Annotated in this window: 50 protein-coding genes (2 of these 50 cut by a window edge); 44 read left to right on the top strand and 6 right to left on the bottom strand. The window is 52.2% G+C overall.

Going from position 1 to position 57,671, the window contains the following annotated elements; genetic code table 11:
* Both K0T92_RS04815 and K0T92_RS04810 read left to right on the top strand, forming a co-directional pair.
* Window positions 1–281 carry the 3' end of a right-handed parallel beta-helix repeat-containing protein gene (locus K0T92_RS04815; RefSeq protein ID WP_219871303.1) on the top strand. It extends 1,036 nt beyond the left edge of the window, so 281 of the gene's 1,317 nt are visible here — the last part of the coding sequence; the start codon falls outside the window, past its left edge; its stop codon occupies window positions 279–281.
* 788 nt (window positions 282–1,069) lie between these two features.
* On the top strand, window positions 1,070–1,630 hold the full coding sequence (locus K0T92_RS04810) for a cupin domain-containing protein (protein WP_219871302.1): 561 nt from the start codon (window positions 1,070–1,072) through the stop codon (window positions 1,628–1,630).
* A 333-nt stretch (window positions 1,631–1,963) separates the two neighbouring features.
* Here K0T92_RS04810 and K0T92_RS04805 read toward each other — a convergent pair whose 3' ends face one another.
* Window positions 1,964–2,878, bottom strand: coding sequence for a PadR family transcriptional regulator (locus K0T92_RS04805; RefSeq protein WP_219871301.1), 915 nt, complete (start codon window positions 2,876–2,878; stop codon window positions 1,964–1,966).
* A gap of 252 nt (window positions 2,879–3,130) precedes the next feature.
* Between K0T92_RS04805 and K0T92_RS04800 the strand changes: the two genes are divergently transcribed.
* Window positions 3,131–4,174, top strand: coding sequence for an NAD-dependent epimerase/dehydratase family protein (locus tag K0T92_RS04800; protein WP_219871300.1), 1,044 nt, complete (start codon window positions 3,131–3,133; stop codon window positions 4,172–4,174).
* A gap of 407 nt (window positions 4,175–4,581) precedes the next feature.
* Here the strand turns inward: K0T92_RS04800 and K0T92_RS04795 are convergent, their stop codons facing one another.
* Together K0T92_RS04795 and K0T92_RS04790 are read right to left on the bottom strand one after the other, a co-directional pair.
* Window positions 4,582–4,911, bottom strand: a complete 330-nt coding sequence (locus tag K0T92_RS04795; RefSeq protein WP_343223640.1) for a DUF4395 family protein — start codon at window positions 4,909–4,911, stop codon at window positions 4,582–4,584.
* 369 nt (window positions 4,912–5,280) lie between these two features.
* Complete coding sequence (locus tag K0T92_RS04790; protein ID WP_219871299.1) at window positions 5,281–6,006, bottom strand: response regulator transcription factor; 726 nt, start codon at window positions 6,004–6,006, stop codon at window positions 5,281–5,283.
* A 226-nt stretch (window positions 6,007–6,232) separates the two neighbouring features.
* Here K0T92_RS04790 and K0T92_RS04785 point away from each other — a divergent pair, with 226 nt between their 5' ends.
* From K0T92_RS04785 to K0T92_RS04680, 22 genes are all read left to right on the top strand, one after another.
* A complete protein-coding gene (locus tag K0T92_RS04785) occupies window positions 6,233–7,411 on the top strand; it encodes an ABC transporter substrate-binding protein (RefSeq protein WP_219871298.1) in 1,179 nt (392 codons plus the stop codon).
* Between the two features lie 3 nt (window positions 7,412–7,414).
* Complete coding sequence (locus K0T92_RS04780; protein ID WP_219871297.1) at window positions 7,415–8,374, top strand: NHLP bacteriocin system secretion protein; 960 nt, start codon at window positions 7,415–7,417, stop codon at window positions 8,372–8,374.
* A gap of 18 nt (window positions 8,375–8,392) precedes the next feature.
* Complete coding sequence (locus K0T92_RS04775; protein WP_219871296.1) at window positions 8,393–10,627, top strand: NHLP family bacteriocin export ABC transporter peptidase/permease/ATPase subunit; 2,235 nt, start codon at window positions 8,393–8,395, stop codon at window positions 10,625–10,627.
* A gap of 28 nt (window positions 10,628–10,655) precedes the next feature.
* Entirely contained in the window at window positions 10,656–13,574 is a 2,919-nt protein-coding gene (locus K0T92_RS04770; protein WP_219871295.1) for an NHLP bacteriocin export ABC transporter permease/ATPase subunit, read from the top strand.
* 110 nt (window positions 13,575–13,684) lie between these two features.
* Window positions 13,685–14,056 carry an NHLP leader peptide family RiPP precursor gene (locus K0T92_RS04765; protein WP_219871294.1) on the top strand — a complete coding sequence of 124 codons (372 nt, stop codon included), beginning with the start codon at window positions 13,685–13,687 and terminating at the stop codon, window positions 14,054–14,056.
* 95 nt (window positions 14,057–14,151) lie between these two features.
* On the top strand, window positions 14,152–15,501 hold the full coding sequence (locus K0T92_RS04760; protein ID WP_219871293.1) for a dicarboxylate/amino acid:cation symporter: 1,350 nt from the start codon (window positions 14,152–14,154) through the stop codon (window positions 15,499–15,501).
* Window positions 15,419–16,291, top strand: coding sequence for a GNAT family N-acetyltransferase (locus tag K0T92_RS04755; protein WP_219871292.1), 873 nt, complete (start codon window positions 15,419–15,421; stop codon window positions 16,289–16,291). Before K0T92_RS04760 ends, K0T92_RS04755 begins: the two co-directional genes overlap by 83 nt.
* 53 nt (window positions 16,292–16,344) lie before the next feature.
* Window positions 16,345–18,729 (top strand): beta-ketoacyl-[acyl-carrier-protein] synthase family protein, encoded by a 2,385-nt coding sequence (locus K0T92_RS04750; protein WP_219871291.1) that lies wholly within the window; start codon window positions 16,345–16,347, stop codon window positions 18,727–18,729.
* 45 nt (window positions 18,730–18,774) lie between these two features.
* Window positions 18,775–19,074: a phosphopantetheine-binding protein gene (locus K0T92_RS04745; RefSeq protein WP_219871290.1), complete on the top strand. Its 300-nt coding sequence runs from the start codon at window positions 18,775–18,777 to the stop codon at window positions 19,072–19,074.
* Between the two features lies 1 nt (window position 19,075).
* Entirely contained in the window at window positions 19,076–19,822 is a 747-nt protein-coding gene (locus tag K0T92_RS04740) for an SDR family NAD(P)-dependent oxidoreductase (protein WP_219871289.1), read from the top strand.
* A gap of 16 nt (window positions 19,823–19,838) precedes the next feature.
* The gene (locus K0T92_RS04735; RefSeq protein WP_219871288.1) at window positions 19,839–20,573 is read left to right on the top strand and encodes an SDR family oxidoreductase; all 735 of its coding nucleotides are present in this window, start codon (window positions 19,839–19,841) and stop codon (window positions 20,571–20,573) included.
* Between the two features lie 111 nt (window positions 20,574–20,684).
* Window positions 20,685–20,894 (top strand): hypothetical protein, encoded by a 210-nt coding sequence (locus K0T92_RS04730; protein WP_219871287.1) that lies wholly within the window; start codon window positions 20,685–20,687, stop codon window positions 20,892–20,894.
* Window positions 20,887–21,813 (top strand): ABC transporter substrate-binding protein, encoded by a 927-nt coding sequence (locus K0T92_RS04725; RefSeq protein ID WP_219871286.1) that lies wholly within the window; start codon window positions 20,887–20,889, stop codon window positions 21,811–21,813. Before K0T92_RS04730 ends, K0T92_RS04725 begins: the two co-directional genes overlap by 8 nt.
* A 77-nt stretch (window positions 21,814–21,890) precedes the next feature.
* Window positions 21,891–25,268: an ATP-binding protein gene (locus tag K0T92_RS04720; protein ID WP_219871285.1), complete on the top strand. Its 3,378-nt coding sequence runs from the start codon at window positions 21,891–21,893 to the stop codon at window positions 25,266–25,268.
* A gap of 391 nt (window positions 25,269–25,659) precedes the next feature.
* Window positions 25,660–26,238: an LURP-one-related family protein gene (locus K0T92_RS04715; RefSeq protein WP_219871284.1), complete on the top strand. Its 579-nt coding sequence runs from the start codon at window positions 25,660–25,662 to the stop codon at window positions 26,236–26,238.
* A gap of 184 nt (window positions 26,239–26,422) precedes the next feature.
* Entirely contained in the window at window positions 26,423–26,797 is a 375-nt protein-coding gene (locus K0T92_RS04710) for a MerR family transcriptional regulator (protein ID WP_219871283.1), read from the top strand.
* Complete coding sequence (locus K0T92_RS04705) at window positions 26,794–27,123, top strand: thioredoxin family protein (RefSeq protein ID WP_219871282.1); 330 nt, start codon at window positions 26,794–26,796, stop codon at window positions 27,121–27,123. Before K0T92_RS04710 ends, K0T92_RS04705 begins: the two co-directional genes overlap by 4 nt.
* Before the next feature lie 617 nt (window positions 27,124–27,740).
* Window positions 27,741–28,742, top strand: a complete 1,002-nt coding sequence (locus tag K0T92_RS25450; protein WP_219871281.1) for an acyl carrier protein — start codon at window positions 27,741–27,743, stop codon at window positions 28,740–28,742.
* Between the two features lie 14 nt (window positions 28,743–28,756).
* A complete protein-coding gene (locus tag K0T92_RS04695; RefSeq protein ID WP_219871280.1) occupies window positions 28,757–29,854 on the top strand; it encodes a hypothetical protein in 1,098 nt (365 codons plus the stop codon).
* Between the two features lie 33 nt (window positions 29,855–29,887).
* The gene (locus K0T92_RS04690; protein ID WP_219871279.1) at window positions 29,888–30,799 is read left to right on the top strand and encodes a LysR family transcriptional regulator; all 912 of its coding nucleotides are present in this window, start codon (window positions 29,888–29,890) and stop codon (window positions 30,797–30,799) included.
* Window positions 30,800–30,909: 110 nt separating this feature from the next.
* Window positions 30,910–33,195: a 5-methyltetrahydropteroyltriglutamate--homocysteine S-methyltransferase gene (gene metE, locus K0T92_RS04685; protein ID WP_219871278.1), complete on the top strand. Its 2,286-nt coding sequence runs from the start codon at window positions 30,910–30,912 to the stop codon at window positions 33,193–33,195.
* Between the two features lie 877 nt (window positions 33,196–34,072).
* Window positions 34,073–35,374, top strand: a complete 1,302-nt coding sequence (locus tag K0T92_RS04680) for a hypothetical protein (protein WP_219871591.1) — start codon at window positions 34,073–34,075, stop codon at window positions 35,372–35,374.
* A 216-nt stretch (window positions 35,375–35,590) separates the two neighbouring features.
* Here K0T92_RS04680 and K0T92_RS04675 read toward each other — a convergent pair whose 3' ends face one another.
* Window positions 35,591–35,983, bottom strand: coding sequence for a RidA family protein (locus tag K0T92_RS04675; RefSeq protein ID WP_219871277.1), 393 nt, complete (start codon window positions 35,981–35,983; stop codon window positions 35,591–35,593).
* 254 nt (window positions 35,984–36,237) lie between these two features.
* Here K0T92_RS04675 and K0T92_RS04670 point away from each other — a divergent pair, with 254 nt between their 5' ends.
* Window positions 36,238–36,450 (top strand): hypothetical protein, encoded by a 213-nt coding sequence (locus K0T92_RS04670; protein ID WP_219871276.1) that lies wholly within the window; start codon window positions 36,238–36,240, stop codon window positions 36,448–36,450.
* Window positions 36,383–36,823 carry an S-Ena type endospore appendage gene (locus K0T92_RS25445; RefSeq protein ID WP_343223639.1) on the top strand — a complete coding sequence of 147 codons (441 nt, stop codon included), beginning with the start codon at window positions 36,383–36,385 and terminating at the stop codon, window positions 36,821–36,823. The genes K0T92_RS04670 and K0T92_RS25445 overlap by 68 nt, the downstream gene beginning before the upstream one ends.
* 57 nt (window positions 36,824–36,880) lie before the next feature.
* On the opposite strand, the gene K0T92_RS04660 is transcribed toward K0T92_RS25445, so the two are convergent.
* Window positions 36,881–37,216: a DUF3992 domain-containing protein gene (locus tag K0T92_RS04660; RefSeq protein WP_219871274.1), complete on the bottom strand. Its 336-nt coding sequence runs from the start codon at window positions 37,214–37,216 to the stop codon at window positions 36,881–36,883.
* Between the two features lie 22 nt (window positions 37,217–37,238).
* Window positions 37,239–37,613 carry a DUF3992 domain-containing protein gene (locus K0T92_RS04655; RefSeq protein WP_219871273.1) on the bottom strand — a complete coding sequence of 125 codons (375 nt, stop codon included), beginning with the start codon at window positions 37,611–37,613 and terminating at the stop codon, window positions 37,239–37,241.
* A gap of 262 nt (window positions 37,614–37,875) precedes the next feature.
* On the opposite strand from K0T92_RS04655, the gene K0T92_RS04650 reads away from it, so the two are divergent.
* The 17 genes from K0T92_RS04650 to K0T92_RS04570 form a co-directional block, all read left to right on the top strand.
* A complete protein-coding gene (locus K0T92_RS04650; protein ID WP_219871272.1) occupies window positions 37,876–39,132 on the top strand; it encodes an ATP-grasp domain-containing protein in 1,257 nt (418 codons plus the stop codon).
* A 5-nt stretch (window positions 39,133–39,137) separates the two neighbouring features.
* Window positions 39,138–39,956 (top strand): Rossmann-like domain-containing protein, encoded by an 819-nt coding sequence (locus K0T92_RS04645; RefSeq protein ID WP_219871271.1) that lies wholly within the window; start codon window positions 39,138–39,140, stop codon window positions 39,954–39,956.
* A 3-nt stretch (window positions 39,957–39,959) separates the two neighbouring features.
* Entirely contained in the window at window positions 39,960–40,763 is an 804-nt protein-coding gene (locus K0T92_RS04640; RefSeq protein WP_219871270.1) for a class I SAM-dependent methyltransferase, read from the top strand.
* Between the two features lie 90 nt (window positions 40,764–40,853).
* Complete coding sequence (locus tag K0T92_RS04635) at window positions 40,854–42,470, top strand: ABC transporter substrate-binding protein (RefSeq protein ID WP_219871269.1); 1,617 nt, start codon at window positions 40,854–40,856, stop codon at window positions 42,468–42,470.
* Between the two features lie 9 nt (window positions 42,471–42,479).
* Window positions 42,480–43,451 carry an ABC transporter permease gene (locus K0T92_RS04630; RefSeq protein ID WP_219871268.1) on the top strand — a complete coding sequence of 324 codons (972 nt, stop codon included), beginning with the start codon at window positions 42,480–42,482 and terminating at the stop codon, window positions 43,449–43,451.
* Window positions 43,444–44,271: an ABC transporter permease gene (locus K0T92_RS04625; protein ID WP_219871267.1), complete on the top strand. Its 828-nt coding sequence runs from the start codon at window positions 43,444–43,446 to the stop codon at window positions 44,269–44,271. Before K0T92_RS04630 ends, K0T92_RS04625 begins: the two co-directional genes overlap by 8 nt.
* Before the next feature lie 60 nt (window positions 44,272–44,331).
* Window positions 44,332–45,993, top strand: a complete 1,662-nt coding sequence (locus tag K0T92_RS04620) for an ABC transporter ATP-binding protein (protein ID WP_219871266.1) — start codon at window positions 44,332–44,334, stop codon at window positions 45,991–45,993.
* Between the two features lie 18 nt (window positions 45,994–46,011).
* Entirely contained in the window at window positions 46,012–47,151 is a 1,140-nt protein-coding gene (locus tag K0T92_RS04615) for a PLP-dependent cysteine synthase family protein (protein WP_219871265.1), read from the top strand.
* 738 nt (window positions 47,152–47,889) lie between these two features.
* The gene (cntE, locus tag K0T92_RS04610; protein ID WP_219871562.1) at window positions 47,890–49,095 is read left to right on the top strand and encodes a staphylopine family metallophore export MFS transporter CntE; all 1,206 of its coding nucleotides are present in this window, start codon (window positions 47,890–47,892) and stop codon (window positions 49,093–49,095) included.
* A gap of 20 nt (window positions 49,096–49,115) precedes the next feature.
* Window positions 49,116–49,628: a GNAT family N-acetyltransferase gene (locus tag K0T92_RS04605; protein ID WP_219871264.1), complete on the top strand. Its 513-nt coding sequence runs from the start codon at window positions 49,116–49,118 to the stop codon at window positions 49,626–49,628.
* A gap of 97 nt (window positions 49,629–49,725) precedes the next feature.
* Window positions 49,726–50,253: a hypothetical protein gene (locus K0T92_RS04600; protein ID WP_219871263.1), complete on the top strand. Its 528-nt coding sequence runs from the start codon at window positions 49,726–49,728 to the stop codon at window positions 50,251–50,253.
* Window positions 50,254–50,614: 361 nt separating this feature from the next.
* Complete coding sequence (locus tag K0T92_RS04595) at window positions 50,615–51,589, top strand: carbohydrate ABC transporter permease (RefSeq protein ID WP_219871262.1); 975 nt, start codon at window positions 50,615–50,617, stop codon at window positions 51,587–51,589.
* On the top strand, window positions 51,586–52,431 hold the full coding sequence (locus K0T92_RS04590; protein ID WP_219871261.1) for a carbohydrate ABC transporter permease: 846 nt from the start codon (window positions 51,586–51,588) through the stop codon (window positions 52,429–52,431). Before K0T92_RS04595 ends, K0T92_RS04590 begins: the two co-directional genes overlap by 4 nt.
* A gap of 80 nt (window positions 52,432–52,511) precedes the next feature.
* Window positions 52,512–54,404 carry a cache domain-containing sensor histidine kinase gene (locus tag K0T92_RS25440; RefSeq protein WP_219871260.1) on the top strand — a complete coding sequence of 631 codons (1,893 nt, stop codon included), beginning with the start codon at window positions 52,512–52,514 and terminating at the stop codon, window positions 54,402–54,404.
* The gene (locus K0T92_RS04580; RefSeq protein WP_219871259.1) at window positions 54,382–56,013 is read left to right on the top strand and encodes a response regulator transcription factor; all 1,632 of its coding nucleotides are present in this window, start codon (window positions 54,382–54,384) and stop codon (window positions 56,011–56,013) included. The genes K0T92_RS25440 and K0T92_RS04580 overlap by 23 nt, the downstream gene beginning before the upstream one ends.
* 122 nt (window positions 56,014–56,135) lie before the next feature.
* Entirely contained in the window at window positions 56,136–57,440 is a 1,305-nt protein-coding gene (locus K0T92_RS04575) for an ABC transporter substrate-binding protein (RefSeq protein ID WP_219871258.1), read from the top strand.
* Between the two features lie 27 nt (window positions 57,441–57,467).
* On the top strand, window positions 57,468–57,671 hold the beginning of the coding sequence (locus K0T92_RS04570; RefSeq protein ID WP_219871257.1) for a dihydrodipicolinate synthase family protein. The gene runs 672 nt beyond the window's last position; the window shows 204 of its 876 coding nt (coding positions 1–204); it begins with the start codon at window positions 57,468–57,470; the stop codon falls past the right edge of the window.

Raw genomic sequence — 57,671 nt, 5'->3', positions numbered from 1 at the left:
CCAACGTTGATTTATTCCCGCTGCCGACAGCTATGTACGGGCGAGTCACCGTCCGGGGAGGCGCTGCCGATAATAACCTTCTCGCAGTGGCGGATGTGAGCTGGAATGGGACTGCATTAACAGCGAATCTGTTGATGACCAAGATCGGCGGGGTCAAAATTACGAATGTTAATCTTGTCGTCAACACAGCTACGAACAACCTTGCTGTCAGCATTCTATCGACGCTTGCGATCACGGCGAACCTGCGCTTCGATTTCGAGGGTACGTACTATCAAGCCTGACGAAGCAATAGCGATCCAGCTTGCCAGCCTTGGCTTCCGCTAGCATAGGCGAGCAGCAACCCCTGCGTAGGTGTAGGAATGCCCGCGCAAGTTCGGCAAAGCCTGCGTAAGTGCAGGGGGATGCCTGCGCAAGCTCGGCAAAGCCTGCGTAAGTGCAGGGGGATGCCTGCGCAAGTTCGGCAATGCCTGCGTAAGTGCAGGGGGATGCCTGCGTAAGTTCGGCAATGCCTGCGTAGGTGCAGGCATTTCGGTTAATAGAACGTGCAGAAGGCCGAATACCTGCAATGTGGCAGGAATTCGAGGCAGAATGGTTCGAATATAGGCGAATAAGAAGAAATGCCTGCGCTTGCGCAGGCATTTCTTCTTTAACAAGCCGGAACGGGGAGAAAGCCTGTATTTACGCAGGAATTTCCAGATCGCACCACCTGATTCAGCAGGATGGGCACCCTGCACAGCTCCAAAAAGAGCGATGTTCCGCTGCATGATTGCTCTCGATCGACCACATTTCCGCTGCATGATTGCTCTCGATCGACCGCATTTCCGCTGCATGATTGCACTCGGTCGACCACCTTTCAGCAGGATCAGGTCATTCGGAGCGGGAATCCTACTTTGCTACAGAGGGATTGCCATCATGTAGGTGGTTCCGTTCCCCGGGGTGCTCTGAACAGAGGTTGTTCTACCGTTAGCCATCAGTGGCGAGCATGGGAATTTTGCGGAATAACCGAGTGTCAAATAAATCCGCTTGGGCATACAGTAAGTAGACGTTCGCCCATAAGGAGGAATAGGTTATGATAGACAGCATTCTGCAAGCTCCCGATCTGAAGCTGGCTGCTGATTCCAATCAAGTGCTCAACTATAAGCGTGACCGGTTTAATTATATTACACAGCTGTTCGGGCCGCAGCTCCCGGCCATTCAGAACGGCTTCTTCAACATTCATATGACGAAGGGGATCATCGTCCAGCCGCATTGGCATACGAACGTGACGGAGATGATCGTTGTTATAAGCGGAGAGGTCATTACATCTGTGTTTAACCCGTTCACTCAGCGGCTGATGTCCTATCGTCTGAAGCCGGGCCAAGTATCCATCTTTCCGAAGGGCTGGTTTCATTGGATTATTACTGAATCCGACCATGCCTATGTGCTGGCAATTTTCGATCAACCGACACCTGATATTGTGTTCGGATCGGACTTCCTGCGCTGCATTCCAAAGGAAGTTATTGGGAGAGCCTACTGCGTGAATGAGCAAGAATACGCCAATGCAGTGGCTCCCATTAAGGAATCGCTTATTCTCGGCCCGCCTCCAGGATGCTGTCAAAGGGAAGAGGGAGGCGTTATCACTCAAGTATAAAGGCAGTTGTATATCGCGATGACTCGTGCGATGGAATGGCTGTTTCTATCCTATAGCGGTCATTCCAAATTTACCGAATACCTGGAGGGAATTGTTGAACAGAGGAGTTCTGCCAAGCAAGAAGGGGATCATAAAAAGATGGGATGAGGGGGCTGTACCCTAGGGTAAACCGGGCGGGTCACTCCCAAAGAAATATACAAAGAACCTTCATGCCACTAATAAAGTGGAGTTGAAGGTTCTTTTAAACTACATACAAAGCGGGAGCGGATATTTCCACATCTGGTTTACTGAATTGCTCCATATGTTGACCAATCTATCTCCCCAACAGCCAACCTATCCCCCCAACAGCCAGTCCTCGGCTTCTACTATGCTGCCGAACACTCTGAAATCATTGCGTTTGTTGGATTCGGCCAGCAATTCTTTGAATCGGCCCTTGATTCGAAGTTCATCCGTAATAACAGCCGCTGTCTTAATGCGATAGTTGACAAGCTTTTGCAGCACCTGTCCAGCCAATCCTGTACTCAGCTTGAGAAAATCGTCAGACAGCGCTTCGGCATGAAGCATGATCAGATAGGCATCATTCTCAAAGCAGGCGGCAATAAGATCCAGCGCATCCTGTTCGGATCGAATCGGCGTCTCTGCCGAAGCATATTGAATATATTTCGCCTCATTTTTCTCGATAACTTGAACCTGCATTTTAGTTTCCTCCTCTGTTAATGGGCACAGCTCCCTGCGCAGCTTTTGAACCCAGCTACATTCATAATTGTAAGTCGATATAACATGGTCATGAATTTCATTCCAGATATAGGCTTCTCTGGCGGTGCGCTCTGGAGACAATGTGCCTCTGCGCTTCTTCTCCTCATGCAGCAGAATCTGCAACCGGAGCTCATTCTCATAGCTCATGAGCAGCGCATTTAATTGGTCTGTGCTCAGCACATCCCCCCAGGCGAGCTGGATCAGAAATGTCCTCTTGAACTCAGGCGGTTCGGGAGCGGACACGATCCACTTTGTCAGCTCGGCCATCCCTTCAGCAGTGATGGTGTAGATCTTCTTCGACGGAGAACTCTCCTGATGCTGCACCACATTCGTAACAAACCCCTCATCATGCAACTGGAGAAGCGCTTTATAGATCTGATTATTGTTCCCGGACCAGTGCATAAACGGCGACTCCTGAATGATTTTCTTCAAATCATAGCCCGTTACAGATTGACAGCTCAATATGCCCAGAATTGCAAAATTTATTGACATCGGCTTCACCTCTTCATAGATAACATATGTTAATAGTAACCTATGATAATAATATCGTCAATTTATAATTACAGACCGACGAAACAGTTCCGCACCATGCCTGATTATGTAATGAAGAAATTAAAGCCGTTATAATAAAAATATCGGATGTGCAAAATATGTATAAAAATGGTAGAGTTGATTCACTTTTATCATTGACGATTTTAAGAGAATTGGAGTATGGACAGGAAATTATCTGGAAAAGAGGCGCATATGCGTATACTTATTATTGGAGGTACCTCATTTATCGGCCCTTATGTAGTGAAACAACTCGTAGGGATGGGTCATGAAGTGGTCGTCTATCATCGCGGCGAGACGAACGCAGATCTGCCGGAATCGGTGCGGCACATATTGGGCGCTCGATCTGAGATGCATCAATTTGTTAACGAATTTGCACGATTTGCACCCGATGTTGTTATCGACATGATTGCTTCAACAGAGAAAGATGCCGAGCAGCTGATCAACGCTTTCAATGGAGTAACTCCCCGAGTTGTAGCGATTAGCAGCCAGGATGTATACAGGGCATATGGATTGGTCAATCGCAAGGAGAATGGAGCGCTGGAGCCAGTACCGATTACCGAGCATTCTCCATTGCGCCAAACCTTATACCCCTATCAAGACGCAGCGAAAGATGGCGCGGATTGGTGTAATACGTATGAAAAAATTGTAGTTGAGCGCATACTCATGGGAACGGCTGCTTTTGCAGTTACAATGGTTAGACTTCCAGCCGTATATGGCCCTGGCGATTATCAGCATCGGTTTCTTTCCTATCTCAATTTAAAGAAATTAAAGAATAATCGGCCCTATATCATTATGGATGAATCGTTTGCAGAATGGCACTGGACACATGGCTATGTTGAAAATGTTGCGCACGCTATTGTGACCGCTGCCGTCAACCGCTCCTCAATCGGAAAGATCTACAATGTCGGTGAATCTTCGGCACCGTCAATGATTGATTTTGTTAGAGAAATAGGCGAACTATTGTCCTGGAAGGGAGAAATCATCCTCCTGCCGAGAGATACTCTGCCTGATCATCTGCGCGTACCTCTTGATACAACACAGCAATTAATGATAGATTCGGTCAAAATTCGAGCAGAGCTAGGCTATGAAGAGATTGTCTCGAGAAGGGATGCGCTTATGCGAACAATCGAGTGGGAAATCCGAAATATGCCGGATGACCGGAATTCGGATTCGGCCAATCCTAGTAATGACAAAGCGGAAGAGGAGCTTCTGCAAAGACTCGGAATATTAACCTAGCAGAGGACGATGTTCTCAGCAGGAAGAGAAGGATTGGCTATAGCAGAGGACGATGTCCTCAGCAGGAAGAGAAGGATTGCTATAGCAGAGGACGATGTCCTCAGCAGGAAGAGAAGGATTGGCTATAGCAGAGGACGATGTCCTTTTCAGATAAGGAAGCCTGCGCAAGCGCAGGAATTTCGATAGAAATAAGCGGTGGAAGGCAGAAAGCATGCGAAAATGCAGGAATACGAGGTGAATTGTGCCGATAAGGAATAATTTCAAAAAAATGCCTGCTCATTGGCAGGCATTCGGTATTCAACAAGCCGAAACAAGCGATATGCCTGCAGATTCGCAGGAATATTCACCTTTGACTGAGCCGCTTCCTTGGAAAGAGGGATTCAACCGTTCAGCATGAATGGCATGAATCAGGTTTTGCCGATTTTTCTGCCTGTGCGGAGTTGCTTGTACCAGAAGTAAATTGTGCAGCCGATGCAATAACCGAGCAATGCGGCGCTTGCGGCAAGCAACAGCATAGCTGTGAAGGCATAGCCAGCAATTGGCCAATCGAACACAAATGAGAGGAGTGCCAAGGTAAGGAATAGGAGGGCCAACACATTATTGAAGCGTTGAAGCTCGACGGCCTGCGTTTCTTTGCCTTTCTCCCTCAGAACAAGTTTAGTCAGGAGAACGAACAGGTTGAGCTTTCCTGCGGAAGCGAGTCCTGCCGCTTGAATGATCCATAATGCGGCTAATATCCACGGCTGCTGCAGGATCAGGGAAAGAGTAACAAACAGGACGATCCCGGTTTGATTGGTTTCACATAACGCATAGGTACTTCATGCATATCCATTACCCCTTTATACCGATGGGTTTTATATGATTAATCATAGGCGATATTGCAGCCGATAGCAAGTGAAGTACAAGCGAAGTGCAAGTACAAGCGAAGTGCAAGTACAAGCTCAAGTTCAGCCGCTTGAAACAATAACAGCCCTCATCTTCTTATTAAGATGAGGGCAGTTTGACGTCGTTTCGATTGCTATTGGAAGTAGAGCCGCAAGTGTGCGGGGCTTGGCTTGAACGGCTTAGCCTGAATGGCTTGGGCTTGAACGAAGAGAGATGTGCTGCTAGTGCAGCTGATCTCCCGCTTCAATCGGCTTGTCGTTGAACTTGTAGCCAACGCCGCGGATCGTATGGATATAATGCGGCTTGGCGGGATTTGCCTCCAGCTTTTTGCGCAGATTGTAGATGTGCACCATGACCGTATGTGTATCGCCCATATGTACGTCATCCCATAGCAGCGTGAACAGCTGCTCATTCTTGTACACTCTGTTCGGATTCTTGGCGAGATGGAACAGAAGCTTGAATTCCTTGGCCGACAGGGCAATCGGCTTGTCGTCAACAAGTACCCGATGTGTCGCGGGCTCAATAATAAGACGGTCATAGCGCAAAGTCTGATCCGCCTCAACCCCATGCTTGTGCAGCAGATAGTTGCGTCTTATGTGCGCTTTCACTCTGGCGATCAACTCAATTGGACTAAATGGCTTGGAGATGAAATCATCCCCCCCGAGTCCCAGCCCCAGCACTTTATCAATATCCTCGTCCTTGCAGCTCAGGAACAGAATCGGCACATTGCTCGTTTTGCGAAGCTCGCTGCATATCTGGAAGCCGTCCAGGCCGGGAAGTAGAACATCCAGCAGGACCAGATCGGGCGAATGCTCGCGGGCCAAATCCAGCGCCACATTGCCGTGGAATGCGGATACTACGTTGAATCCTTCACGCTTCAGGGACATGGTGAGCAATTCATTGATCTCATTGTCGTCATCAACGACAAGTATTGTTTTCTTCGACATGCCTGCGCCGCTCCTTCTTGCGATAATCGGTCTTTTCGACAAATTATGACTGTTATAAAGAATTATCTCATTTAAACAAGCGGAAGTCGATTATGCTGCAAAAATTTTAAATTAAATTGAGGTTAACTTCAGTTTAGCTTGATGGTTAATGATTTTGGGCTGTCTTATAATGAGTACGTTAAACGCAAAGTCATGTAAAAGTCAGTTCTGAAGGGAGTTCTCGGGCATGAAAATGTTTGTCCATTCTTGTCGAATGGCGCTTTGGAAAGTTGTTGCGATTGCGATGATCGCAGTTATCTCGGGATGCTCAGCTGATCTTGCGCCAGATCAGTTGCGGGAAAAGGAGCTTCAGGGTCAATCGGATGAAGTGGTTGTTGGCGTTGTCTGGCCCTTCTCCCAGCGCAACGATCAGTTCCGCGAAGGGCTTCAGCTTGCTCTTGAGGAAGTGAACCAGAATGGTGTTCTGGGCGGTAAAACCATCCGTCTCATTGAAGAGGATGATGAAGGCTCTGTCACCAAGGGAATGGCAATTGCCCGGCAATTCGCCGAGAATAATTCCGTTACCGCCGTAATCGGCCACCGCAGCTCAACGGTTACAATTCCCGCATCGCGTATTTACGACCATGCCGGAATTTTGCTGCTGTCGCCGGCATCCACTTCGACCAAGTTAACCAGCATGAACAGCTCGCATATATTCCGCAACATACCGAATGACGATCAATTGGGGCAGGCTCTCGCCTTGTATGCGGCTGACGCCAAGTACCGGAATATTGCCATCTATTATACCGACGATGAGTACGGAAGAGGATTGGCTAATTCCTTCGAGGATCAGGCCGGCAAATCGAGGCTGCGAATCGTGGACCGCCTGACAGGATTCAAGGAAGCCTCCGATGTAAGGAGGATCGCTGACAAATGGGCGGCGCTTGATTGCGAGCTTATTCTGGTTGCAACGTCAGCTGCAGACGGCATTGCCTTCATAAGAGAGCTTCGCGCTGCCGGGGTGGATACACCGGTTATTGGCGGGGATGCGCTTGACTCTGCCGAATTTGCCGCAGCCGGAGAGGATGTGGAGGGTACTGTCGCCGCTTCCGTATATAATCCGAATGAGAAATCGGTGGCCAATGAAAGGTTCAAACAGCAGTTCAAAGCCAAATACGGGGTGGAGCCAGGCAAATGGGCGGCACAGGCATACGACTCGCTGAAGCTGCTGGCCCAAGCCATTGAAGGAGCAGGCTCGCGCAGTCCCGAGGAAATCGCCAACCAGCTAGCCGGTCTGAAGCAATGGAAGGGTGCGGCAGGCTCCCGCTCATTCTCCGCCAGTGGCGATGTGAATGAGATGAGCATTGTGATGAAGAAGCTGCACAATGGCGTTTATAATTATTTGGCTCTGGAAGAAGGGAGGTAGACGATGAATAACAACGTATTTCGCAAAGTATCGGTTGAGCGTCTGTCTTCTCCCGAGCAGCTGGATAATCTGGTGCGTGTCACATCCCCGCGCGGATGGCTGGCATTATGCGGAATCGGCCTGCTGATTGCAACCGCTTTATACTGGGGAATATTCGGAACGATGTCAACGAAGGTGAGCGGACAGGGGGTTCTCATCCGTCCCGGCGGATTGAAGACGGTCCATGCATCGTCAGCGGGCTCCATCTCCAACATTCGGGTAGTCGAGCACGACACAGTGAAGAGAGGCGATGTCATCGCCTGGATCGAGCAGCCGGAATTGCTGGAGCAGATCAAGGGAACGAAAAGGTCGATTGCCGCTCTTGCAGGTGCTGCTACCCCGGATGGCGGGCAAAACAGTAATGAGCTGGCCGCCCTGGAGCAGCAGCTGCGGCAATTATTGGCTGATTATGAGTATGCCTCCAAAGTAATAAGTCCCTACACGGGCAAGGTTATTGAAGTTATCGCCAGTCAGGGAACCCATATCGGCAGCGGATCATCCATCGTTCGTCTGGAAACGCATGGGGTGCTGACAGACGAATTGATCGCGGTCATGTATGTGCCGGTTCATCAGGGCAAGCAGCTGCTGCCCGGTATGGATGTGCGCATCTCGCCAAGCTCGATTAACCGCGAGGAGCATGGCTCGCTGATCGGACAAGTGGTGTCTGTATCGGAATTCCCTGTCACTCTGCAAGGGATGATGGCCACACTCGGCAATGAAGGGCTGGTCCAGCAGATGGCTGCGGAAGGTGTCTCGCTGGAGGTGCGGGTGAATCTTGCGCCGGACAACGCAACATTCAGCGGGTACAAATGGACGACCGAGGAGGGACCGCCGGTGCGATTGAATAGTGGGACGATTGTGAATGGAGCCATTACGGTCAGCTCTGAACGTCCAATAGCTTCTATTATTCCGCAATTCAAATAACGGGAGGTGAGCGGGCAAGTGGCTTTGAGAAGAGTGAAGACGCCGACAGTGCTTCAAATGGAGGCCGTGGAATGCGGAGCAGCCTCTCTGGCAATTGTGCTGGCCCATTACAGAAGCTTCATCCCATTGGAGGAACTGCGCATTGAATGCGGTGTTTCCCGCGACGGCAGCAAAGCCAGCAATCTGCTGAAGGCGGCCCGCAAATACGGGATGGAGGCCAAGGGGTACCGGAAAAATCCGGAAGACCTGAGAACGATGCAGTGGCCGCTCATAATCCATTGGAATTTCAATCATTTTGTCGTATTGGAAGGCATACATAATGACCGCGTATATCTGAATGATCCGGCGACCGGGCCCAGGGAAATCACTTATGAGGAGTTCGACCAGTCGTTCACTGGCGTCGTTATCGTCGCCAAGCCGGGGCCGGAATATGTACGCAGAGGGAAGCGGCCGAGTATTGTGGCTTCATTGTCGAGCAGAATTAAAGGCTCGGAATCGGCGCTGTCATTCGCTGTGCTTGCAGGACTGCTGCTCGTTATTCCAGGTCTTGTCATTCCTGTATTCAGCAAAATCTTCATCGATCATGTGCTGCTCGGCCAATCGCAGCATTGGCTTATGCCTTTGCTAGTCGGGATGGCCTTGACGGCTCTGCTGCGGGCCGGACTGACATGGCTGCAGCGGTATTACTTGCTCAGGCTTGAGATGAAGCTGGCGCTCAGTTCATCCAGCCGGTTCTTCTGGCATGTGCTGCGGCTGCCCATCGAATTTTTCTCCCAGCGCTATAGCGGAGATATCGCATCCAGGGTGGCCATTAACGACCGGGTGGCGCAATTGCTGTCGGGGCAGCTGGCTGTAGCTGTGCTGAATTGCGTCATGATTGTGTTCTACCTGTTCCTGATGCTGCAGTACAGCATCGTACTGACGGGAATCGTCGTAGGGGCATCGCTGCTGAATCTGCTGTTCATGAGATTGATCACCCGCAGGCGCAATGACCAGAATCAGCGCTTGCTTCAGGAAACCGGCAAAATGCAAGGTGTATCCATGAACGGGCTGCAAATTATTGAGACATTGAAATCGAACAGCTCGGAAGCTGATTTTTTTGTGAAGTGGTCGGGACATCAGGGGAAACTGATGAATTCCACGCAGCAATTCGGCGTATCCAATCAGTTTCTGACCGCCGTTCCTGCTCTGCTGACAAGCATGGGCACGGTAGCCATTCTGGTCATCGGCGGATTCCAGGTGATGGATGGATTGCTGACGATCGGAACGCTGGTCGCTTTCCAGAGTTTAGCTGCAAGCTTCAGCAATCCCGTCAACGAGATGGTCAAGCTCGCGGGTACCGTTCAGGAAGCCGGGGGGAGCATGAAGCGGCTTGATGATGTGCTGCAATACCCTATTGACCGCCATTTCCAGGACAGCCAGGTTAATAGCGCACTGCCCTTCGCACTGGATGAGCATGCCGCTGCTGGTGGTGAGCATGCAGCTTTTGCGGCTTCTGAAGCTCCTGGAGCGGGACAATCCGGCACAGCCAAGCTGTCCGGCCATATTGAGATTGTGAACTTGACATACGGCTACAACAAGCTGGAGCCGCCGCTTATTGACGGGTTCTCCCTCTCTATTAAGCCCGGCATGCGGGTGGCGCTGATCGGCGGCTCAGGGAGCGGGAAATCAACGATCGCCAAGCTTATTGCCGGGATCTACGAGCCCTGGTCCGGCGACATTCTGTTCGATGACCAGCGGAGGGAGCAGATTCCCCGCAGCCGAATCGGCAATTCATTGGCTGTCGTCGATCAGGATATTGTGCTGCTGGAGGGGACGATCAAGGACAATATTACGTTCTGGGACGCAACGATTCCCGAGATTGACGTCATACGGGCGGCCAAGGATGCAGCCATCCACGATCATATTGCGGAGCGCAGCGGCGGCTATGAGCATGTCATCTCGGAGAATGGCGGCAACTTCAGCGGCGGTCAGCGCCAACGTCTGGAGATTGCCCGCGCGCTTGCCGGCAATCCGTCGATTGTCGTGCTGGACGAGGCAACGAGCGCGCTAGATCCTGCGACGGAGAAATTGGTAGACGACAGTCTCCGGCGCAGAGGGCTGACATGCGTCATCGTCGCGCACCGGCTGAGCACAATCAGAGATGCGGATGAGATTATCGTAATGGCGCGCGGCAAAATTATAGAACGCGGCACACATGCTTCGCTGCTGGAGAAGGACGGACACTATACCCGTCTGATTCAGGGTCATTAGCAGTTGCCGATAAAGGGGGGAGAATCTATTGGCAGAGCATAATAGGCTCAATCTGCGTCAATTGTTTGCCGAGCATGGAACCAGGCATCAAATTGAAGGCAATACGCCCATTCTGGTCACGGGCCATGACAGCCTGTGGTATATCGATACGGGCTCCATCGATGTATTCGCGGTCACGCTGCAGCAGGAGAATGATCCGGCCAGAGACAAGCGGCGCTACTTGTTCAGCATGAGCGAAGGCGCGATCCTGTTCGGCTTCCGTGATCATTCCAGCGAGGAGCGCAGCGGAATATTGCTGGCTGCGACTGCAGGAACAGCCGCTTATCATATCGATACGGAATCCTTCATGCAGCTGCAAGCGCGGCATGGCTTGGATAGTGCGCAATTGGCGCCACTTGTCGAGCAATGGATCAATAGCTGGTCAACAGCACTCAGCACGCGCAATGCGCCATCCGAATTCGACATTCTGGAGCAAGCGGAGCTGCAGGAGCTGAAGCCCGATACGACCTGGCGAACGCTTCATCCGGTGTGGGTCAAGCTTCATGCCGGCTCTGTTCATTGGATGGGCGAGCATCCTCTGCAAGGGGGCGGGGAGGTATACATCCCTGTTACCTCCTCCAGCTGGCTGGAGACAAAGGAGCCATGCAGCATAGAGGTGCGGAGCACGGTCTGCTGGCTGCAGGCTGACGCGCACTGGCAGAGCCTGTATGCCTTTCATGACATGGCTGCCGCAAGATTGGCCGCGCTGCGGACGAAAGAACGGCTGCTGGAGCATGAGCGCTTAATAAACAGAACGGAACATGATTCCACACTGATGGACAAAGCGCTGAAGCAATTGGTGGCTGTTACGGGCGGCAATCGGCAGAAGCCATTGATCTTCGATTCGAAGGACCCGTTATTCATGGCCTGCCGGATTGCCGGGGAGTATTCAGACATCGTAATCAAGCCGTCCGTCAGAGGACGGAAAGGGACACAATCACTCAATCCGCTGCATGACATCGCCCAGGCATCCGGGGTCAGATCACGGAAAGTCGTGTTGAAGGGAGAGTGGTGGAAGGAGGATAACGGCCCGCTTGTCGCCTACTTGGAGGAGTCATCCGAACCGATCGCACTGGTGCCCTCCAGCTCAGCCTCCTATACGTGGACCAATCCGGCCAGCGGAGAGGGGGGAGCGGTCACTGCTGAAGTGGCTTCCAAGCTGCATCCCATGGCTTACATGTTCTATCGCGCCTTCCCGTCCAAGCCGCTCGGCGTGATCGACATTCTGCGCTTCGGCTCGCATAAGTCAGTCCGGCGGGATATTGCCGTGCTGCTGTTTATGGGAGCGATTGCGGGACTGCTCGGGATGCTTATCCCGATTGCAACGGGAATGATGTTCGATACCGTAATTCCGGAATCGTACCGGGGGCCCCTTGTCCAAATGGCTTTGATTCTGTTCTCGGTGACCTTGGCGATTGCGTTGTTCCAATTAACAGGCTCCATGGCTTCTCTTCGTATGGAGGGACGCATGGACAGCTTCATTCAGGCAGCAATATGGGACAGGCTGCTGAATTTGCCTGTCGCCTTTTTCCGGAATTATACAGCGGGTGATCTGGCGATCAGAGCGAACAGCATTAACGCAATTCGGCAATTATTGTCAGGCGCAGTGCTGGGTTCCCTGTTCTCAGGGTTATTCTCGATCTTCAACTATGCGCTGCTGTTCCATTATGATGCCGGCCTGGCGCTTGCTGCCGGGGTGCTCGTCCTCATCTCCATAGCGGTTACAGCGGCAATCGGTCTGCTGCAAATCCGCTTTCAGCGCAAATTGCTTGATATTCAAGGGCGAATATCCGGCTTGATGCTGCAATTGCTGAACGGGGTCAGCAAATTTCGTATGGCGGCTGCGGAGAATCGCGCATTCTTTCTGTGGGCGCGGGCGTTCGCGGAGCAGAAGAAGCTGTCCTTCCGGGCAAGAATGCTGGACAATCAGCTGGGCGTGTTCCAATCCTTTTATCCGCTGGTTGCCTCCATGGTTCTGTTCTATATGGTCGCCTCCAAAGAATCGTCACTGTCAGCCGGCCAATTCATTGCTTTCTATACCGCATTCTCTGCCTTCCTGGCGGCGATGCTGTCTATGGCTTCAGCACTGCTCTCCCTTGTTCATGTCGTACCGCTGTATGAGCGCGCCAAGCCGATTCTGCAGACGCTGCCGGAAGTTCACGATCAATTGGAAGACCCCGGCGATCTTAGCGGAGCGATAGAAGTACGCCATATAGGATTTCGCTACGGCGCAGATCAGCCAATGGTGCTGAAGGATATTTCCCTGAACATTAAGGCTGGCCAGTTCGTTGCATTCGTCGGAGCTTCCGGCTGCGGCAAGTCCACACTGCTGCGTCTGCTGCTGGGCTTTGAGCAGCCGGAAAGCGGGTCTGTATATTTTGACGGCCAGGATATGAGATCGCTTGATGTCAGCCTGCTCAGAAGCCAATTCGGCGTTGTGCTGCAGAACAGCAAGCTCATGTCAGGCGATATGTACACGAACATTGTCGGCTCATCCAATCTGACCGTCGATGAAGCGTGGGAAGCTGCCGCGATGGCCGGGCTGGACGAGGATATACGCAATATGCCGATGGGCATGCATTCCGTCATTTCTGAAGGGGGCAGCACGCTGTCCGGCGGACAGCGGCAGCGGCTGATGATCGCCAGAGCGATCGCCAGACGGCCCAAAGTTATTTTCTTCGATGAGGCGACAAGCGCGCTCGACAACCGGACGCAGGCCATTGTCAGTGAAAGTCTGGAGAGATTGCAGGCGACAAGAATTGTCATTGCCCATCGTCTGAGCACGATTACGAATGCCGATTTGATCTATGTGCTGGACAAGGGAATGGTCGTTCAGTCCGGCACATATGAGGAGCTTATGGCTGAAACGGGGTTATTCGCCGAATTGGCCAGCCGCCAGCTGGCTTGATGAAATTTGAACTAAATTTGAGCTTCAATTGAGAGCAGATTTAATCCCGAGTGTTAATCTAGTAATTGTAAGCGACAAAAACACAAACTATTTTTGGGAGGATTCAAATCATGAGTTGGACAAACGAGCAGGTTCAAGAAGCAGTAGCAGCAGTAATCGGAAAGGCGAACTCCGACGCGGAATTCCGCCAATTGGCAGTATCCGATATTTATGCAGCGATCAAGTCGGCAACAGGCCGCGAGGTTCCGCAAGAGTTCAAAATCAATGTCGTTGATGGCACGGGCTACCATGCAAACATCGTGCTGCCTGAAGTGCGCGGAGCAGCTGACGAATTGACGGAGACGGAACTGGAAGCAGTAGCTGGCGGAAGCAAAGACGGCGCTACCCGGTTTTTTGAAGGCGTTGGCAGCATCATCGAGGACGGCGCAAGAACGGCGATCAGCACGGGATCAACTGTGGCTATCAACATGTCCAACAAATAATAGCGTTCCAAACAGCCAGTACTGGAGTGAGAAACCGTTGCGGTCAAGCGACGGTTTTTCACTACAAATCCCATCATCGGCAAGTAGGTGCTTGTGTGTTTCGGATACCGTTTCGGATACCCGTTGTTTCATTTCGCTGGATCAAGTCGTTCTGGATGATACTGCTCTGTATGGGGGCAGGAATTGCGGCAGGCTTGCTGCTGCCCGGTGCGGCTCTTTCTGCAGCTGCTTTTGGAGATCTATACTTATCCTTTCTCAAAATGTGCGTGATCCCGCTTATGATGACGGCCATCGTATCGAGCATCGGCAGCTTGTTCTTGAAGAGCGGCGCGATGAAGACGATCAAGAAGATGCTCCTTGTCTATGCGGGCGCTTTTGTTGTCGCAGGGGCGCTGGGATTGCTCGCAGGAGTGGTTCTGCAGCCGGGAGCTGGTCTGCCGGATGAATCGAGAACCGTACTCGGTTCCATCGTCAGCGGATCCGACGGGACTGTCAAGCCACAGGCGGAGCATGCCTCCGAAGGGCTGCTCGGGTTTCTGCTCGGGATGATTCCCGCCAACATTTTCAGCGCATTGCTGGAGAACAATACGCTGCAAATTTTGTTCTTTTCTATTATTGTCGGGGTAGCGGTCGGCATGGCCCGCTCCAAGCAAGGCGAAGATTTGCTGCAATTGACGGATGTATTGTTCCATGCCTTCCAGAAAGCAATATCCTGGTCGATGTATATGCTGCCATTCGGCTTGTTCTGCATGATGGCAGGGCAATTCGCCAAGCTGAATCTGGAGATTCTGCCAGCCATGATCAAGCTGATTGCGGTGCTGTACGGGGTCAGTATCGTTCTGATCGGTCTGTCGATTGTTGTGATGTCGCTGCGTCTGAAGCAGCCCGTGGCGGCGATAGGCAGGGCGATGAAGGAATCACTCGTTATTGCTTTTGGCACAAGGAACAGTATGGCGACTATACCTTCCTGCATGCATGCTTTAAGGGAAGCGCTGCACCTTGAATTAAGCTCGGTCAAACTTGTCGTACCTCTCGGCATGATTATGTGCCGTTACAGCATGCTGCTGTTGTATATGCTCGGCATTGTATTTACAGCACAATTATACGCATTCAGTTTCACGCCAGCGCAGTGGGCAGTTGTACTGCTCGGCGGCATACTGGCATCCATTGCGGGAGCAGGCTCGCCTGCAATTGTATCCATTGGCATGATCTCGATGATTGCCGAACCTCTGCAGCTTCCGGCAGATGTAACGATTATATTGCTGCTGGCGATTAATCCAATTGTAGATCCGATTATAACGGCGGCCAATGTACTGATCAACTGTACGGCAGCCTCATTAATATCACCAAGGGCGGATGCAGATGTACACCATCAACATATTGACGAAAGCGGACTGGACGGCATACAGAAATCTGATGTTCCAATGGATTATGCCGCAACTTGACGGACTTCATGCTCTGGACAGGCTGCTTATGGTTGGCATGGAGTCAGCAGAAGGCCCAGTTGGACTGGCCGTTCTGGAGCTGGACCCGGACGAGCGCTGCGCAACCGTACATTGTTTGTTTGTTGCCGCGGCTCACCGCAGAAGGGGACTTGCTGCCCGGTTGATGGGGACAGCCCGGCTCCATTGCGCCAAGCGGAATATAGCGTCTATGAAATTTGCCTATTATTCAGGGAAGGCCATAACACCTGCGGTTGAAGCGTGGCTTCACAAGGAGGGCTGGACAGAGCCGCAGCGGGAAGCGGTCGTGTTCCATATCGACAGCACCATTGCCGGGGCTCCGTGGTTAAGAGACAGGCCTCTGCCGCATGGTCTTCACATGCTTCCCTGGATTGATATAGATCAGGAGGATCGGGAGCAGCTTGCTGCCGGTCGAACGCATGCTTATCCAGCATTTCTATCCCCGTTCAAAACCTTTGCGCAGCTGGAGCAAACCAATAGTCTCGGGTTAATGTCCGCTTCTGGAATTGAAGGCTGGTGTATGGCCTACCGGCTTGCAGCGGAAACGATACTGTATGATGCAGTGTTTGTATCGCCGCAATATCAGCAGTCGGGCCTGGCGCTTGTCATGCTGTCGAGGTCGATCAGCCTGCAGCTTGAGAAGGGGATACCGTTCGGGATGTTCACTGTTAATACAAGCACGCCAGCGATGATGAAGCTGGCTCGGCAATGGCTTGCGCCTTATGCCCGGATGATGAGCGAGAAACGCTCCTGCTATTTGCAGCTAACATGATGAAGCATGGGATGGCTTGCTGATCCCTATCTAACTTTACGGGAGATGATCCTATGACGTATGCCCAGCAAGACCATCGCATAGCAGTGACCGGCCTGGGCGTTCTTTGTGCGCTTGGCAATAATCCAGAGTCGGTATTCGCACGAATGATGAAGGCCGAGACCGGCGTGAAAGGGTTAACCCGCTTCGCTGCGGATAATCTGCAATGTTCCATAGCGGGACAATTGGAGCAAGAGCAGTTGGACGCCATTGTCAATGATGATGCAACGGCTTCGATGGATTTATGCGCCAGATATGCCGTCACAGCTGCCCGGCAAGCGCTGCAGGACAGCGGCCTTGCGGTACGCCGCTTCCAACAAGGCGGCATAATGGATGTATCGGACCGGGCGGCCATTGGCTCGGATAGAATCGGACTGGCTCTTGGGACGTGCAACGGCGGTATTCTGTCGCTGGAGAAGCAGTGGGATTTGACACAGCTGGATGATGCCAATACGGCCAATTATCCGTTCTATCAGCAAGGTGATGATGCTGCACAGGCGCTTGGCTTGAACGGCCCGGTAGTGACGATAAATACAGCTTGCGCGGCCAGCGGCAACGCAATCGGCTATGCCAGCGATATGATTCGCTGGGGCTATGCCGATGCCATGCTGGCAGGAGGCTCTGATCCGTTATCGCATAGTGTGTACGCCGGATTCAATGTGCTGCGGGCGCTGAATCCACTGCCGTCATCGCCATTCGGCAGCCGTTACGGTCTTAATCTGGGCGAAGGTGCGGCCTTCGTCGTATTGGAGAGGCTCGACAAGGCATTGCTGCGCGGAGCGCGAATCTATGGCGAGCTGTGCGGCTACGGCCTGAGCAATGATGCCCATCATGAGACAGCGCCGCACCCGGAGGGAGCCGGGATAGAAAGAGCAGTAGCCATGGCGCTGAACCGTTCGGCGGTGCCAAGAGAGCGCATCGATTATATTAATGCGCATGGTACCGGAACGATGGCGAATGATGCCGCCGAAATAAGCGGCCTGAAGAAAATATTCGGGGCTGAAACCACGATTCCGATCAGTTCCAGCAAGGCGTATTTCGGGCATAATCTGGGCGCAGCAGCAGCGGTCGAGCTTGTGACAGCGCTGTATGCGGTCAAGCAGGGCTTCGTGCCGGGAACGCTGCATTATGATGCGCCGCGCGAAGGCTGCAGCGATGCCAACATCATCGGTGCAGAGCTGCGCCGTTTGAGCCCGCAATATATGCTCAGCAACAATGCCGCATTCGGCGGGCATAATGTCTCGCTGGTGCTGCGCACAGCCTGGCTGAAGGATATAGACCGGCCCCCATCCAGCAGCTGGAAGCGGCGGTCGCGGGTGGCGATTACCGGCATCGGCGCTGTCGGCAGCTGGGGAGCCGGCCAGGGCGGTGTGCTTCATCTGATCGGCGAATCGGCTGCCGGGACGGATGAGGGCGCTGACGGCCAGATTTCATTCTCGCTGAAGGAATATGATAAGAGCAAATATGAGCGCAGGATGAATAAAATAGCCCAATTTACTATAGGAGCGGTGCTGGCTGCTATCGAGAATGCCGGTCTGGAGCAGTCTGAGCTGGCGGATACCGGTTTCATCTACGGGACTTCAAGAGGCAGTACGGATAGCATCGCGCGTTTCCTCGGCTCTGTGTTCGAGAAAGGGCCGGAATATGCAAGCAGCATTTATTTCCCCCATACGGTCATTAATTCGATTGCCGGCAAAACAGCGGAGAAGCTGGGGCTGCAAGGGTTCAACAGCTCGCTCAGCACAGGCGGCAGCGAAGGGATAGCCGCTGCACTGTATGGAGCCGGAATGATTCGGGAAGGCGCACTGTCCGCATGTCTGATCGGAGCGGGCGATGAGCGTTCCGAATTGTCAGATCACATTGACCGCGCCAAGGGGCTGCAGGAAAGCCGCTATGCCAAGACAGAGGGAAGCGCTTGCATCGTGCTGTCGGATATGGATGAGGCGGCAGCCGGCGGTGCCCGAATATACGCGGAGCTGCGGGGCTTCGGCATCTCGCATGGTGCCGTACGGCATACGCCGGATGGAGAGCTTCAGCTGCGCGCGGCGATTGCCGGGGCGCTTGCTCAGGCGGAGATCGGGATGGATGAGATCGATCTTGTATTGTTGAATTCAATCGGCAGGGCGGAAGAGACGGAATGGGAGAGGGGGGTAATCGCCGGGCTGGCAGTGAAGTCCAAGCCGCCTGTCATTTGTTTGAATGACAAGGCGGGTTACGGGGAGTCCTTCAGCTCCATGCTGCATCTAGCTGCGGCTGCCGAGCTGGCTTATCATGGGACCGCACGCGGCATTATTAGCGGGCTTCCCGGGCTGGAGGAAATCCATTTCCGCAATGTGCTGACAGTCAGCTCTTCTGTCAATGGAAGCTGTATTGCGGCAGTAGTGAGCGGTGTGCGATAGGGGCCTCAAGCGGGTTTTATTAGATCTCAGAGGAGGAATTTAGTTATGAGTATTTCCGAGGTATCGGTAGTGGATAGGATCAAAGGAATCGTGAAGCAGAGCCTGCTTATTGACCGGCTGGAGCTTGAGGATATTACGGCTGAAGAGATTACGGATGATATGATCCTGTTCGGCGAAGGTCTTGGCCTGGATTCTGTCGAGGCGTTCGAGGTTATGGTCGGGATGGAGGAATTGTTCGGCGTTATGGTAGAGGATATTCCAGCGGAGGAGCTTAAACGGCACCTGACGAATGTGCAGTCGATCTCAGAGCTGATTCTGTTGAAGCATACGAAGGGAATCGGCTAGGATGACGGCATTCCACAATAAGGTGGCGGTCATTACCGGAGTTACCCGTGGCATTGGCAAAGCGGCCGCGCTGAGATTCATCGCGGAGGGAGCGGCCGTAGCGGGTATCTATGTAAGCAGCGATGATGCCGCTCTTGAGCTGCAGCAGCGGATAGAGACTAGTGGAGGACGAATCAGTCTGTACAAGGGGTCTGTAACGAACCGGGAATTTGTCGCTGAAGCGTTCAGAGACATCTGCAGCACCTATGGCGGCGTGGACATTCTCGTTAATAATGCCGGGCGGGCAAGCGATGGGATGGCGCTGCTTATGCAGGAGGAGCAATGGAATGATGCCGTCGGCACGAATTTTATCGGAACCTGCAATTGCTCGCAGGAAGTCATCCCTTATATGGTGGAGCGAGGGGGAGGCAGCATCGTTAATGTCGTCTCGGTCAGCGGTGTATATGGCAGAGAGGCGCAGACGAATTATGCGGCGTCCAAAGGCGCGGTCATCGGGCTGACAAAGCTGCTTGCGCGGCGCTATGCAACTGCTGGCATCACTGTCAGCGCTGTTGCTCCGGGGATGATCGACACGGAGATGGCGCTTGGCGTTCCAGCGGACAAGCTGACCCAGTTTCTCCGGCATACAGCAGCAGGCCGGCTCGGCACAGCCGGGGAGATCGCGAATGCCATTGTCACCTTGGCCAATCCGCTATCCTCTTATGCAACGGGGCATGTGCTGAAGATCGATGGCGGATTTTTGCGATGAAAAGGGGTGAGTGTATATGATCAGAACCGCTTTTCTGCGCCATGCGAAGAGCCGCTCAGGCGTGGCGATCGGCCATTATTTGCTGCAGCGGGGCGTTACACTGGCTGCGCAGTTCTCCTCGCGGGAAGAGGCGGCAGCTTATATGGCTGAACTGCCGGATGAGTGGCGCGATCGCTGCAAGCCGGTGATCGGCCAATTCGCCGCAATGGAAGAGATCGAAGCGCAAGTGAATGCTGCCGCTGCCGAGCTGCAGGGATTGGATCTGTATATTCATGGCAGCGAATGGCTGGATGAAGAGGAGCTGCTGAGCAGCAATCCGGCGCAATTCGCCGTTCAACTGGACGGACGGCTCCGAGAGCTGTTCTTGTACAGTCGTGCGGCAGGCAGTGTGATGGCGAGGAAGCGCCAAGGCCAGATTATCGTGCCCATGCTGTCGGATGCGCTGCATGCTGCCGGGTTTCCGTCTTCTCCTGTATACAATCAAGGCGCGGTTGCCTTTGTCAAAAGCCTGGCCAAGGAGCTGGCTCCATTCCGGGTAAGTGTCAATGCTTTCACATTCGGATATTATCGTGATCCGGACAGTATGGAGTCCGCTGGAGGCAACCGCAAGCGGTTCGATATATTCGTGCTGAAGCCGCCAGTGCCCGAACTCGCGGAAGCTGCGAAGGGACTGGGAATTCTCCTGGATTATGGCAGCGGAATGAGCGGTCAGAATATCAATTGGGGCTATGGCATTCCAGCTATTCTCTAATAGCTTTCGTGAAGGCTGGTGAGGTCGCATAGCAGCAGCATTCGCAGTGAATGAGAAGATCGCGTGACAATGGCGCACACGGTTGGAGAACTTACAAAAGGGGCAACGAATATGGCGGATCAGCGAAACGAGGACGATAAGAGAGAAGGCGAGTTGACTGAGGATGAACTGGAGGAGGTTGTCGGCGGTCTGGCGACCGTTCCGGTTCCACTGTGCAAGCATTGCCAGCAGCGTATTGCGGTGCATGATATGAGCGTATGCGCAGCATGCTTTCTCAAGCTCCATGGGCCTATTACCGGACCGGACGTGAAGCATGATTAACCGATACATTCATTTGTGCTGCCGTTGTCTGGTGCTGATGTTATTGACGTTTGTCGCCGCCTCCTGTGCGAACACCCCCTCTCCTGAGCATGCAGTTGCTGCCAAGGAGAAGAAGAAGCCGTCTTCGGCGGCGAAATCCCATGCACTGCCTGTCTATACGGAAGAGCAGCTGGCAGCTTACCCCGATGAGATCAGCGAAATTATTCGGAGAGGCCAGCTTCGCATTGCGGTATACCGTGAGGACCGCTACCCGTTCTTTTATTCAGATGAGCAGGGGCAGCTGCGCGGCAGCGACATTGATCTTGCCCGCGATATTGCTTACAAGCTGGGAGTGAAGGCAGCGTTCATCCGGACTGCGGATTCCTTCGATAGAATAGTGGAGCAGGTTGCGGCAGGAGAGGCAGATATCGCTATTTCCAAGCTTAGTATGACGCTTGAGCGCGCGAAGAAGGTGTTGTTCTCCGAGCCTTATTTGACGTTGCGGCAGACGCTCATTATTAATCGCTTGCAGCTTGCGGGCTTGGAGCAGGACGACCGAGATCCGCTCGAACTGATACAGACTTACGGCGACCGGATCGGAATTATCGGCGGCACCTCCTATGCCAGCTTCGCCAGCGAGCTGTTCCCGGATCAGCAGCAGGTCGTCTTCCCGACACTGGACTTGTTGATCGAGGCCGTAAAGTCGGGTGAAGTGCTGGCTGCAGTCTACGATGAGTTTGAATTAATGGGCTATCAGAAGAAGCATCCGTCCAGTTCTCTGTATTTGCAATATTTGCGGCTGGAGAACCAGACTGATTCCATCGCGGTAGCTGTTGCACCGGGGCTTCGCCAGCTTCACAGCTGGATGAATGTCTACATGCAGCTCCAGCGAGGCTATGTCAACGGACTTCTGAGAGCTTATGAAATTATAGCGGAATGAGAAAATAAAAGAATTACTGTCATCGATATGGTATCTTATTGGTAATGACAAGTGTGAACCCGATGGCGGAGGTCCTGATGAAGAAGCGACTGCCTTTAATCTTTTATATTATTCCAGTGCTGCTGACGTTTTTTACTTTGATTGTGCTGCAGTCCTTCGACACGTCTGTTGATGCGGGGAACCGCGAGGCCGCCGAGGGCAAGCTGACGTTAACCGAGTATGATCTCAATATGGAAGAGGGCATCCGGCTGAATGGCGAATGGGAGTTTTACAGCGGCCAGCTGCTGGAGCCAGAGGACTTCAGTGCCGGGACAGCAGGGAAGAAGAGCTATATCGCTGTGCCTGGATCATGGGAAGGCCAGCTGGTTGACGGTGAGCCATTGTCGAGCAAGGGCTATGGGACCTATCGTCTAACCGTTCAATTGCCGCCGACAGACAAGACGCTTGGACTGGCAACCCGATTGATCACATCGGCTCACCGGATATGGATCAATGGAGAGCCCGCTGCGGCGAACGGCATTGTTGGTACAAGCAGGGAGACTGCAACGCCTCTGATCATACCGAGATTAGTGCATGTTAATGATGCGCAGGACGGAATTGATATCGTGATTCAAGTGTCCAACTTCACGCAGCGGAAGGCCGGATTATTCGCTCCGGTGGTACTGGGGGAGTATAGCAATCTGGATGGGATCATGAAGCAGAAGCTGGCGATTGAGGGTGTGCTGATGGGCTGCATGCTCATTATGGGACTCTATCATATCGTGCTGTTCGTGCTTTTGCGGCGCAATCCCGAATCCTTGCTGTTCGGTCTGATCTGTATATTGCTGGCATTGAAGAACAGCTCGCAGGGCCAAGTGACGCTCGCATTATTTTTTCATTCAATTACCGATAATCTTCTTGTCAAAATCGAATATATCGGATTTCTGGGGAGCGCGCCGCTGTTCGTTCTGTTCATTTACAGCAGCTTTCCGGGGCAGATGCCCAAGTGGCTGCGCGATTGTTTGTGGGTGCCCGGCGCTTTGTTAACCTTGATTATCGTTGCTACCCCGGTGTACATCTATACAAAAATCGTATTTGTTATGCAGATCTATGCGGTTGTTACGGCGTTTATATTGATTCAGTACATATTCAAAGCTGCGATCAGGGGGATGCAGGGCGCAACTTTGATGGCTGTCGGTTCCGTCGTCTTTTTCATTACGGTTGCCAATGATATTCTGATGAGCAACGGGATGATCCGGACGGGCATCTATTTTCCCTACGGAATGCTGTTCTTAATTATTTGTCTCTCTATCATTCTCTCGCTTAAATTCTCTACCGCCTTCAAGACGATTGAGCGATTGTCTACACGCCTGCTTGATCTGGACAAGGTGAAGGATGAGTTTCTGACCAACACCTCGCATGAGCTGCGAACTCCGCTCAACGGCATGATAGGACTGGCGCAATCGCTGCTGTACAACATGAAAGGAAAGCTGACGGACAATGAGGAGCTTCATCTGAACATGATTGTGTCCAGCGGCCAGCGGATGGCGTATTTGATCAATGATATTCTGGATTATTCCCGCCTGAACAACAACGATATCCGCTTGAGTATTACTAATGTTGATCTGCACCAGCTTGTGCAGGTCGTGCTGACCGTGGTCAAGCCGCTCACTGCCGGACGGGATCTGCTGCTGATTAATGAGATCAAGCCGGGCTTTCCTTCCGTGCAGGCGGACGAGAACAGGCTGCAGCAAATTATATTCAATCTGGTCGGCAATGCCATCAAATATACGCCCTCCGGTCAAGTGAGGATTGGAGCTGCGTATTATAATGATTTTGTAGAGATCGCTGTGGAGGATACAGGGATCGGCATACCGGAGGATCGATTCGAGGATATATTCAAGCCGTTCGAGCAGCTTGATGGGCAGGGCGAAGCAGGCAGCGGCCTTGGTCTCAAAATCACCAAGCAGCTTGTCGAGCTGCATGACGGACAGATTAAGGTGCAGTCGAAGCTGGGCAGCGGCTCGCGGTTCAGCTTTATGATCCGCAACAGGGCAGTAACGAGGCGCAAAGAAAAGCCGCCAATGTTGAGGTGGCAGGATGTGAATGTAAATTTGGCGGGAATGGTTCGTGATGAGGAGATCGCCGTAACCGTGGAGAAGGAGCCTCCTTTAATAATCGATAAGGATAGCGGCAGTCCCGCACAGCAGCCTTACCGGCTGCTTGTCGTAGATGACGAGCCGGTCAATCTGCAGGTTGTTATTCAGCAGCTGGCGCCGCTGAACTGCGTCGTTGATACGGCTGCGAGCGGCGAGCAGATCGCATCGCGTTTGAGTGAGCTTCAGGCCTATGATCTGGTCATTGCCGACCTGATGATGCCTGGTATGTCCGGCTATGATCTCTGTCTTGCAATTAGAAAGAGCTATACGTTATATGAATTGCCAATTCTGATTATGACGGCCAGCAACAGAGAAGATACGATTGTAGCGGGATTCAGCGCAGGGGCGAATGACTATATTTCCAAGCCGTTTGGCCGCAATGAACTGCTCAGCCGTGTCCGCACGCTCTTGTTATTAAAGAGAGCGGTGCAGGAGGTAAGCCTGAATGCGGAGGAGCTTGCCAAGCTGAACCTGCAGCTCACGGAGCTGAATACAGGTCTTGAGCAGCGCATTCAGGAGAGAACGCTGGAGCTGGAGCAAACGAATGAAGTGCTGGAGCATAAGCACAAGGAATTGTATCGCTTGGAGCTGGCGAGAAGGCGGCTGCTCAGCGATGTCTCGCATGAGCTGCGGACACCGATGACGGCGATTCAAGGTTATGTGGAAGCGATTGTGTCCGGACTGGTCGAAGAGACAGCGGTCAAAGAGAGATACCTGCAAATGGTATTGTCCAAAGCGATTGGCCTCAACAGGCTTATTCAGGATCTGTTCGAGCTGTCGCGCCTGGAATCGAGGCGTTCAGAGATGATATTCGAGATCATTCCGCTGAACAAGCTGATGGCATTGATAAAGGACAAATTTGCGCTTGATGTGGCTCAGGCGGGGCTGGAGTACGACTTCGTGCAGTCGTTTGATTCGACGCTTCTCGATGATTGCCAGGTTGTCATTGACCTCGACCGGATCATACAGGTGCTGACGAATCTGGTCTTCAATGCGATTCAGCATACGCCTGCGGGCGGGCGTATAGCAATAACTTGCGAGGTTGCAGAGGGACAGAATGTGGAGAATAGCATCGGTCAGCTTGTCATTCGTGTGCAAGATACTGGCAAGGGCATACACGGGGATTCGTTGCCGCTTGTCTTCGACCGGTTCTATCGCGAGCAGAAGGAAGGAAGGTCTTCCGACTCCAGCGGCAGCGGCATCGGACTTGCGATTGCCAAGGAGATTGTACAATATCACGATGGCGTTATTGAAGTGGAGAGCACTGTGGGACAAGGCAGCGCCTTCTCATTCACACTGCCATTATATCGATTCTAGCAGCTGATCTGATCACTGCAACCGGACTGCTGCTGCGAATTGGGATTTTGTCTTTATGACAGATGACCGTTTCTTTATCATTAAAACTCCTATATTCCTTGTTCCTCGCTCAAACCACAATAAGCGGTTGACGGTATTAAAGAGCAGCGGCTGCGGGTTCGGAGGGTTCTTCCGATTGGTCATATCTCTATCGAACCCGACGAGATTCCCTATTACTGTCGAATTTACTTAACACAAGGAACGAATCCTGTCGAATTCTCATACAGGGGCATCATTATTCTCCATTTGCGGAAAGCGATAGACATGTTCGTTTTTAGATCATACATAAGTTGTTTTCCAAAGGTACACCGCATGCAGAGAATCCAGAACGCTGAGAAAGAGGAGAACAAGAATGAACCCGAAATTCGGCTACACGCAATATTTGGTTAGAAAGAAAGTCCTCTCACTATTGGGAGCAAAGTTTCATATTTACGATAACAGCGGTCATTTGGTGTTGTTCTCGCAGATGAAGGCCTTCAAGCTGAAGGAGGACATTCGGCTGTATAGTGACGAAAACATGAGTGAGGAATTGATCACGATTCAGGCGCGCAGCGTAATTGATTTCTCTGCGATGTATGATGTGATTGATGCCGTGACCGGAGAAAGGCTCGGCTCCCTCCGCCGTAAAGGTATGAAGTCGATTCTCAAGGATGAGTGGGTGATTCTGAGTCCAAGTGAATCGGAGGTCGGGTTTATTAAGGAAGACAGCCCTCTGCTGGCGATGCTCAGAAGATTACTGACCAGCTTAATTCCGCAAAAATTTCATGTAGAGATAAATGCGAGGACGGTTGCTGTTTTTAAACAGAACTTCAACCCGTTTGTCGGCAAGCTGAATGTGGATTTTTCGCAGGATTCTGATAATCAGTTTGACCGCCGCTTGGGTCTTGCCGCCGCTGTGCTGCTGCTGGCGATAGAGGGCAAACAGGGATAGAGGTATAACAGATAGAATGAGTAAAGGGGAGTGCTGTTGCAAAGCACGGCCCCTTTTCTGTGTTAGATCGCAGCAGCAGAAAAGCTGATATTTGTGCTGAAACACAATTGACTCCATTTGGGCTTGACTATGACATTAATGTCATGGTTTAAAATGGGTTTAAGGGGAAGGAGGAGATGTCCGGTTGAAAATTGGAGAGCTTGCGGAAAGGACCGGGGCAAGTATTCGTTCGCTGCGTTATTATGAACGGCAGGGCCTGCTTGCGCCGATGCGACAAGAGAATGGCTACCGGGAATATTCTGTTTTGGCGGAAGAGCAGGTTCGAACGATCCGGTTTTATTTGGCGCTTGGTCTATCGACGGAACAAATTGCGGGATTTCTTCATTGCGTGCTGAGAAATAAAGAAGCATTCTGCGAGGAAGTGCTCCCCATGTACCAACAAAAGCTGGAGGAGATCGACGGTCAAATCCGATTGCTGAACCAAATCAGGGCAAACCTGAAGGATCGCATTTCCTCCATTCTGCTTGAACGCAACCAAGGTCAGGAGGAGAAAATATGAGTGTACAGGCGGTTAATGACGTTAATTTTATTGCGGAGGTTCAAAAAAACGAGACAACTCTGGTCGAATTTGGTACTGTATGGTGTCCGCCTTGCAAGGTGCTGCTGCCCATTCTGGATGAAATGTCCGACGAGTATGGGGAGAGAGTGGCCATTCTTAAGGTGGATTGTGAGGAATCACCCGTCACGGCGGGAGGCTATGGAGTTATGTCCATGCCAACTGTGATCGTGTTCCATAAGGGAGAACCCGTCGAGAAGCTGGTCGGTTTGCGGCCGAAGAGCGTATACGAGAATGTTCTCGCCAAATATACGGCTGGCTCATACTGATTTGAGTATGGTTAAATTCCTGCGATCATGCATGAATGTGAGGAACAATCGGCCGATAAGGGGAAACGAAGGTAAAATACCTGCACGCTGGCAGGCATTTTACCTTCATGGGGTCAGAAGCGAGCAATGAAATGCCGTTTCGCATGTTTTTGCTTGGTTCAATTCTCAAATCTCGCATGTCTCGGCGAAGTTGAGCTTTCCAAAAAGGACTTTCTGGATAGCCCTTTCTACCAAGTGTTTACATAACTCGTTTAGAATGATACTATAAAGACATTTCATAAAGTGAGGGGGTAGTGAATGATATAGTTTAAACAAGAACGCCCTGAATTTATTTATACGATTCCCGCTTTTCATAACCCCACGGTTTTACTGCCACCCTGGAAAGTCGCAAGTGCCTCTTAGAAATTACATTCCTGTATGATGTTCCTATTATTGAGAACGCTCCTTACAATGAGCTCTGGTATGACGATGCTCCACCTCCTGCTCTATTTGAGTTGGGGGAATTGGACAAGCCATTCAATGGGCACATTCTCCAGCACATAGCGATGCAGCAGGACAGTCATCCTTGTCGATAGCGGCATGTTTCAAGCCATTTAATATTTTGGGGGAGGTCAATCGTGACCAGCCAAGGATTAATCAATAGCGAAGTTGTTTCAGACTTCGTGAACCGGACTGTAGCTGGATTTGCTCATAGTACGAAGCTTTTTCAATTTAAGCCAGATGCCGAATTGCCAAATTACGCGGTGCTTTCCCGTTACCTCATGCTAGAGGACGTTTTAGCCGAAAACCAACCGCCAGTCACGGATCTATCGGACGAATCACAATGGGAGATTGCTCTATACTGCTGCACACTTGCGATTGTCCTTGCAAGATATACGAGCTCCAATGATGTATTGATGGGATTCAACTATAACGGCTGCACATTGCCGCTCCGAATATCATTCCCGGAGGATGAGGCAGTTGCTGGATTATTAACGAAGTTACAACGTTTGATTACAGATCATATGAACTTTATGGATACATACAAGAATGAAATTAATACATACAATGAACGGAATCTTACCCTTCAATTATGTGATTGTGTATATCGTGCAGATGTGGAAGACGGCCAAACGAATGGTTTTTTGCTGCAGGCAGGTTCGGATAGCATGAGTAAGCACTGCCTGAAAATCAATTACTTGCAAGATGAGCTTTCCGAGCCATTTATAGATTGCTTCCTGGGGCATTTTGCAGATGTGTGCCGACAGCTAGCAATGGGAAATGCAACAAGAATAGCGGAGATTGAACTGCTGTCACCAGCGGATCTGGCAATGAATCAACATGCCAGTCAACTCGCACCCTTCATTAGGGAGAGGGAACCTGACAGGAATACAAGCCTGCAGCTTGAACAATCGACGGTCATGTTTGTTATAACCATTGTTACGAGAGCCCTGGAACAAAGAGCGCCTGTAAGAATGGATGACTCTCTAAAGGAATTGGGGATGAATTCGCTTAAATTTATCCGGATTATTATTGATATTGAAACGGAGTATGATTTAACGGTCGCTCCTGAAGATGCTGTACTTCATAACTTCCAAACACCGTCAGATTTCGTGCAGTATATTCTGGCACGTGTATGAGGAGAGTGAATGTCATGAATGCGTTCAAATTGCCGATGAGGATGTTTAATGATTACTGGATTGACTGTATTTATAACAATATTATTGGAGCATTGTCTGTACATAATGAAGACCTGAAATATTTGGCCTGCAGACTGCAGTTTAATTATTATCAGTACTTGCCGAATAAAGGCTATAGCTATGAGACGATATCACCGGATTATCTCGAACAAGCCTGGATGATCCTTGGCATGGAGAACAGTATAACGAAGCCTAATAGCATTGATTATTTCTATCGGATGGAGAGTTTGGAATGCCCGAATGATCGAGGGGTTCATGAGACGATAAAGGCATTGCTGGCGGAAGGCCGTTATTTATTTGTTGATATTGATCGAGCTTATTTTCCGGGAGCGGCTGAGTTTCGTAAGGAAAGAAAGATCCATCCCACATTCTTGTATGGCTACAACGATGATGCAAGAGTCTATTATTTATCTGAAGATTGTGTCACCCTGGGCGTCTTCAAAGAATACGAAATTGCTTATGATGATTTCTTTGCTTCCCTTCAGTCGGTTGACCGAAGCTCTGTTCTTATTAAAGCAATAGCCTTGCAGCCCGATTCATCTCCCATAGATGCGGCGCAAATCAAGGGGGCTACCATAAGTCGTTTGGAGCGAATGCTGACCCATGTGGCAATGCCGGATGAAGATGGAGCACTGATCAAACATTGCGGACTTGCCAGCATCCAATATTTCGCCGATAATCTCCATAGTATCCTTCCGCCAATATCTAATGAGCATATTGAGTTATACATCCCCATGATGAGACCCTACCAATACCAGGAAATCAATATGACTTCCATCCAATATCTCGGCAGCAGCGGTGTGATCGATACTAGCGAAGCAGATCAATTGATGAGCAAATATGCGGGCTTGAAAAACGAATGGGAAATATTCAAAAATCAGATGTTCAAATATTTATATCAGCGGTCTATGGGTGTTCCAATAAAAAATACGGAAGCGATGTTCTCATCGCTGCGTGAGATGCTGGTCAACATCTATGGGATAGAAAAAGAGGCGTCTGCTTCCTATTTGCAAATACTTCAGCGAGCGCATCATCAGATGCATCATGCTTAGACGCATCGGCTTTGAATAAGGGAGTGACAACAGATGACATTGCAGCAGCTCAGGTATGTAATCGAGGTGGCCGCCCGCGGCTCTATGAACGAGGCGGCCAAGCGGCTTTTTATTTCCCAGCCCAGCCTCTCCAACGCAATCAGGGAGCTGGAGGAGGAGATCGGGGTCACCATTTTTGAGCGTACGAATAAAGGCATCTCGCTATCGAAGGAGGGAGCTGAATTTCTCGGGTACGCCCGTCAGGTCATTGAACAGGCAGAGCTGCTGGAGAGCCGGTATTTGAACGCGAAGCCCTCGCCGCAGCATTTTTCCGTTTCTACACAGCACTATGCTTTTGCCGTGAATGCCTTCGTGAAGCTGGTTCGCGAGCATGGCCAGGATGAGTATGAGTTCGCCCTCCACGAGACCAAGACACATGAGATCATCCAGGATGTTCAGAGCCAGCGGAGCGAAATCGGCATTCTGTATGTGAATGAATTTAATGCCAAGGTGATCAACCGGCTGCTCAAGAACGCCAATCTGACGTTTACGAGCCTGTTTACGGCCAAGGCGCATATTTTTATCAGTGTCAATAATCCGCTTGCCCGGCATGCCGTGGTGACGCTCGACCAGCTGCAGGATTACCCGTATTTGTATTTTGAGCAAGGCGAATATAACTCGTTCCATTTCTCGGAGGAGATTCTAAGCACGCTGTCCCGCCGCAAAAGCATTCGGGTTAACGATCGGGCTACGCTCTTCAACCTGTTGATCGGACTGAACGGATATACGATCTCAACGGGGGTGCTGAGCGCCGATCTGAATGGCAACGAGATTATTCCGGTTCCGCTGGCTAATGACGAGACGATCCATGTCGGGTGGATCGGCCATCGCAATGCTGCGCTCTCCAAGCTTGCTATCGCTTATATCGAAGCGCTGCATCAGACGCTGGGCGACCAGAGTGTTTGATATAGCTTTTAGCTATAACCGGTAATAGATTAAGGGTGTTACGCTATAGCTGCTCGGGTATGCTATCTTTTTCATAGATTCCTTGAAGGAAGCAGAGGAGAGATGAAGAGATGAGAAGCGGCAATTTAGGGTACCCGCGTATTGGCAAGAGCAGAGAATGGAAGAAGGCATTGGAGTCTTACTGGGCTGGCAAGCTGGAAGAGGAGGCCTTCCAAGCGGAGATGAAGGCGATCCGGCTGCGTAATTTGCAGGTGCAGCAGGAGCGGGAAATCGATGTTATTCCTGTCGGCGACTTCACTTATTATGACCATGTACTGGATACGGCAGCGATGTTCGGGCTTGTCCCGGCACGGTTCCAATATGAGGGTGGTGTGCCAAGCCTGGCCGTTTATTATGCAATGGCCCGCGGCAGCCGCGAGGCAACTGCCTGTGAGATGACGAAATGGTTCAACACGAATTACCACTACATCGTGCCTGAATTGGACAAGATCTCGCCGGTGCTGACGCACAACCGTCTTCTGGATGCTTACCGCGAGGCGAAGGCCGAGCTCAATATTGAAGGCAGGCCTGTGCTGGTCGGTCCGTATACGTTTCTGAAATTATCGAAGGGCTACGCACCGGAGCAGCTGGCGGCCTGGATTGATCAGCTTCTGCCGCTGTATGGACAAGTGCTGCGCGAATTGGAAGCGGAGGGCGTGCAATGGGTGCAGATTGACGAGCCGATCCTGGCAACGACGCTTGCTTCGGAAGAGCTGGATCATGTGGCGCGTATTTATGACCGTCTGGCGAAGGAAGCGCCTGGCATCAAGCTGCAGCTGCAGACCTATTTTGAAGCGGTTGATCATTATGAGGCTGTCGTGTCGCTGCCGGTACATGGCATCGGACTAGATTTCGTGCATGATGGCGGACGGAATCTACAGGCGCTTGGCAAGTACGGATTTCCCGAGGACAAGGTGCTGGGCGCGGGAGTGATCGACGGTAGAGGCATCTGGCGTGCCGATCTGCAGGACAAATTGGACCTGCTGGCTGTAATCGGCAAAGCTGTCGCTGCGGATCGCCTGATCGTGCAGCCGTCCAACAGTCTGCTGCATGTTCCCGTCAGCGCTCCGCAGGAGGGCGCGCTTGCGCCGGTGCTGCGCGAGGCGCTCGCCTTCGCCGACGAGAAGCTGGAGGAGCTCGCCCTGCTGACCAAGGCCGCCCGATCCGGAGCGGAAGCGGTTGCCGCCGAGCTCGCCGCTTCGAAGCGCAGCCGTGAAGCGCTTCAGCAATCTCCTGCCCGCTCCCGCAAGGGCGTGCATGCGCGAATTGCCGATCTGGCCTCGCAGCCATCCTCCCGTGCGGGAAGTCTGGAAGTGCGGCGTGAAGTGCAGCAGAAGCGCTGGAACCTGCCGCTGCTGCCGACAACGACGATCGGGAGCTTCCCGCAGACGCCGGAAGTCCGCAGCGCAAGATTGAAGTGGCGCAAGGGCGAATGGAGCGAGTCGCAGTACGAGGCATTCATTAAAGACCAGATCAAAATCTGGATTGATGTCCAGAGCGAGCTGGGACTGGATGTGTTCGTGCATGGCGAGTTCGAACGGAACGATATGGTGGAGTTTTTCGGTGAGAAGCTGGATGGCTTTGCGTTTACGGCTAACGGCTGGGTGCAATCGTATGGCTCGCGCTGTGTGAAGCCTCCGATTATATATGGCGATGTCGAATTTACGTCGCCGATGACTGTCGCAGAGACAGTATACGCCCAATCGTTGACGGCAACTCCGGTCAAAGGCATGCTGACAGGTCCGGTCACTATTCTGAATTGGTCCTTCGTGCGGGATGACAAGCCGCGTGAAGAGGTTGCTTATCAGATTGCGCTGGCGCTGAGGGATGAGCTGGAGGCGCTGGAAGCGGCGGGAATCGGCATGATTCAGGTGGATGAGCCCGCGATTCGCGAAGGGCTGCCGCTCAAGCGGGAGCAATGGCCGCATTATCTGGACTGGGCTGTCCGGGCATTCCGTGTCTCGACCGCTACCGTGAAGGACGAGACGCAAATTCATACCCATATGTGCTACTGTGAATTTCACGATATGATTGATTCCATTCGTGCAATGGATGCCGATGTCATCTCGATCGAAACATCGAGAAGTCACGGGGAATTGATCGAAAGCTTCGAGGAGCATACGTATGACAAGGGCATCGGGCTGGGCGTGTATGATATCCATAGCCCGCGCGTGCCTTCCGTTGAGGAGATGGCTTCCATGATCGACCGCGCGCTGCGCGTTCTGTCGCCGGAGCAGTTCTGGATCAATCCAGACTGCGGTCTGAAGACGCGCAAGTATGAGGAGACCGTCGCATCACTGCGCAATATGGTTCAGGCAACCGTACAGGCGAGGGAGAAATATGCAGTCCACATGTAACTGGTTGATATAATAAATGAAAACGGGGCTGTCCGAAAAGTCCAATATCCAATGCGTCAGTCCCAAATGATGTGAAAAGATGCCTCCAAACCACTAAAAAGTGGGACTTGAGGCATCTTTTCCATTATATATGAGGGATTAGCGGGGATGCTGGCTGGAGTTATCAAACAACTCACCCGCCGAACCAGGTGCTCGTAGCCTTTCACCTTCCCTGAGTGTAGTTTGAAGGTGGCGTGACGGAGTAAGAAGGCTGCGAATGTGCATGAATTTCGGGTTGCAAGCCGCCATAATGGTTAAATTCCTGCGATCAGGCATGAATTTTGGCGGGAATCGGCCGTTAAGGGGAAATGAAGGTAAAATACCTGCACGCTGGCAGGCATTTCACCTTCACGGGGTTAGAAATGAGAAAATAGATGCCGTTTCGCATGTTTCGAATGCTTCTCCTGGCTTGCAACTCGCAACTCGCAACTCGCTTGCATCTCGCATCTCGCATGTCTCGGCGTTTGAATGATAGATCATCCTTTGGCAGGGCGTACGTCAGCAGTCCCATGATCGCAGCCATGCCACATCGCACAGCTTTCTCAAAGCGGGAGTTGAGCTGTACTGCTAGTGGCGATAGGGCAAACAGGAAAAGTGCAAGGAATGTACGGGCTGCTCCGGAGCAGCGGATCAACGAATTTGTTTATTTTTCATAAACGAAGGCTTGTGTACAATCAATAGCATCAGCTCATTCATTTACTAGTAATAGAGATGGCTTATAGAGGCATGGAGCAGGATGAATGCTTGTGCGCATATGAAGAATATAGTTTTTTAGTATAAATACAATTTTAATAGCAGGAGGAATTCGGGATTGCTGCTTCAGTAGGAGGGCTTAGAGATGTGTTGTGGCAACTCGAAGTTTAACGGGCCAAGCTTTGCTTGTTGTACATCCAGCTCTTGTTCACCCAATAATTGTACATGTTCAGGAGCTCTAAGCTGTGACGGAATACCTCGTAAGAAAGGTGTAACGGGAGCGACCGGGGCAACGGGAGTAACGGGAGCAACAGGAGCGACCGGGGAAACGGGAGCAACGGGGGAAACAGGAGCAACAGGAGCTACCGGGGCAACGGGAGTAACGGGGGAAACGGGAGCAACGGGGGCAACAGGAGCGACCGGGGAAACGGGTGCTACGGGAGCAACAGGAGTAACGGGTGCGACAGGAGCGACAGGAGCAACGGGAGCAACGGGAGCTACCGGGGGAACGGGTGCTACGGGATCAACAGGAGTAACTGGAGCTATGGGGGTAACAGGAGCTACGGGGGCAACGGGAGTAACGGGGGCAACGGGAGTAACAGGAATAACGGGAGCGACAGGGGGAACAGGAGCGACAGGAGTAACGGGAGCGACGGGAATAACGGGAGCGACGGGAATAACGGGAGCGACGGGAATAACGGGAGCGACGGGAATAACGGGAGCGACGGGAATAACAGGAGCGACGGGAATAACAGGAGCGACAGGGGTAACAGGAGCGACAGGGGTAACAGGAGCGACAGGGGGAACAGGAGCGACGGGAATAACGGGAGCGACAGGGGTAACAGGAGCAACAGGGGTAACAGGAGCGACAGGGGGAACAGGAGCGACAGGAGTAACGGGAGCAACGGGGATAACAGGAGCGACAGGAGTAACGGGAGCAACGGGAGCCACAGGTCCCAACTTTGCTGCAGAAGGATTTTCGGCTTTTTTGTCTACCCTTACAATATCAGCTAGCTCGCAGCTTACTAACTGGTCTGTAGCCAACCCCTATTATGGAAATGCCAATTTTAATCCAGTGACGGGCAACTACACGATTCCGGTTACTGGGAGATACTCCATTGCAGCAACCATTAACTATTCCACAACGGCGGCAATTTCCGCAGTCCTTGGCGCTGGAATTAATCCCTTTTTTGTTGTCCAGCGAACATCGCCTACAGTCACGAACCTGGTGAGTGGGCTTTTACCTATTCTAAACGTCAGTATTGTGTTGCTTCTGACATTAAGAGCTGTTCTTGGCAATGGCGCAGTTACGCTGGCTGGCGAGGTTACATTATCAGCAGGAGATGTTGTGGGGCTTTTTTACAATGCGAATGGACTGACTGTTTCACTTAATATAGGCAGCGGTGCTACGAATGGAGTCGTTTGGTCTATGCACGAAATAACTTAGGTGCTCAAAGAAAATAATGGATTAGAAATGATGTTGTTGATCTGGCGCGGTTCCAGAGTTCGAAAAACTTCAGGTGTCGAGAAAAATGCAAAAAACCTGTCATTTCGACAGGTTAGAATAATCATCAAACGTGCAGTGCCAAAAGCATGGAGCGACTCATTGCTGTTAAAGAAGTCCAGCAGGATGTCCTGCCGGCTCCAAACCTATTCCGGGCGGTTATTCACCGCTTACAATAGCCTCTGCTTCTATCTCCACTAAAAGTCTGGAGTCAATAAGGGCTTTAACTTCAACCATTGTGGCAACAGGCTGAATAGCTTTGAAAAACTCTCCATGGGCTTTCCCAATCTCTTCCCACTTGGATATATCAGTGACAAACATTCTTGTTCTAACGACATCTGTTAAATTTGCTCCAACTTTATGTAGTGCTTCTTCTATGGTTTTTAAAATGCTTTTCGTTTGTTCGTAGGCACTCCCTGCCCCAATAACTTCACCATCTTTCATAGCAGTTGTACCTGCTACTTCAACACGATTCCCTACACGAATGGCTCTGCAATATCCAACAACTGGCTCCCAAGGCGAACCAGTAAAAACTCTTGTTCTTTCGGTCATTTCAGAATCTCCCCTCCATAATAGATAAACTAATATTACCATATCCATGTGTAAATTTATTGCGCAATTCTGTCAGTCCGTTTAATGGAAAGAACGCTCCCGCACCTTCGCCTGGGCTACGTCAAGCGGTATTCATTTCTTCAGAAATAATTGTTGGCCACGTATGACCATGTGCTGAAAAGCTACATTTAATATAAGTAATCACCGGAATATCCGCTCCATCGAGAAAGGGGGAGTATGCTGAAAAGGAGAAATTGCAGAAGGAAAGACGCCTTATTCCCATCGATGATCGTCTTTATGGTGAATCCCTCTTGTACTCGGAGCAGCAAACGGAAAATCAAATGCGTGATAAAGAAAAAACGCTGCAAAAAGAGAAGGCCCAGGAGGAGATGCCGTCCAATCTTTCCTCGTCCTCCACAACGCTGCCGCCAATCAAGACCAACGCCATGCTCCTCCTCCCATTGTAAAGATCCAGTAGATCCAGCGAAAAAACCCGGCAATCGCCTTGTAGAAAAAGAATGCTGCGGGAATTTGTTAATCCAGGGCAAACAGCCCGGATTTCAAATATGGGGGGCTGCTGTTGAATTGGGCAACAGGGTTGCGCAGATCAGTGTTTATTCCAATCCAACCAGCACGGATATTTTGGAGGTGGAAATTGAGGGAACTGAGAAAGGGCATTTGTATGTACCGCCGGGCAATACAGTCAATTTTCTAAGCCAAGGCATTCAATCAGTGAAAATTTCTGTTCAAGGCAATGAGCATACCTATGTGGAAGGGAAATATGTCGTTTCCATCACGCTTGATCTGCCGGATACACCCGCCTCCGATAATGAGCAATAAGAAAGGTGGTCCTTCATCAACTTAGAAGAGCCACCTGATACATAGCGATTCAAACGATTATAGGTTATAACGCACTGTAATACAAAATTCGCCTTGCGCTGCTGCTGTCGAGACGATTGAAATGGTGTTAAATCGTGCCACAGTAAATGAGGAGCTTCCCCCGGCAGGAATAACGATGGTTTGAATGGGGGCGACGACCCCCGTTATGAGAAAGTTCACGGTCAAAGATCCAGTGCCAGTCTCATACTTGATATATCCAGTGCCGCTGATGATTTGGGACATATTGTCCGTGTAGATGATCTGGGTCCCTGCTGCTGCTAATTGCCAATTCGTGCACACCTTGTCTTGCACAACAATTTTATCCGAGCAACAACTAAGTGTTGAATTGCACATGTGCGAATCTCCTTTCGTGCTTTTATTGGACAGGGTAGCGGGTAGTGATGCAGAATTCACCTTGATAAGTTCCTGCTGATGCTGCTGGCAGCGTTATTTGTATAACACTGAACCGTCTGTAAGTAAAAGCTATGCTTGTTCCCGGCGCAAGTGTAATTGGAGCAGGATTAATCGGATTTCCTGTACTGTCAAGAAAATTGAATGTGATATCGTCTGGACCGATATCATATTGCAAAAACCCCGTACCCACAATATTTTGATTGATGTTATTAGTAAAGGTGACAACAAGAACATCAGCCGCGACAACTGTACCGCTCCAAGGTGTACATACCTTATCTTGCACGTAGTCTTTATCAGAACAGCAAGTTAAAGCGATTGCGGTATTGTTACAAGCCATGGCTAGACCCCTCCCGACAATGGTTTCTAACTATTTAATGCAGACAAGAATCGGCCCGCTTGGACATCTGCCGGAGTTTTATCTTTTTTTGGATTGACACTCGATATTCCAGTATAGTATATTCATCTTGCTCCTATATCGTAATAATTACTAATAAACCAAAGGAAGGCGATTCCGCAATGGTTTGCATGAGGGTGCTGAGAAGGGAGCATGTCCAAAGTTCGTATGGAGAACGACTATTACTAGGTATCGGAGGTCTACGATGTCACATTTGTTGATGATTGAGAGCTGGGTGGGAGCAAGCGGCAACCTGCTGCCGCCTCTTCTGAAGTCGCTGGGACACAGCTATACGTTTGTTACCCGCAAGCCCCAGCATTATCAAAGTCCGCTGAGCACGGAGCAGCATCCTGTAATAAGGCATGCCGATTCGGTTCTTGTCACGGAGACGAATGATATTCCGGGCTTGATCGAATTTCTGCGGCCGTATCGTTTTGACGGTGTCATTACGGTCTGTGATTATTACATCGATGTTGTGCGCGAGGTGGCGAGGGCCTACAATCTCCCCTGCCCGTTCCCGGATAGGGTGAAGAATGTGCGGCAAAAGCATCTCATGCGCCAGGCGCTTGACCGGGCCGGACTGGCCAACCCGAGCTATCGCCTCGCGCACAGCTGGGCAGAAGCAGAGGAAGCTGCGGCGGCAATCGGCTATCCGCTGGTGCTGAAGCCGGTAGATCTGGCATCCAGCGCCTTCGTCAGCCTCATCCAGAATGGGAGGGAATTGCGTGACGCTTATGAGGCGCTGGAAGCTTTCCCGCTTAATTTCAGAGATCAGGCCAGAGACTGTACCTATCTGCTTGAGGAGTATATGCGGGGCGAGGAGGTTAGTGTGGAGAGCGTCTCCTGCAATGGCGAGATTACGATATTGGGCATAACGGACAAATCCGTTACAGGAACCCCCTATTTCATCGAAAATGGCCACATGTTCCCGGCAAAGCTGAACGATGAGATCTATGCGGAGGTGACGCAATTCGTTCAGAACGCGCTGCAGGCTGTCGGCTTCGATCATGGCATTGCCCATACCGAGGTGAAGCTGACAGCTGCGGGCCCGCGAATCGTCGAGATCAATCCAAGAACAGCCGGCAATTATATCGTGGAGCTCATCGAGCGTGTCACCGGCATTGATTTGCTCCATGCCTTCGTTGATCTCTCTATCGGCAGGAAGCCTGTCCTGGCTGCCACGGTCAGCGGCATTGCAAGTGCGGCAGTCATGTTCCTCATTCCTCCCCGGAGCGGCGTTATCAGCCGTATTGAGGGTATCGAATCGCTGCAATCGGATGAGCATGTCGTCCGCTACAAGATCGAGAACTGTGGGGGCAAGCCGGTCGAGACGCCGATTGACAACGCCTGCTACCTGGGTCATATCATCACACAGGATGCCGAAGGCTTGAATGCGAGAGATTATGCGGAACAAGCGCTTGCGCGGATCACTCTCAGCTATGATCATCGGGTGGAGGTGTGAAGCCGATGAGGACAAGAGACTGCTGCACGGTTGCAGATTTGCGGGAGGCTATATTGGATGGGAGGCTGGGCCCCAAGCCGGATACGCTGCCGATTACAGGAGCATCGTCGATATACCAGACGACCCAGTTCCCGGCCTCTACGATCAAATATCACAATTATTATTTGCTGCTGAGAGTGGAGGCTTATTTTGGCGCTTGCTCCCATACAGTTGATCAAGTGGCTGCGGAGGCTGCGGCACAATTGTCCGGACTTTCACTCGATGCCGCGCTGCGGGACGAAAGGCTCCCCGTACAAATTGCGGCGATGGACGCTTATCTGGGCGTTGTCTGCCCGCACCTGAGCCATTGCGCCAGCGTGGTAGACATTCCTGCGGGAACGCCGATTCAAAAGGCCAGGCTGCGTGACGCGCTGATCGCGGATGCGGCTGACATTCGGCCCGGTCACAACGTGGCCCTGATCGGTGTCGTCAATCCGCTCATTGAGGCGATCAAGCAGCGCGGGGGAGCTTGTCTGCCCTGTGATCTGCAGCTTCAAGAAACGCAGTGGGGAGAAGCGGTCGAGCAGGATATGAATATCGTGCTGGAGCGCGCCGACAGTGTCATCTGCACAGCTATGACGTTAAGCAACGGGTCATTCGACGGCATACTGGCGCGTGTGCGGGAACGAAGAATTCCGCTGACCGTTTACGCACAGACGGGGAGTGCGGTGATTGCCCAGTTCGTGGGCAAGGGTGTTACTGCGCTTATTGCCGAGCCGTTCCCTTTTACCCAGTTCAATGCTGGCGCTTCCCAATTATACGGCTATTCAAGCAGAGGGGAGTAAGGGATGGCGATGAATTTCAGAACCGATACGGATAACTTCCTCCATACGAATCCTTCGCTTTATCTGGCATTTAACGGGGAGCATGACCAGAGCATGGCGCACTTTATACATAAGCTGCTAACCCAGTACAAGACGGGGAAGAAAGTGCTGGATGTCGGATGCGGGCCAGGGCGCGAGGTGGCTTACCTGAACGGCGCCGGATATGAGGCTGTCGGTCTGGACAACTCGGAGGAAATGCTCTCGTGGGCCAGGGAGCACTATCCGGGATCGACTTTCGTATATGGCAATCAGGCCGATTTCTCGCTGCAGCAGCAGTTCGATGCGCTCTATTGCGCAGGCAGCACCTTCCTGTACAACTTCACCAATGAAGAGGTGCTCGCGAGCCTGCAATGCTTCCGCAATCATCTGCATAGAGGCGGGCTGCTCTATCTCGATATGCGCAATGCCGCCTTCTTCCTGACGAAGGAAGGACAGCGCTGGCTTACGGAGGAGCTGGTTGAGCAGAGGAAGCTGGGCAACACGGTGGTTACGCTCCGGACGCGCTTTAGCATCGACCCCGCCAGCCAGCTGCTGGAGCGGGACTACAGCTGGACAGTGGCAGGAAATGAGCCCATTGTAGAGCATTTAAGACATCGGCTCCTGTTCCCGCAAGAGCTGGCCTGCTATCTCGCTTCAAGCGGCTTCCGCGTTTTGCAGCTTTTTGACAAACCGGCGCCGCATGTGGACCACTATGACCCGGATCGCTCCTTGGACTTTAGCCATGAGATGCTGGGCAGACGGATGCAGGTCATCGCACAAGCGGTGTAGGGAGAACAGCTCTACAGCAGGCTTTACTTATGAACACCGAAAACTAACATCAGATCAGATACCGTACTGCGGAGTGGAGGATACTAAACGATGAAAAAGGGTTTGCTCGCATGTTTAATAATCGTAATTATTACGCTAATGGGTTGCAGCAATAACAGCAATAACAACAATACGGCGTCAACGGGAAATAACCCGGCTGGAACAAAGGATAGCGCAGGCGCAGGCAGCGGTCCGGACACATCGGACAAAGCAGACGCAGCAGACAACAAGGAGCTGATTGTGGCAGGGCAGGAAATTGCCGCAAGCTTAGATCCAGTCAAGCCGCTCACCTCCAGCTATCTGAGAAATATCGGCGCAGCAGAAGCGCTGTTCAAGGTGGATGCGGAGGGCAAGGTGCAACCTGAGCTCGCAGAGAGTGCGGCAGAGGTTGACCCCACGACGTGGGAGATCAAGCTGCGGCCTGAAGCAAGCTTCTGGAGCGGCAAAGCCGTAGATGCCGATGCGGTGATCGCCTCGCTGGAGCGCTCTCGATCGCTTGATTTGCAGGCGAAGCCGTTTCTGGAGGAGCTGAGCTTTGCCAAGAAGGACGATTATACGCTGCAGGTCAAGACAAAGCGCAGCCACGTGCAGGTGCCGCTGAACCTGTCCTATTACCAGACCGTCATCCACAATGCGGAAGCCAAGCATGACGCGATCGGTACGATGGATCTTACCGGGATGTACAAAGTGCTGGAGTTTAGTCCGAAGCAGAAGATGGTTCTGGCACGGAATGAGAATTATTGGGGAGAGAAGCCCGTCATTCAAAGGGTCGTCTATGAAGAAATCAGCGACGAGCAGACGAGGGTGCTCTCCGTATTAAGCGGGCGCAGCCATGTGGCTCTGAATATCGGCACAACGAGTCTGGGGCAATTGGAGAACAGCGAAGAGGTGAGTATTTCGGCTGCCCCGGCGGCCAATACGCAAACGATTTATCTCAATCTGCGCAAGCCCCAGTTCGAGGATGCCAGAGTCAGGCAGGCGCTGTCCTGGGCGCTGAACCGGGAGGAGCTTGTTATCCTTGCGGCAGAAGGGGAGAGTATTCCCGTTACAACGTGGCTGGGTTCCAATCCGGCATTCGCAGAGGCGAAGAATGCGGTCTACACCAAGTTCGACCCGGACAAAGCTGCGGAGCTGCTGGATGAGGCGGGATGGGCACAAGGCGCTGACGGCATTCGCCATAAGGATGGGAAGCCGCTAACGCTGCGACTGATGACATGGGGCGGTGATAAAGCATTGGGAGAAGCGCTGCAAAGCCAATGGACCCGTATCGGCGTGAAAGCAGAGGTGCAGCATGGCGATTACAGCCTGATCCAGACCGCCCGCGAATCCGGCGATTGGGACGCATCAATTGAAGCATGGAGCACCTTCGGGGATGAGCTTACGCTGTTGACAGGTCAGTACGCACCGGAGGGCAGCGCCAACTATGGCGGCTATAAGGATGCCGAAACGAATCAACTGCTGGCCCGCTTGGCGGAAGCGTCGGATGGAGCGGCACGGCATGAGCTGGCACTTCAGATCAATGAGCGGGTTGCCGGGCAGGCGCCGGTCATCAGCCTGTTCCCACGTCCGCAGATTACGGCGGTAAGCGGAGCGCTTCATGGATTCGAAGACCACTTCAGACAGTTCGAGAATGTCGTGAACGCTAATCTGACGCTAGATTCGAAATAGGCGGCAGCCATGTACAGGATGCTGCTGCGCAAGCTGCTGGAAGCGTTCATTACGTTATTTTGTGCGACGCTCATCATCTTCACCTTGATTCGTCTCGCTCCCGGCGATCCGGTCCAGCTGCTTCTGGGCCATCCGGGTGAGGCTGCCCTGAGCGATAAGCAGGCTTATGATGATCGGGCAGCCGGGCTGCGCGCCAAATTGGGGCTGGATCAGAGCATGATCAAGCAGTACACGGCATGGATTCATAAGCTGGTCCAGCTTGACCTCGGCACTTCCATTCATACGGGAAGAGCGGTTGGCGCGGAGATCGCGGCAAGACTTCCGGCCACTGCCATGCTGTCCGCCGCCGCTCTGCTCATTCAAGCCGTGCTGGGACTGTTCTTCGGGACAGTCTCTGCTCTAAAGGCGGGCAAGCCTGGCGACAATGCCATCAGGCTTGTCTGTGTAGCGCTTGCTTCCACTCCGGCGTTTGTTATCGGACTGGTGTTATTGTCTGTATTTGCAGTGACGTTAGGCGCTTACGAAATTAGCAGTGAAGCCGGACTGTCAAGGCTGTGGCTTCCCGCCCTTACATTAGGGCTCATCGGCGCCCCGCAATTAATACGGATGGCGAGAGCCAATATGCTGGCCGAGTTCGGGCGCATCTACGTGCTTTCAGCGCTCTCCAGAGGGCTGGGCCGGGGACGGGTCGTCAAGCATGCGTTAAGAAATGCGCTGCTTCCTGTCATTACGATGATTGCGCTCTCGCTTACTTCACTGATCAGCGGGGCCGTCGTGATCGAAAGTATTTTTTCCTGGCCGGGGATTGGCAAGTACGCACTCGACAGCATTCTGCTGAAGGATTATCCCGTCATTCAAGGCTACGCTCTAGTTATGGTATCGCTGGTGATTCTCATTCATCTATGCGTGGATGTCGTGTACGCGCTCATCGATCCTCGCATCCATCGTAACAGAGAGGCAGGAGCTGAAGAACATGTCTAACGCCAATCATCCAATCAGCCTCATAAGCGGCATCGTCGTTCTGAGCCTGCTGGCCATTCTTATTCTGGGTGCGCCATTCCTTGCGCCTTATGATCCCGTGAAGCAGAACGTAACCGAGCGTCTGGAGAAGCCGAGCATGGAGCATCCTTTGGGTACGGATCGTTTCGGGCGGGATGTTCTGTCCCGGACGCTGCACGGCGGGCAAACGACTTTGATATCGTCCGTCGTTGCGCTTTGCGCCGCCCTTATAATCGGACTTCTTGTCGGCTTGACGGCGGGGATGTTCCATGGCTCGATCATCGATATCATTCTGATGCGCCTTATTGATGTGCTGCTGTCCTTTCCTTTTATGGTGCTGGCGATGGTTATTGCGGCCCTGTTCGGCACAAGTCTTATCCATCTGCTGCTTGCCGTCGTCGCGGTATGGTGGGTTTCCTTTGCCCGCTTGACCCGCAGTGTCGTTCTGCATGCCAAGAACGAAACCTCCTTCGCCGCAGCCCGAGTTCTCGGGGCAACAAACGGGGCCATCATCTTCAAGGAGCTGCTGCCCAAAGCGATAAGTCCGGTGCTCATTCTGGCGACGTTCGAGCTGGGCAGCCTGATTCTGTCCATTGTAGCCCTCTCGTTCCTGGGACTCGGCTCGCAGCCTCCGGCGCCGGAGTGGGGCAGCATGCTGGCAGATGGGCGTGATCATTTCATGCAAGCGCCGCACATTCTGATCGGGCCTGCGCTCTTTATCTTCCTGACGGTGCTGGCGTTTAACCTGATCGGCGAGGGACTGCGGGACCGGCTGGACCCCTATGAGAAATCAGAGCTATAACGAGGAGTGCGAGCAAGGCTCATGTTTGCTGCGCGGTACTTCGGGGAGGATACATTCATCATGGTGAAAAAAGAACTCGAGACGATGCTGCAGATTACGAACCTGCAGGTGGCCTATAGGCAAGGGCGGCAATCCGTCCGTGTATTGGATAACCTTTCATTGGAGCTGAGACAAGGCGAAATTCTCGCCCTGCTGGGAGAGAGCGGGTCGGGCAAATCGACGATCGCCAAGGCGGTTACGGGGCTGCTGCCCCCATCGGCCCATATTGGCGGCGGAACGCTGCATATTGGCTCCACCTTGCGCGTGGATATGGATATGGCAGCAGGCAAGGGCAGGGGCAAAGGCAGGGGCAAAGGCAGGGGCAAAGGCAAGGGCATCCAATGGGAGGGGATTCGGGGAAGAGGGATCGCCATGCTCTTCCAGGATGCGCAGCAGGCGCTTAACCCTGTTATGAAGATAGGAGCGCATTTCAGAGAAAGCCTGCTCTACCATCGCCTTGCATCCCCTGATGAAGTGAAGCCTATAAGCATCCGGTTGCTGAGCCAGCTGGGCTTCCTTGACGGGGAGCGCATTCTGGAGTGCTATCCGTTCCAGCTTAGCGGCGGCATGTGCCAGCGGGTATGTCTGGCCCTTGCGCTCTGTCTGAAGCCTGCGGTGCTTATTGCCGACGAGCCGACCTCCGCGCTGGATACGGTGAGCCAGAAGGAAGTGCTTGATCTGCTGAAGATAACGCAGAAGGAGCTTGGTCTGGCCGTGCTGCTCATCACCCATGATATCGCCGTGGCGAATGCGGTTAGCGACAGAGTGATCGTCTTGAACAAGGGAGTTATTGAGGAGGAGGGCGATACGAGAGCCGTATTCTCCAAGCCGCGCGCCGCATACACTCGCCAACTGCTCTCCTCCCGTTCGCAAATTGCCAAGCCCTCGCGGGAGCGCGAATCGTCGCATGCCGGGGAGCCTCTGCTGGAGATTATAGGGCTGGAGAAGACGTTCGACGGGAAGAAGCGGGTGCTGCATGATGTCAACCTGGCGCTGAACCGCAAGGAAATATTAGGCATTCTCGGAGGGAGCGGCTGCGGCAAATCAACCTTGGCCCGATGCATCACAGGGCTGGAGTACCCCGAACGCGGACATGTGATGTATCGAGGGGCCGATATTAGCCGCTTGCGGGGCAAGGGGAAACGCGGGCTTTGCAAGCATATCCAGATGGTCTTTCAGGATGCCAGAGCGAGCCTTAATCCAGGGCGAACAGCCATGCAGCTTGTACAAGAGCCGCTTCAATACATGCATATTGGGAATAAAGGCGAGCGGGAAACGCTCGCTAGGTTCTATCTCCATGAAGTGGGAATTACGGGGGACTTGCTCAGTCGGCGGCCGCCCCAGCTTAGTACAGGCCAATGCCAGCGTATCGCGATTGCCAGAGCGCTGGTGTTGAGGCCGGAGGTGCTTATTTGCGATGAAGCGGTATCTGCACTGGATATGAGCGTACAGGCGCAAATATTGGCACTGCTGCAGCGGCTTCACAAGCAGTTCGGATTCTCGATTCTGATGATTTCGCATGACATCCGAGTGCTCCGATCCTTTTGCCATCATATCGCAGTTATGAACCATGGCAGCTTCTCAGAGGTCAAACGGGCGAGCGCGCTGCTCCATGAAAGCAAACAATCCTATACACAGCTGCTGCTGAGATGCGCAGGAGATATGGAAGAAGGCCTTTATTAAGGAGGGAGTGAATTCGCGATGATCGCCAGCATTTTGGAGACAATCGGCAATACGCCGCTTATAACGATTCCGAACAGCAACAGGGCAAGTGAAGGTCAGGTGCTGTTTAAATACGAGCGATACAATCCTGGCGGAAGCATTAAGGATCGCGCTGCGAATTACATTATTGCGGAAGCCGAGCGCAGGGGACTATTGAGGCCGGGGGGAACAATTATTGAGTCGTCCAGCGGCAATTTCGGTATCTCTCTTGCGATGATCGGCGCGGCCAAAGGCTATCGCGTTATTATCCTGATCGATCCCAAGACGACAAGCGCCAATCTCGCGCTGCTGAAATGCTTCGGAGCCGAGGTCATCGTCGTAACGGACAAGGATGACTGCGGCAGCTATCATAAAACACGAATCGCCCTGGCCAACAAGCTTGCGAGGGAGATCGAGAATTCCTACCGCCCTGACCAGTGCTTCAACCTGCTGAACAGCGAAGCGCATTACAACAGCACGGCGCGTGAAATTATGGATGCCTGCTCCAATGAAATAACGGCCTTCATAACGGCGGTCAGCACAGGCGGCCAATTGGGGGGCATCTCCAAATATCTCAAGACCTTTGCGCCGGAGGTGCAGATTATCGGCGTGGATGCGGCAGGCTCGACGATTTTTGGAGGCCATGCGGATTCCTATCGTATACCCGGCATCGGTCTTGGCTGGACACCGGTTAATCTGAATATGGCACATATCGACTGTGCTTATAAAGTGACGGATGAGCAAGCCTTCCTCACCGCCCGGGCGCTGGCCCGCAATGAAGGCATATTGATGGGGCCCTCCAGCGGCGCTTGCGCACTGGTTGCCCTCAAGCTTGCTCAGGAGCTTGGACCGCAGAAGCGGGTCGTCTGCATGATTGCCGATGGCGGAGAGCGCTACATCCAAACCTTGTTCAATGATGAATGGATGGAGCAGCAGGGGTTCGCGACAGAGGCTGATATCGAAACCGTGCGCTTGATGGCGCGGGAGCTGCAGCCCTGGAGCATGTGTCCCGCCGATTCCGCCAACTATCGGTCAGACCTGATCCAGAGTCTGGATGTTCCCGATTCCACGCTGCGCATGAACGCCGAGGTGCTAGGGCAGGTGGAGTGGAATCAAGGCAGCTCCATCTATATGGACTGATAGATGCGAGAATCGGTGCATGAAGCACACTGGTCTCAGTTCGCAGATGTGAAAGGCCAGTGCATGAAGCACACTGGTCTCAGCTCGCGAATGTGAAAGGTCAGTGCTCTAAGCACACTGGTCTCAGCTCGCGAATGTGAAAGGTCAGTGCTCTAAGCACACAGATCCCAGCTCTCAGATATGAAAAATCAGTGCTCTAAGCACGCAGCTCTCAGATCACGATGTTTCGCCTGATGATGGCGGTCAAGCGCTGCCATTATGGGTGCCTGCTGAAGGGGCTTGCCCTGCGTTGCCGACTGTAAGACGTTTGTTCCGTTTTACAGCTTGAGGGATGCTAGTTTGGTGGGCTGTAAGCGGATTTTACCGCTCTACAGTCGCATTGAGAGTGTCCGGTTTGGATTTGGTTGGCTGGATAAGACGATTTTTCCTGCTTTCGGCGTCTCTCATACTGTTATTTTTTGCTGTAAGACGGAATTTCCCGCGTACAGCACGCAAGATACAGACAACATCTGCAGGCGGCCTCGAAGTAAACAGACATGACGCAGACAGACAAGATGATGCAAGCAGCTCGATGCAAGCAGACATCACGCAGACAGGCAAGATGCTGCAGCCCGATGCAGGCGGTTCGAATCATCGTATGCTGGCAGTTCCCATTGATGAGAAAGCACTTATATGTCGATGATGATTGGCCTCGCATGAAACAGAGGAGACAGAGGCCGGAGGTAATTCGAGATGAGTATGAACCAAGCTATGTCAGCGCCGTTTCTGCGCTTATATGCGCTAGCACTACTGTTCTTCAGCGCCAATTCCATCCTCAATGTCATTGTGCCCCTGCGCATCGAAGCATGGGGTGCAAGCAACAGCGACATCGGGTTCATTATGGGCGCTTATATGTTCACCTGCATGTTTTTCCGGCCATGGGCCGGTCATCTCGTTCACAAGCATGGGCCAGTCATCGTGCTGCGCATTCTGCTTGCCGTGAACGGGCTTGCTCTTATCTTGTATACCTTTACTGGAATGGAAGGATACTTGGCCGCGCGTGTGATGCAGGGGATATGTACTGCATTCTTCTCCATGTCGCTTCAGATGGGCATTATTGACGCGCTGCCAGAGGAGCAGCGTTCCCAAGGCTTGTCACTGTATTCACTGTTCACCTACATGCCGACAATTATCGGTCCGCTCTTAGCGGTCGGGATTTGGGAGTTGGGAGGCGTGAATGGCTTTACAGCCGCGATGATCCTCATCGCGCTGGCGACGGGATTGTTCGGGTACAGCGTGCCTATGCAATTCGCCCAGAAGGGGCAGGGGAATGCCGCACAAGAGCGACTGGGGCTGCGCGGCGCACTGGGCCGGATCGCGGGCAATCGCCCGCTGTTGATCTGCAGCCTGCTGATGCTGCTGGCATCCATCGTGTTCGGCGCCGTGACGGCGTTTATCCCGCTGTATGCCCGGCAAATATCATATGGCCATGCAGGAGTCTACTTGATGATCCAGGCGGGCATTATTGTAGTCGCCCGATTCGCGCTCAGCAAGCGGATACCTTCAGACGGCAAATGGCATGCATGGTTTGTTGGAGCCATCTGCCTGCTTGGCTCTGTCGGGGCATTGCTGCTGTCGTTATCTCAAGCAATGGGCCCGGTCGTCTTCTATGCCGCAGCGGTATCCATCGGTATTGCACAGGCGATGCTGTACCCGACGCTAACCACCTATTTGACCTTTGTTCTGCCCGGCACATCGCGGAATGTATATATTGGGCTGTTCATTGCGACGGCTGATCTCGGCATCTCGATGGGTGGCATGGCAATGGGCCCGATAGCCGACCGTTTCTCCTTCAGCGCCATGTATGCGGTAAGTGCAGCAGTAGGGGTTATCGCGGCGTGTATGGCGGTCTTGAACAGGAGTATGGGAGAGCGCCGGATGCAGCAAGCCGCCGTGCCGGAATGAAAGAAGAAGGGAGGAGCTGTATGTTGCAGGAAATGGACTATCGGATCGTATCAGCGGATGCGGATAGAGGCGCGGAAATTAAGGATTTTGTACTGGCGCAGATGGGCGACCTATACCCGCCAGGCACCTATTATGAGAACCCGCATGATCTGATGTTCTTCGAGGAAGTGTATATCCGGTCCCCGAACGCCTGCTTCTTCATTGCCGAGGATGCCAGTGGCGTCATTATTGGCACAGCAGCGGTCAGGCCGTACGACAGGCGGTTTCCCGAGGTTGAACCTGCTCTGGGGAGCGGGCCCGTCTGCGAAATTGTCAAATTCTATATCCACCCGGATAAACGGAGAAAGGGAATCGGAGCCCGGCTCTATGCACAAGCAGAGAGGTTTGCGAGAGAAGCCGGTTATGCGGAGAGCTGCCTGCATACCTCACTGTACTTGCCGGGGGGCTATCCATTCTGGCAATCTCGCGGTTATTTGCAACGGTATTGGGAATCTGAGGTGATTGTGCACATGAGTAAGAGATGGGGGATGTAGATTAGGAATTGGGAAGAAGAGGGTTTTAGCAGCTGCTAATTTCAGGTATAATTCGTATCGTGTATTAACAATTATGCAACGAATGGGTGGTATGCTTATGAATGAATATACTCTGACTATTAATTTCGATAATTCTGAGTCTAAAAAAACGCATGATAAGTTTAGATTGTTTTTGGGCAAATCAGCTTCTAACGCCAACTCGCCTGCTACTATTGCTTGGATGACCGTCAATCCGATAGAGAGAAACACCATATCGTGGATAGAAGATTACTCGGTTTATTCGCTTGCTTCCTACTCGTCAGCAGAAGTGAGCGCTGTTGAAAGCTTTAACGAGGGGCAGCTCTCTGCCCCAGATGCTCCCATTAATTATCTTCCTCATGACGTTGTTGTGAATGGCGAAGCAATAAGCGGTGCATCGTTGCTCGAAGCCTCGCCCTTACAGCACAATCAAGTTGATTCCGTTACTGACCATGATGGAAAAGTGACCGTATCTATCCAATTAGGCAGTGAAACTGAATCCGGCATCATTAAAGTTGGCGAGCCGATCGAAATCTCAATCGATCAGAATACTACCGAGCTTACGGTCAAGTATGACCCTGCAACGGGAGGGCTCGTCTTCGTCTAGCCCAACCAGGGTGAAGATAGACAGAAATGATGAGAGTAGTGTATGCTCCGCTGAAGCTCTAATGAGCACCTAAGATGAAAGCCGCCAATGTCTTGGACACTGGCGGGCGTTCGCCAAACCACAGAAGCCAAGACACAGATTCATTCCGTGTCCGGGCTTCTTTTTTTCCTATGAAAAGCAGGTACCTGGATGGAATAAGAGCTGCTGTAGCTGCTGCAGGGCCGGAGGATGAAAGCGACACGCGCCCGGAAACAAGTTTGTTAAAAAGTGAAAGAGTTTAGCGATTACTCTTATTTTTGAAAGCGTTTTAATTCGCTATTCTTGATGTACACCGATTAATTCAACAAGGAGTGAGGCCACTATGGGCAAACAAATTAACAGCGCTTACAGTCTGCCAGCTGATCATCCGCCAGACGCTGCCGGGAGCAGGAAATTAAAAGCTGGACGAAGATGGGAAAGTCCGCTCGCGGGTTATCTGTTCATCTCGCCGTGGCTGCTCGGTTTTTTCCTCTTTACCTTCTGGCCCATGATTCAATCCGCGTATTTCTCCTTTACGGAATATTCCCTGCTGGAGGCTCCCAAGTGGATCGGGCTGGACAACTTCAACAAGATCCTCAACGAGGACCGTTTATTCTACAAGTCTCTGGGCGTGACGCTATGGTTTGTGTTCATATCTGTCCCTCTGAAGCTGATGACGGCGCTGCTGGTGGCGGTATTGTTGAACCGCAAGCTCAGGGGCATGCATATTTACCGCACCTTGATCTATTTTCCTTCGCTCGTCGGAACGAGTGTAGCGATCGCAATTCTATGGAGCAACATGCTCGGAACTGACGGATTCGTCAACAAGCTTCTCTCCTATGCCGGAATCGAGGGGAAAAGCTGGATCGGCAGCCCGGATACGGCGCTTGGAACGTTGATCCTGCTGGCGATGTGGCAGTTCGGCGCTTCGATGGTTATTTTCCTGGCCGGACTTAAGCAGATATCGGGAGAGCTCTATGAAGCGGCATCGGTTGACGGTGCATCCAGGATCAGACAGTTCAGAACGATTACGATTCCGCTGCTGTCGCCTGTTATTCTCTTCAATCTCGTATTGCAGACGATTGCGGCATTCCAGATGTTCACGCAGGCGTTCGTCATTACGAAGGGCGGACCGATCAATTCGACTTATATGTTCGCTCTCTATCTCTATGAGAAGGCATTCGGAAGATTGGAGATGGGTTATGCGTCCGCGATGGCTTGGATACTGCTTCTGATAATTGGCGCTGTTACGGCACTGATCTTCTTCTCCTCTAGGTATTGGGTATTCTACGCAACGGATGGGGGCAAATCGAAATGAACAGGTTGACATGGAAAAGTTTGCGGCGCCACGGTCTATTGCTTGTGCTTAGCCTCTTCATGATATATCCGGTCGTTTGGTGGATCAGCGCTTCCTTTAAGTCTAATGAAGAAATGAGTTCTCCAGGTCTGATCCCGATCAAGGCTACGATAAACAATTTCATCGAAGGCTGGCATGCCGTTCCGGGATTCAGCTTCACGCATTTCTATGCCAACACCTTCCTGCTTATTGCGGGCGTGCTGTTTACGACACTTATTTCCTGCAGTCTGGTTGCCTTCGGCTTCTCAAGGCTGGATTTCCCGCTGCGCTCCTTCTGGTTCTCGATCGTGCTGATGACCGTGATGCTGCCCAATCAAATTACGCTCGTTCCGCAATACGCCATGTTCAACGATTTTGGCTGGGTCAACACGTATCTGCCTTTCATCGTTCCGCATAGCATGGCAGGAGGAATCGGAGGGGCGTTCTTCATCTTCCTGCTCGTGCAGTTCATCAGGGGAATTCCTTCGGAGCTGGATGAAGCGGCCAAGATCGACGGCTGCTCCTGGTTCGGCATCTACTTCCGGATTATTATGCCGCTCTTGAAGGCGCCTCTGGTGACGGTCGCGATCTACTGCTTTCTGTGGAACTGGGACGACTTCCTCGGCCATCTGATCTACATCAATGATGTGGATAAATATACGGTTGGCCTGGCGCTCAGAATGATGATCGATACGAGCTCGACGGCGCCTTGGGGCCAATTGTTCGCGATGTCTCTCGTATCCGTTCTGCCCGCCGTGCTTATCTTCTTCTTCGCGCAGCGTCACATCGTAGAAGGTGTTGCAACGAGCGGCTTAAAAGGCTAGAATGCACAATACAGTGAGCTGCCTGCTTGAAGAACAGCAGGAAGGCTGGCTCTAACCATATAAACGCAGTGCCGCCTTATGTGCGTGGTCCAAAACCGCCGCCATGCAGCGCCGCGCCGCGCGCTGGGAACTGCGCGCCGTGCGGCGCTGGGGACGGCGGCATTCGTTTATCGTTGGCGAAGGGGGTAAGGGCTATCCGCCGTTTCATTCAACCATTCAAGAACTTTCAGATCGGTCATGTTTTTTTCGGCAGCTTCGCCGGATTTATTATCGTTGTTCTTGTAATCGTAATCGGTGTCAGCTATCAATTTTCTGTTCGCGAGATGGTCAGAAGCACCTCTTATTACCAGCAGAACAATCTGAATCAGCTCGACAAGCAGCTGAATATTCAGATGACGGAGATCGAGAACATCTCGCTGGCGATATCCCGCAACAGCAATTTGCAGGCGTATATGGACAAGAAGGAAGCGGATTCCTATACCCGGTTCAAGAATGCTTCGCGCATGACCTTTGACCTGTCCAATATCGCCTTCAGCATGCCGATTATTCAATCGATCCGCGTCTATGTCGATGATCCGCCCGGCTCGGACGTTCAGGGGCCAGTCAGGTTCATTGAGCTGGGAGAGCTGAATCGGGAGCAATGGCACGGCACGGTGGACAATTCCGATTTCTCATGGATCGGCCAGCATGTCATCACGACGAATAAAGGGGATGTGCCCGTTATTAGCTTCGCAAGGAAAATTTATACACCGGGCTATGAATATAAAGCATTGGTTGTATTGGATATTAAAGCTAGCGATATCATTAAGCTCATTCAAGGGGAGGATCCCCATTCCAACCGGGTATTATTGGATTTGGGGCTAAGGGCGGTAACCTACACCGGCGACATTCGCTCCCAGCAATATATCGATACGGTTCAGGATCTCATTGACAACTATCAAGTGAATATGAACAGCAAAGGGAATATCCGTTATCACGATTCGCTGGTCGTCTGGTCCAAGCTGTTCAGCTCGGACTGGATTCTGATGGAGGTGACGCCATGGTCGAAGATTACGAAGGGCAGCGTCAGAACGGCAATCGTATTATTTTCGATCGGGCTGATCGCGGTTATTATTGCGCTCGTCATGACGCTGATTCTGGCCAAGCAATTCACCAAGCCGATCATTATTTTGCTCAAGAGCATGAACAACTTCTCGCTGGGCAAGAAGGACAAGCCTGATGTCAACGATTATCAGAATGAGTTCGGGGCGCTGTTCAAAGGGTATGCCGTTCTGGTGGACCGGACGACAGAATTGTACGCCTCTCTGGAGGAGCAATACCGGAAGCAGAAGGAAGCGGAGATTCAGGCTTTGCAGGCGATGATCAACCCCCATTTTCTGTACAACACGCTGGATCAATTGAACTGGATGGCGATCGAGGCGGGCGAGGAGAAAATGAGCCGTGTGCTGGAGCTGATGGGCCGGATGTTTCGAATCGGGTTATCGAACGGCGAGAGCATGATTACGGTGGAGAAGGAATTAACCCATCTGGAATGCTATTTGCAGATTCAGCAAATTCGCTGGGGGGAGAACCTCGGCTATGCCATCGATGTGCCGGAGCCGATCAGGGCGATGTACATCCCCAAGCTAACCCTGCAGCCTTTTGTCGAGAATGCGATCATTCACGGGTTTCATGGGCGGGACACAGGGCTGATCGTGATTACGGCTGTCCAATCCCAAGGGGATATCCATTTCACAATAAGCGACAATGGAGTAGGCATATCCGGCAATTGGCAGCAGCAGAAGCAGCGCAATACGGGCGGATACGGCATACGCAACGTGAGAGAAAGAATGATTGCTTATTATGGCCCAGCTTACGATATCGGCATCAGCAGCAATCCGAATAGGGGCACTCTGGTTTCGGTACGGATACCCGAGGTGACGGAGAAGCCAGCCTTGGCAGGAGGTTCATATGTGGAAAATAGTCATAATTGATGACGATCCCCGTGTTCTCAAAGGGATGAAAAACGCGATTCCATGGGAAGAGCTGGGAGCGCAGTGGGTTGGCGAGAGCATGGATGGCGAGCAGGGACTGGCATTGGTCAGAAGAACGCAGCCGCACATCGTATTGACGGACATCTATATGCCGGTCATGAACGGGATCGAGATGATCGAGCAGCTGCGCTCCGAGCAATACGAGGGGGAAATCGTTATTCTGAGCGGCTATTCGGACTTTAACCATGCCAGACAAGCTTTGCGCTTGAACGTGAACGATTATTTGTCGAAGCCGGTTACGATCCAGACGATAAGAGAAGTGCTGGGCAAAGTCATCGCGGACTTGGAGGGGGAGCGGCTCAGGCATGCCGAGCAGCAGCGGCTTGAAGATAAGCTGCTTATGTACGAGCCGTTCGTCATGAAGGAATGGATCAAATCCGTTCTGACGGGGACGGCAACCCCCGAGCTTGCCCGGCTGAAGGAAGCCGAAGCGCTGCGGGCGAAATGGGAGAAGCAGAGCCATGTCGTGCTAGGCCTGCATATTAACAGGGCGGATAAAAAGCCGCTAAACGCCGCTGCCGATCAGAGCGAGGGGGATGGAGCCGCGCTTATTGGCGTTCTGAGCGCCGCCCTGCTCGAAGAGCAGTTGGACTGCGAGTTTATCGAGCTGCACAGCCATCACAAAGCGGTAATCATTCACTATGACCGGGACGTGCCCCCTAACGAAGCGTTGACGCAGATTCGCGGGACGGGCATGCGGATGATTCGGAGCGCGGCCAGTTATCCAGAATATAAGGTTTGTGTCGGTGTAGGCTCCTTGAAGCCGAATTGGCAGGAAATTGCCGATTCTGCGGAAGAGGCCTTCTTCTCCATTGCGGCCAATTATTCGCTGCAATCCAATGACAGCTATATGGTGGAATACAGCGCGGTCGCGAACCGTCCGCTGACGATGGCAGGAGTACGGAAATCGGTTGGCCATATTAAGTTCTGCCAACAACTATTGGAAGGACTGCAGCATTCGCGGCTGGAGCAAGTCCGCAGGGCTATAGAAGCGTATCGGGAGAAGCTGGAGGATGTCGCGCTTGCGCCGCCGGATATTGTCATGCTGGGAACGGAGATCTGGGCGATTCTGGCCTATTCGCTCTATGACGTCGGCATTTTCCTTGATGATATGTTCCCGGAGCTTGATCTCAAGCAGCAGTTAAGCCCGATCTCCACTTCAGGCCAGCTAATGGACTGGCTGCTGCGGAAGGCTGAGCTGATCTGCGGCAGCCAGCAATGGGATGAGAACTTGAAGCATAAGCAGGCCGTCGAATTCATGATCCAATATATTCATGAGCATTATGCAGACAATATAACGATCCAGTCCTTATCGAACGAATTATTCATCTCCAGATATTATCTCGGGCAGATCTTCAAGAAAGCAACCGGGGATTCCTTCAACCATTATTTGACCAAGGTGCGGATAGCCAAGGCGCGGGCGATGATTCTGGAAGGCAAGCTGCTGATCTACGAAATCGCGGAAAAGGTAGGCTTCAAGAATGTGCCTTATTTCAGCACGCTGTTCAAAAAGCATACGGGCCTCAACCCGACGGATCTGCTGAAATAATCCCCGCGCCGCATAGTTTGTTAAAACTCGAAAGTTTTTGTGTATCCTTCGTATTTAGGTCGAAATGTAAACGCTTTATAGTTAAGTTGCAAGCCAATTCAATTCACAAGGGGGAGTAAGCGTTGAAGAAATTATCGAGAAGCGTGACGTTGTCCATTGCGGTTTGTATGGTGTTCGTGTTGCTGGCCGCCTGCGGTTCGAACAATGAAACGCCGTCCTCGGCCGAGAAGCCGGGCGAAGGAGCGGGTAATGCCGAATCCGCCAAGCTTCGCATTGTCTGGTGGGGCTCGCAGGCGAGGCATGATGCGACGAAGATGGTGCTCGACCTGTATACGAAGAACAATCCCGGCATTACATTCGAACCGGACTTCTCCGGCTTCGACAGCTATTGGGACAAGCTCGCAACCCAATCAGCGGCCAAGAACGCGCCGGATATGATCCAGATGGACGCCCAGTACTTCAATGAGTACGCCGCGCGCAATCAACTGGCTGATCTGTCCTCGGGCATCAACGTGAATGATCTGGACCCGAATCTGCTCAGCGCGGGGAAATATCAGGACAAGCTGTTCGCTATTCCGATCGGCAGCAATCCCTTCGGCATTGTATATAACAAGGCGGCGATTGAGAAGATGGGCTTCGGCGCACCGGGGGATAACTGGACATGGGATGAGCTGTTCCAGCTGGCGCGCGACATCCAGCCGAAGCTGGAGAAGGGGAAATATGCGCTGCGCGATTTCACCGTCGATGGCGAAGTGTACGAGATGTTCCAGTTAAGCAAAGGCAAGGGCGCGCTCTCCACACCCGACGGCAAGCTGAACGTCGATGAGGCAACGTGGCTGGAGTGGTGCAAGGTGTTTGCCGAGCTGAGAGCGGAGGGCGTCGTCCCGCCTGCGGAAATATCGGTATCCGAGAAGAAATACGATCCGCAGCTTGACCTGCTGCTGAATGGCAAAGTATTGATCAAGCAAAGCTACGCCTCGGATTATCCTTCATGGGAAAGCGTGCAGCCAGGGGTGTTCGGTCTGGCGAAAGCGCCAAGAAGCACACAAGCCGGAGGGTACATCAAGCCGGCCATGTATTGGGCGATAAGCGCAAATTCGGATCATATTGAGCAGTCCAAGAAATTTATCGACTTCTTCATCAATGACAAGGAAGCAGCGGACATACTTGGTGTTACCAGGGGCGTACCTGTATCGACCCAAATTCTCGATTATTTGCAGCCGAAGCTCAATGACGCAGCCAAGGCCCAGCTCGGTCTAATCAATGCGACCAAGGCCGACGCCAATCCGTTCACGGTCGGGCCCAAAGGTTTCGGAATCTTCATCGTCGATTTCAACAAGGTAGGCGCCGAGGTCATCTTCGACCGGATTACGCCGGAGCAGGCTTATCAGGATATCGTCAAACATTGGGAAGCAGACATCAAATAAGCGGATGGAGAGGAGAGGATGGCAGCAATGAATAGACAGCTAAGCGGAATTGTCGTTCCGATATTTACCCAATTCAACGCGCAGGGCGGCATCGATCTTGAAGCGATGGAAGCCCATATGGAAGCCCTTATTGAAGCCGGAGTGGATGCCATCTTCGTTGGCGGATCGGCGGGTGAATTCATTGCGCTGGACCTGGAGGAGCGGGAGCTTATAGCCGAACGATTAATGGAG

Origin of the sequence: Paenibacillus oenotherae, assembly GCF_019443105.1 — a bacterium.
GTDB classification, from domain to species: domain Bacteria; phylum Bacillota; class Bacilli; order Paenibacillales; family Paenibacillaceae; genus Paenibacillus_Z; species Paenibacillus_Z oenotherae.
This window is presented reverse-complemented; position numbering and strand designations above follow the sequence as displayed.

Excerpts from the sequence above, each read along its gene's own strand:
- K0T92_RS04810 (WP_219871302.1), top strand. The coding sequence starts at position 1,070 with ATGATAGACAGCATTCTGCAAGCTCCCGATCTGAAGCTGGCTGCTGAT.
- K0T92_RS04805 (WP_219871301.1), bottom strand. The coding sequence starts at position 2,878 with ATGTCAATAAATTTTGCAATTCTGGGCATATTGAGCTGTCAATCTGTA.
- K0T92_RS04800 (WP_219871300.1), top strand. The coding sequence starts at position 3,131 with ATGCGTATACTTATTATTGGAGGTACCTCATTTATCGGCCCTTATGTA.
- K0T92_RS04790 (WP_219871299.1), bottom strand. The coding sequence starts at position 6,006 with ATGTCGAAGAAAACAATACTTGTCGTTGATGACGACAATGAGATCAAT.
- K0T92_RS04785 (WP_219871298.1), top strand. The coding sequence starts at position 6,233 with ATGAAAATGTTTGTCCATTCTTGTCGAATGGCGCTTTGGAAAGTTGTT.
- K0T92_RS04780 (WP_219871297.1), top strand. The coding sequence starts at position 7,415 with ATGAATAACAACGTATTTCGCAAAGTATCGGTTGAGCGTCTGTCTTCT.
- K0T92_RS04765 (WP_219871294.1), top strand. The coding sequence starts at position 13,685 with ATGAGTTGGACAAACGAGCAGGTTCAAGAAGCAGTAGCAGCAGTAATC.
- K0T92_RS04755 (WP_219871292.1), top strand. The coding sequence starts at position 15,419 with ATGTACACCATCAACATATTGACGAAAGCGGACTGGACGGCATACAGA.
- K0T92_RS04750 (WP_219871291.1), top strand. The coding sequence starts at position 16,345 with ATGACGTATGCCCAGCAAGACCATCGCATAGCAGTGACCGGCCTGGGC.
- K0T92_RS04745 (WP_219871290.1), top strand. The coding sequence starts at position 18,775 with ATGAGTATTTCCGAGGTATCGGTAGTGGATAGGATCAAAGGAATCGTG.
- K0T92_RS04740 (WP_219871289.1), top strand. The coding sequence starts at position 19,076 with ATGACGGCATTCCACAATAAGGTGGCGGTCATTACCGGAGTTACCCGT.
- K0T92_RS04735 (WP_219871288.1), top strand. The coding sequence starts at position 19,839 with ATGATCAGAACCGCTTTTCTGCGCCATGCGAAGAGCCGCTCAGGCGTG.
- K0T92_RS04730 (WP_219871287.1), top strand. The coding sequence starts at position 20,685 with ATGGCGGATCAGCGAAACGAGGACGATAAGAGAGAAGGCGAGTTGACT.
- K0T92_RS04725 (WP_219871286.1), top strand. The coding sequence starts at position 20,887 with ATGATTAACCGATACATTCATTTGTGCTGCCGTTGTCTGGTGCTGATG.
- K0T92_RS04720 (WP_219871285.1), top strand. The coding sequence starts at position 21,891 with ATGAAGAAGCGACTGCCTTTAATCTTTTATATTATTCCAGTGCTGCTG.
- K0T92_RS04715 (WP_219871284.1), top strand. The coding sequence starts at position 25,660 with ATGAACCCGAAATTCGGCTACACGCAATATTTGGTTAGAAAGAAAGTC.
- K0T92_RS04705 (WP_219871282.1), top strand. The coding sequence starts at position 26,794 with ATGAGTGTACAGGCGGTTAATGACGTTAATTTTATTGCGGAGGTTCAA.
- K0T92_RS04695 (WP_219871280.1), top strand. The coding sequence starts at position 28,757 with ATGAATGCGTTCAAATTGCCGATGAGGATGTTTAATGATTACTGGATT.
- K0T92_RS04690 (WP_219871279.1), top strand. The coding sequence starts at position 29,888 with ATGACATTGCAGCAGCTCAGGTATGTAATCGAGGTGGCCGCCCGCGGC.
- metE (WP_219871278.1), top strand. The coding sequence starts at position 30,910 with ATGAGAAGCGGCAATTTAGGGTACCCGCGTATTGGCAAGAGCAGAGAA.
- K0T92_RS04680 (WP_219871591.1), top strand. The coding sequence starts at position 34,073 with ATGTGTTGTGGCAACTCGAAGTTTAACGGGCCAAGCTTTGCTTGTTGT.
- K0T92_RS04675 (WP_219871277.1), bottom strand. The coding sequence starts at position 35,983 with ATGACCGAAAGAACAAGAGTTTTTACTGGTTCGCCTTGGGAGCCAGTT.
- K0T92_RS04660 (WP_219871274.1), bottom strand. The coding sequence starts at position 37,216 with ATGTGCAATTCAACACTTAGTTGTTGCTCGGATAAAATTGTTGTGCAA.
- K0T92_RS04655 (WP_219871273.1), bottom strand. The coding sequence starts at position 37,613 with ATGGCTTGTAACAATACCGCAATCGCTTTAACTTGCTGTTCTGATAAA.
- K0T92_RS04650 (WP_219871272.1), top strand. The coding sequence starts at position 37,876 with ATGTCACATTTGTTGATGATTGAGAGCTGGGTGGGAGCAAGCGGCAAC.
- K0T92_RS04645 (WP_219871271.1), top strand. The coding sequence starts at position 39,138 with ATGAGGACAAGAGACTGCTGCACGGTTGCAGATTTGCGGGAGGCTATA.
- K0T92_RS04640 (WP_219871270.1), top strand. The coding sequence starts at position 39,960 with ATGGCGATGAATTTCAGAACCGATACGGATAACTTCCTCCATACGAAT.
- K0T92_RS04635 (WP_219871269.1), top strand. The coding sequence starts at position 40,854 with ATGAAAAAGGGTTTGCTCGCATGTTTAATAATCGTAATTATTACGCTA.
- K0T92_RS04630 (WP_219871268.1), top strand. The coding sequence starts at position 42,480 with ATGTACAGGATGCTGCTGCGCAAGCTGCTGGAAGCGTTCATTACGTTA.
- K0T92_RS04625 (WP_219871267.1), top strand. The coding sequence starts at position 43,444 with ATGTCTAACGCCAATCATCCAATCAGCCTCATAAGCGGCATCGTCGTT.
- K0T92_RS04620 (WP_219871266.1), top strand. The coding sequence starts at position 44,332 with ATGGTGAAAAAAGAACTCGAGACGATGCTGCAGATTACGAACCTGCAG.
- K0T92_RS04615 (WP_219871265.1), top strand. The coding sequence starts at position 46,012 with ATGATCGCCAGCATTTTGGAGACAATCGGCAATACGCCGCTTATAACG.
- cntE (WP_219871562.1), top strand. The coding sequence starts at position 47,890 with ATGAACCAAGCTATGTCAGCGCCGTTTCTGCGCTTATATGCGCTAGCA.
- K0T92_RS04605 (WP_219871264.1), top strand. The coding sequence starts at position 49,116 with ATGTTGCAGGAAATGGACTATCGGATCGTATCAGCGGATGCGGATAGA.
- K0T92_RS04600 (WP_219871263.1), top strand. The coding sequence starts at position 49,726 with ATGAATGAATATACTCTGACTATTAATTTCGATAATTCTGAGTCTAAA.
- K0T92_RS04595 (WP_219871262.1), top strand. The coding sequence starts at position 50,615 with ATGGGCAAACAAATTAACAGCGCTTACAGTCTGCCAGCTGATCATCCG.
- K0T92_RS04590 (WP_219871261.1), top strand. The coding sequence starts at position 51,586 with ATGAACAGGTTGACATGGAAAAGTTTGCGGCGCCACGGTCTATTGCTT.
- K0T92_RS04580 (WP_219871259.1), top strand. The coding sequence starts at position 54,382 with ATGTGGAAAATAGTCATAATTGATGACGATCCCCGTGTTCTCAAAGGG.